This window comes from Salinicola sp. CR57 (genome assembly GCF_003206585.1).
In the GTDB taxonomy this organism is placed as follows: Bacteria; Pseudomonadota; Gammaproteobacteria; order Pseudomonadales; family Halomonadaceae; genus Salinicola; species Salinicola lusitanus.
In genome coordinates, this window is sequence record NZ_PZJL01000017.1 from 1 (window position 1) to 56,237 (window position 56,237).

Consider the following 56,237-nt stretch of genomic DNA (forward strand, 5'->3'; position numbering starts at 1 on the left):
GGGTGCGGCGTCCTCGTTTATGGCCACAGGAATGACCCTATGGCGAGCGTCGGCGCTCAACGCGCGGGCCGGCTACTCGCCACGTTCGAGCCGGTCGATGAGCTCGTCGAGTTCGGTTTCATCCATGTGCGGTTCGCCCGGAATGCGGTGAGAACCATCCGCCCAGGCACCCAGATCGATCAGCTTGCAGCGCTTGGAGCAGAATGGCCGGTAGGCGTTGTCGGTCGTCCAGGCAACCGGTTGCTGGCACTGGGGGCAGGGGACGGTCAGCCCCTTGCCGGCGACGTTGTCGTTGCTTGGATCGTTGGATCGAGTCATGGGGGAGATATCGTGTCGGTGGCTAACGTGTCGAAGGCCTGGGCGCCGGAGCACCATCATTCCGCTGGAGCGTGCAACTGACGGTACTTGGCATCCAGCCGAGCGACCTGATCGAGCAAATGTCGTCGAGTACTGCCATTGTCGATGACGTCGTCGGCCGCTGCAAGGCGGCGCTCCCGGGAGCTTTGGGCGGACAGGATGGACTCCACCTGACGCCGGTCGACGCCATCCCGTGCCAAGGTGCGCTCGATCTGAATCTCCCTGGGAACGTCCACGACCAGAATCCGGTCGACCAGTTCATGCTGGCTCGATTCGATCAGTAGCGGCGACACCAGCAGGCAGTAGGGCGCGCCGGCAGCGCGCAGCCGCGCCAGGTGGGTCAGCAGCCGTTGACGGATGCGCGGGTGAGTCTCCCCCTCCAGCCAGCGGCGTTCGGCTGCATCGTCGAAGATCCGGCTGCGCAGCGCGCGGCGATCGAGGGTGCCATTCGGCTGGAGGATGGTGTCGCCGTAGCGTTCGACGATGGCCGCCAGCGCGGGCTCGCCAGGCATCACGACCTCACGGGCAACGTGATCGGCGTCTATCCAGCCGATGCCGAGGGCGCCGAAGGCGTCGGCGACGGCACTCTTGCCGGAGCCGATTCCGCCGGTGAGCCCCACCACCATGGTTTCGTGAATGGTCTCCTGCGCGTTGACCGTCATGGTCACCCCCAGCTTCCCAGCAACAGGTTGCGGTAGGCCGCCAGCAGCGGTTCGCCCACCAGCAGCACGATCCACCCGGCGAGCGCGATATAGGGACCGAAGGGCATTGCCTGGTTCCGCTCTTGTCGCTGAGTGGCGATCAATGTCACGCCGGCGACCGCGCCGACTCCGGCCGAGAGCAGCAGCAGCAGCGGCAGGCTTTGCCAGCCGAGCCAGGCACCGAGGGCGGCCATCAGCTTGAAGTCGCCATAACCCATGCCCTCCTTGCCGGTGATCAGCTTGAATAGCCAATAGACCGACCACAGCGAGAGATAGCCGGCGATGGCGCCCAGTACGGCGCTCTCCAGCATCCATGGCGCGAACAGCCATTGATAGAGCAGGCCAGCCCAGAGCAGCGGCAGGGTCAGGACATCCGGCAGCAGCTGGGTTCGCCAGTCGATGACAGCCCCAGCCAACAGCGTCAGGCAGGCGCCGACCAGCCACAGGCTCTGCCAACTGACCCCGTGTATCCCGATGGCCGTCACCGCCAGCATCGCCGAGGCCAGCTCGATCAGTGGATACTGCACGCTGATCGATGTGCCGCATGCCGCGCAACGGCCCCGGCGCTTGAGCCAGCCGATCAGCGGCAGATTGTCGTGCCAGGCAATGAAGTGCCCACAGCCGGGACAGTGCGATCTTGGCGTCGCCAGATTGTAGCGCGGGCTGGCCTCCGCGGGTTGCTCCAGTGCCGCCAGCGCTTCCGCGCGCCAGCGCCGCATCAGCATGACCGGCAGGCGCACGATGACCACGTTCAGGAAGCTGCCCAGCACCGCGCCGAACACGAACGCCAATGGCCAGGTAAACAGCGGGGGAAGATCGGACAACGGAGACTCCACAAATGTCGGCTAAAGGGTCAGCGCTCAGGGTAACGTAACCATTCGCTGACCGCTTTGGTCATGAGGATTCGTTTGATGGATTACGTGGTCGTCAATGAGGATCGCGAGCGCGCTTTCAACAACGGCTGGTCGAGCGCAGCCCGTTCGTACCTAAATGGCTGAGCCCATCTGGAAAATGGGCAAATACATCGACACGACCAGCCCTCCCACCATCGTCCCCAATACCACCAGGATGAAGGGCTCCAGCAGCGAGGTCAGCGCGTCGACCTGGTTGTCGACCTCTTCCTCGTAGAACTCCGCCACCTTGTCGAGCATGGTGTCCAACTCGCCGGCTTCCTCGCCGATGCTCACCATCTGGACCGCCATAATGGGGAAAATTCGGGTGCGACGCATGGCGAAGTTGAGCTGCTGCCCTGTGCCCACGTCTTCGCGGATACTGGCGATGGCGCGCTGGTGAACGCGGTTCCCGGTGGCCCCGGCGGCGGTCTCCAGCGCTTCCACCAGCGGAATGCCGGCATTGAACGTGGTGGCCAGGGTCCGCGAGAAGCGGGCGATCGATCCCTTGTCGACGATGTTGCCGAGCACCGGCAGCTTGAGCACCAGTTGATGGGCGCGATAGGCGAAGGCGGGGGAACGCTTCATGGCCTGGCGCAGGCCGAGAAAGATCGCTGTTGCGGTGAGAATGGCCTGCCACCAGTAAGCCTGGGTCAGTTGGGACAGGTGTACGGTGAATTGGGTGAATGCCGGGAGCTCGGCGCCGAAGCCCTGGAACAGGCTCTCGAACTGCGGCACGACCTTCACCAGCAGCAGCGCGGTGACGCCGATGCCGACCAGGACCACCGCGGTCGGGTAGTAGAGCGCCTTCTTGACCCGGCCCTTGAGCGTCTCGATCTTCTCGCGATAACTGGCCACGCGCTCGAGCATCTTGTCCAGGGAACCCGACTGCTCGCCGGCGGCGACCATGTTGACGAACATGCGATCGAAGCGGGAGGGATGCTTGGCCAGGGCCTCCGAGAAACTTGAACCGGCGCTGATATCGTTGGCCAGCGTCTCCACCAGGTTGCGCATCGCGGGATTCTTGAGCGTCTCGGCGACAACCTTGCAGCCCTGGAGCAGCGGCACGCCGGCCCGGATCATGGTCGCCAATTGACGAGAAAAAAGCGTGATGTCGCGCGCCTTGATTCGCCCCAATCCGAACATTCCCGTCTTGCGGGTGATGCGCTTGACGATGATCCTCTGGCGCGTCAGCTCCTTGCGGACCTCGTCGATATCGGAGGCAATGAGTTCACCGGCTACGGTCTCCCCGCGCAGGTTCTTGCCGCGCCACTTCCAGCGGTGCATCACCACCCGCCGCGGCGCCTTGGGGGCTTTCACTGCCTTGGCTGACTTGAGGGTCGTCGCCATGATCGCTTCCTGTCTGGTAAGTCGGGCGTCAGTCGGTGCCTTTAGTCCGTCGTTACGCGGTTGATCTCCTCGAGGCTGGTCAGGCCCTGGAGAACCTTGTCGAGTCCGCTCTGGCGCAGTCCCGCATGACCGGCATCCCGTGCCGCGCGGGCCAGTTCGAGGGCATGGCTGTCCGCCATGATCATCTGGCTCATCGCCTCGCTGACCGGCACGACCTCGTAGAGACCGATCCGACCCTTGTAGCCCAGCGTGCAGTGGTCGCACCCCACCGCGCGGTAGAGGGTGGCGCCTGCCAGCCGCTCGACTGGGACGCCTTCCCGGTGCAGCACTTCGGCGGGGATCTCCGCCGGCGTCTTGCAGCGCGGGCATAGCCGTCGCGCCAGGCGCTGGGCAATGATCAGCGATACCGAACTGGCGATATTGAAGCTGGCGACGCCCATGTTGCGCAGGCGGGTCAGCGTCTCGGCGGCCGAGTTGGTGTGCAGGGTCGAGAGCACCAAGTGGCCGGTCTGGGCCGCCTTGACCGCGATCTCGGCGGTCTCCAAGTCGCGAATCTCGCCGACCATCACCACGTCCGGGTCCTGGCGCAGGAAGGCGCGAAGGGCGCTGGCGAAGTCGAGACCGATACGCGGCTGCACGTTGACCTGGTTGACGCCGGGAACCTTGAGCTCCACCGGGTCTTCCGCGGTCGAGATATTGCGCTCCTCGGTATTGAGCAGATTGATACCGGTGTAGAGCGTCACCGTCTTACCGCTACCGGTGGGGCCGGTGACCAGGATCATGCCCTGGGGCTCAGCCAGCGCGGCCTCGAACAGCCGACGCTGATCGGGAGCGAAGCCCAGCGCGTCGATGCCGAAGCTGGCGGTCTCGGCATCCAGCAGACGCAGCACGATCTTCTCGCCGAAAACGGTGGGCAGCGTATTGACGCGGAAGTCCATGGCACGCTTGGCATCTAGCCGGATCTTCATCGCGCCGTCCTGGGGCAGGCGGCGTTCGGAGATATCCAGGCGTGCCATCACCTTGAGCCTCGCAGCCAGGCGGGTGCGCAGGTTGAGCGGCGGGCGCGCGATCTCGACCAGCATGCCATCGACTCGAAAGCGGATCCGATAGCTGGACTCGTAGGGTTCGAAGTGAATGTCGGATGCGCCGCGATGGATGGCGTCGCGCAGGATCTTGTTGACGAAACGGACCACCGGCTCATCGTCGTCGCCGCCCTTGTCGAAGGCGGCGGCCTCGTTTTCCAGATCCGCTTCGCTGGTATCCAGTGTCAAAGCCTCGCTGGCTTCCCCAAGCGCCTCCAGCATTCCGGAGGTCTCATGGTTCTGATAGCGCTTGGCCAACGCCCGTTCCAACTGATCGAACGGCACCAGCACGCCCTCGATCGCCAGCCCGGTGGTGAACTGCAGCTCATCCAGGCTGGCCAAGGTGGAGGGAAACGCGATCGCCACGGTCAGCCGCCGGTGGTCGCGGGCCAGCGGCAGCACCTGGAAGCGACGAATGACCTTGTCGGCCACCGGTTCGATGGCCGGGAGCTGATCCCAGTCGATCTGCTTCAGGTCCAGGAACGGCAAGCCGTACTCGCGAGCCGCCAGCACGCTGGCCTGGCGGGCGTCGATCCGGCCTTCCCTCACCAGGAACTCCAGCAGCGTCAATTGCCTCTCGTCGGCCTCGCGGAACGCCTGCTCGCAAGCCTCGGCGCTGATCAACCCCTGCTCGATGAAGCGCTGGGCGAGCCCGCTTTGCGCGCGGGAGGGTATGGCGTCCGGCATGAAAAGGCACCCCTTGGATGACGATGTGAGCAGCGGAATCGACCGCTCAAGGAGGGAGGTTGAGCGAGCGACGACGACCGGCGACGCAGGGCCATGACGAGGAAAATCATGGCCGGGATGACCGTGCTATCGGCTTGAAGCCATTTTTCTTTAAGTATCCTTCGCGATCTGCCGATAAGCCGATTGAAGTGTCACTAAGAGTAACTTTGCGTGTCGTCGTGTGTGTGGCGGCTGACAGCCGCGAGCGACCATGACGGGTCGGGGGCTGGAGACCGACGAGTGCGCGGTACGCAAGGCAAGGGGACGTCCGGTGGGCGACGCTGATGGCGCCAATCCTACCGGCTCAACATTGGCAAGAGCAGGGAACCATGATGCAGCAGAACCCGAAAACACCAATTCGCCGGCAGGGCGGCTTCACCCTGATCGAACTCATGATCGTCGTCGCGATCATCGGCATCCTCGCCGCCATCGCGATCCCGCAGTATCAGAACTATATTGCTCGTTCTCAATTCGCTGAATCACACACTTTATTGGGTGGTGCACGTGTAGCGCTGCAGGAGAAAGTTGATCAAGGTGCTACCACAGCGATTCCTGATAATCTCGGTATCAACACTCAGGGCCAGTATGGTGCAATTATTTCAACTGATACGAATGCAATAAGTACTGGCCCGGTAGCAACTTTGACTTATCAGTTTGGTGAAGGAACCGGTGTTGAGGCTAGTCCTTCATTGACAGCAGCTGGGGCAAATCAGGTAACTTATACTTACGAAGACGGGACCAATGGTTGGGGTTGGTCATGCTCCACTACGGTACCTCAGGCATTTGCTTCAAATTGCAGTGAAGCTACCCCTGCCGGTGGCGGCGCCGACACACCTTAAACTAATTAAAGGCCGGCATCCGCCGGCCTTTCTTTTCTTACTTCTTCCAGCTTAAAACTTATCGCTTCAGTAAAGCGCCTTCTCCTCCCCCACGACCTCCCGCAATACCTCCAGAAACAGCCGGTCCGCCTCCGAGTGCTCGCTCGGGTCTTCCGGAATGTGCACGCTGGTGGTGTCCGAAATCTCGTTGGCGATGGTCGCCCAGGCTTTGGGATCATTGCTGCCATCAGAGTGACGCTTGGCGATGGTCAGCGAGTTCTCGAGGATGCCGGGCTCCTGCAGCAGCTTCTTGATGAAGGCGCGCAACTCCTGGATGACGCGGTTTTTCTGCATTTCCGAGGCGGAACTCATGGACGACTCTCCTGTGGTGGGCGGCGCGGGCGGTGTCGGGGTCGGCGTATCGCCAAGCCTCCGTGCCCAGGCGTTCTGATGGCGCCACCATAGCATATCTCGCCGCATCGCCAGAGGCTGCGGGGCTTGCTGCAGGGAGGGGCAGTAGTCACGCTGGTCGGGCGCTCTTCACCGGCGGCGTTTCTTCACGCCGCGATGCGGGCGGAACAGAGCCGTGCCGACAATGAGAAAAGCGGGCAAGGCCGTGTCTTGCGCCGCGTGATGGCCTATCATCGCTGCGATTTATTCGCCGCGACGGGGGAGTCCCCTGCGGGCGGAGGGATCGGACTCGAGTGGACGGAACCGGGAGGAAGTCTTGCGAGACGCCAAGCCGATTTTCAAGATTCTGGCGCTGCTGTTGATCGTTTTGGCGCTGTTCATGGTGCCGCCGGTGATCCTGCTGGGGCTGGAGAACGATCCCGATCTATGGGCATTTCTCAAGTCGATGGCGGTCGTCGCGGTGGTCTCGGGTTCGCTGCTGGCATGGACGTGGCGGACGGCGGTCGAGTTGAAGACGCGTCACATGTTCATCCTGACCACCTCGAGCTGGGCGGTGATCAGCGCCTTCGCCAGTCTGCCACTGGTGCTGGGGGCACCGCAGCTGTCGTTCACCGACGCGGTTTTCGAGTCGGTCTCCGCCATTACCACCACCGGCTCCACCGTGCTCTCCGGCATCGATAACCTCTCCGACGGTCTCAAGCTGTGGCGCGGATTGATGCAGTGGCTGGGCGGGATCGGGATCATCGTGATGGCGATCGCGATTCTGCCGTTCCTGAAGGTCGGCGGTATGCGCCTGTTCCAGACCGAGTCGTCCGACTGGTCGGACAAGGTGCTGCCCCGGGCCGGCGGCATCGCCAAGGCATCCACGGTCATCTATCTCGGCCTCACGCTGGCGGCGATCCTGAGCTATCGGCTGGCGGGCATGGGCACGCTGGATGCCATCGTCCATGCCATGAGTTCGGTCTCCACCGGTGGCTTCGCCAACTACGACGCCTCGTTCGGCATCTATCACGATCGACCGCTGATTCTGTGGCTGGGCTGTCTGTTCATGCTGGGCGGGGCATTGCCGTTCGTGCTCTATATCCGGCTGCTGCGCGACAGTCGCGGTGCGCTGTGGCAGGACCAGCAGGTGCGGGGGCTCGTCGGGCTGCTGTTCGTGGTGATCGCAACGCTGACACTCTACCGGGTCCTGGCCTTCTCGGATGCGCCTTTTCAGGCGCTGACGGATGTCGCCTTCAACGTGATCTCGGTGGTGACGACCACCGGCTACGCCAGCGCCGACTACACCCAGTGGGGACCGCTGGCCGTCACTACGTTCTTCTTCATCACCTTCGTCGGCGGTTGCAGCGGCTCGACCAGCGGCGGCATGAAGATCTTCCGGTTCCAGATTGGGGGATTGCTGCTCGCCAACCAGTTGCGCTATCTGGTGCATCCCAGTGGCGTGTTCGCCCAGCGCTATAACGGCCGGCCGCTCAACGACGAGGTGGTGCGGGCGGTCATTGCCTTCTCGTTCTTCTTCTTTCTCACCGTGGCGGTGCTGGCGCTGGCACTGGCCGCGTTGGGGCTCGACATGGTGACCGCGATTACCGGCGCGGCCACCGCCCTGGCTAACGTCGGGCCGGGACTGGGGAACACCATTGGCCCCGCCGGCAACTTTGCCTCGCTGCCGGACGCCGCCAAATGGTTGCTGTCCCTTGGCATGCTGATGGGGCGCCTCGAGATCCTCACCGTGCTGGTGCTGATGACGCCCTTCTTCTGGCGCAAGTAGCGGTGGGTCGGGGTGTCACCGGCTGCCTTGGTCGGTCGAGGCGAGACGACCGCGTTCATGGCAGTGGCTGGCAGCAGCGATACCGGTCGGGCAAAGGCAGCCGAGCGGCGCCCGTCAGGAGGCAGTGCGGTCGCGAGAGAGCGTCGCCCATGAGCCCGCTTGGGGTCCAGACGCCGCCCTCGGCAGAGGGGAGCCATTAGAGAAGGGGGGTCCCGGCCGAGGCCGGGACGAGGTGATCCTGGCGCCGGCGTCTCAGGCGTCGTGGCGCTGGGCCTTGCCGGCTCGATTCAGGATCGGATTGGCGTACTGCAACAGCCACCAGCGCCGCAGCGGCTCGGGGACGGCTGCGAGCTGGTTGCGGAACTGCTCGCGATCGCCGGGCGTCACGCCGGTCAAATCCACCAGTTCCGGGGCTGCCCCGGTCTCCGCCAGGGCGAGCTGGTGGCTGGGGAAGGTCGGATAGTTCTCCAGCACCTGACGGTCGATCTCGTCGGCTACCTCGTCGGCGGTGCCAAAGTCGGCCGCTAGCGGCGTCCCGAACACCAGCTTGACCCGGCCCTTGTTGCCGGTAATGCCGGAGACGATGGAGAAGATGTCCTCGAACTCCACCTTCCGGTAGGTGCCGTCGGTCTCCTTGGCCTGCAACTCGCGAGCCTTGTTGATCGCGCAGGGGTCGTACTCGTAGCTGATCGACACGGGGACGATCTTGAGTTCGCGTACCGCGTTGCCGATATCGCTATCGCCTTCATCCAGGCGGCGTGCCATGCAGAGCATCTTGACGATGGCGCTATCGGTTCGATCGACGCCGTCCTTGGCCCGCCCTTCGCGCTGGGCCAGCCACACCGAGTGATTGTCGTCGGTGATCGAGTGGCGAATGTAGCCCGAGAGCGACTGGTAGGCCGCCAGCATCGCCCGTTTGCCCTTGATCGAGCGCGGCACGATGAAGCTCTTGTTGAGCCGCATCAGGTCGGTGACGAAGGGTTTCTGCAGCAGGTTGTCGCCGATGGCGATGCGCACGGTGTCGTGGCCCGCGAGGTAGAGCGCGTAGTTGACGAAGGCCGGATCGAGGGCGATGTCCCGGTGGTTGCCGATGAACAGGTAGGCCTGATCCGGATCCAGCCGCTCCAGGCCCTCGACATCGAAGCCCTGGGTCGTGCGACTGATCATGTGGGCCATGTAGTCGGCGATGCGCAACTGGAAGTCACGCACGGTGGTCACGCCACGCATCTCGCGCTGCAGCCGGAAGCTGGCGAGCATGCGCGCCAGCGGCGGGGCGAAGCGTGCCAGCCGCGGCAAGCGGTAGCGGGTGATCGCGTCCAGTAGCTCGCTGTCGTGGGCGAGGCGGGCCAGCACGGCCTCGACCTCTTCGTCGTGATAGGGACGAATGTCGGCGAACCGGTCGAGATCGATCGCCGCCTCGGCACTGTGTGGATTCACGATCATGCCGCTACTGCCGGGGTCGGTGTTCTTGAGGGTATCGGGATGAAGCGTCATGGCGTCGGTGCTGCCGGATCGGCTTCGCCGCCCAGCCATTCGATCAGTTGGTCGACGAAAGTCGCCAGCGTCTGCGACATCAGCGCGAAGTCGGTTTCCAGGGAGACGATCGGGTCTTCACCGTCGTCACTCTGGCTGGCTTCGTCCAGCAGGGCATCGTCGAACTTGAGAGACTTGAGCGCCAGATCGTCGTGCAACATGGCACGAAGCTGACCCTCGCTGCCGAGGCTGAGCTGGCTGGCCTGTCGTCCGTTCTCCAGCAACGACTGGATCTCCTCGCTGTCGAGGTCGACCTGGCGCGCGCGCAGGACGCCTTCGTCTTCGGCCGCGCGCAGCTCCACCTGGTCGCCGAGCATCAGGCTGGCGGGGCGGCTGGCGGGATCGCTCAACCACTGGGTCATGCCGCGAGACGGCGGCGTCTTCGTTGCCAATGGCGTCACCTTCAACGAGCCGAGCGTCTGGCGCAGCAGGTCCAGCACCTCCTCGGCGCGCTTGCGGCTGGAAGCGTTGATGCCGATCAGGCGCTTGCGGGTGTCCCACCACAATTCGATGCGCTGGGTACGGGTGAATGCCTGGGGCAGCAGCTCCTCCATCACCTGTTCCTTGAGCAACTGTCGCTCACGACGCGATAGCGGCTGGCCTTCGGCCTGCTCGCGCGCCTCGCTGCGTTCGGTGACCTCATCATTGACCACAGCCGCTGGCAGCAGGCGCTCCTGGCGCAGCATCGACAGCAGTCGATGTCCCTGAACCTCGTGGGCGCGCTGATCGCTGCGACGGCCCGCTGGTGCACTCCAGCCAACCCGGCGCGCCTCGCGCGGCGAGACGGGGCGAAACGCGAATTCTGCCAGTGCGGTTTCCAGATCCTCCAGGGAGAGAACCTCGACGTCATGGCAGCGATACAGATGACAGTGCTTGAACCACATGCGCCCGCTCCGTTTGAAAGGAGGCATATTATGTCGAAACGACCCTGGTGTTACCACCGAGGTTGATCGTTGATGTTTGCGCGACTGTTTCAAACGGGCGTATGTTTTGGGCTGCGAGCGACAGACGATCGGCAACTGAACGGACGTAGGTGCCGCCTTGCCGCCGCGGCGTCTACAACCGTCATCACGGAGGTTTGCATGGATTCACGTATCACGGTAACTGAGGTTCGCGTCCGGGGCTTTCATCTCGACGGCTACGGTCACGTCAATCATGCCCGCTATCTCGAGTTTCTCGAAGAGGGGCGCTGGGCCTACGTCGATGCCCATCCCGAATTCGCCGACGGGTTGGCCCGGGGCGTGGCGCTGGTCGCGGTCAATCTCAATATCGACTACCGCCGCGCCGCCGTCATGAACGACGACCTCAAGGTCGAGACCTGCCTGACTCGCATCGGTGGGCGCAGCGGCGTCGTCGGGCATCGGATAACGCACCTCGGCAGCGGTGAGCTGGTGGCGGCCGCCACGCTGACATTCGTGCTGCTCGACCAGCAGAGCGGCCAGGTGGTCCCGATGGAGGGAGCGTGGGCAGAGCGATTGGGACCGTTGGTGGTCGATGTACCCGAAGGGAAGTAGAAAAGCCGGTCAAAGCACGTCAACGCCTGCCTTTAAAGCCCCTGAAATGGTATGATCTCGTGATTGTGCGGCCAAGTGACTTGGCCGCCTTGCCGGGGCTTTATTAACGCTGCCACGGCCGGACGCCGGTCGTGGCAGCGGTGCAAAGGATTTGACGACCCATGGGTGATATCGCCAGAGAAATTCTGCCAGTCAACATCGAGGATGAGCTCAAGCAGTCCTACCTGGACTATGCGATGAGCGTCATTATCGGGCGCGCGCTTCCCGACGTCCGCGATGGCTTGAAGCCGGTCCACCGTCGCGTGCTCTACGCGATGCACGAACTCGGCAATGACTGGAACAAGCCATACAAGAAGTCGGCGCGTGTGGTCGGCGACGTGATCGGTAAATATCACCCCCACGGCGACAGTGCGGTCTACGACACCATCGTGCGAATGGCGCAGCACTTCTCGATGCGCCATGTGCTGGTCGACGGCCAGGGCAACTTCGGCTCCATCGATGGCGACAACGCCGCGGCGATGCGTTACACCGAAGTGCGCATGTCGCGCCTCTCCCACGAGCTGCTGGCGGATCTCGAGAAGGACACCGTCGATTGGGTCGACAACTACGACGGCACCGAACGGATTCCCGAAGTGCTGCCGACCAAGGTGCCGAACCTGCTGATCAACGGTGCATCGGGTATCGCGGTCGGCATGGCGACGAACATCCCGCCGCACAACATGGTGGAAGTGATCAACGGCTGCCTGGCCCTGATCGACGACTACACCCTGACGGTCGACGACCTGATGGAGTACATCCCCGGCCCCGATTTCCCCACCGCCGGCATCATCAACGGCCGTGCCGGCATTCTCGAGGCGTATCGCACCGGCCGCGGCCGCATCTACGTGCGGGCCAAGCATACCGTCGAGTTCGACAAGAAGAGCGGTCGCGACCATATCGTCATCACCGAGCTGCCTTACCAGGTCAACAAGGCGCGGCTGATCGAGAAGATCGCCGAGCTGGTCAAGGAGAAGCGGGTCGAGGGCATCGCCGAGCTGCGTGACGAGTCCGACAAGGAAGGGTTGCGCGTGGTCATCGAGATCAAGCGTGGCGAATCGGGCGATGTCGTCGTCAACAACCTGTTCGCGCACACCCAGCTCGAGAACGTTTTCGGGATCAACATCGTTGCGCTGGACGACGGTCAGCCCAAGACGCTCAACCTCAAGCAACTGCTCGAGGCCTTCGTCCGTCACCGGCGCGAGGTCGTTACTCGTCGCACGCTGTACGAACTCCGCAAGGCCCGCGAACGTGGCCATCTGCTCGAAGGCCTGACGGTCGCGATCTCCAACATCGATGAAGTGATCGAGCTGATCAAGGCGTCGCCCAATGCCGCCGAAGCCAAGGACAAGCTGCTCGCTCGCGACTGGCAGCCGGGCCAGGTTACCGGCATGCTCGAGCGTGCCGGGGCGACCTCGTGCAAGCCGGAGGATCTCGAGGAGGGCTACGGGCTGTCCGACGACAGCGCCATGTACCGGCTGTCTCCGGCCCAGGCCCAGGCGATCCTCGAGTTGCGTCTGCATCGTCTGACCGGGCTCGAGACCGAGAAGCTGCTCGACGAATACCTGAGCATTCTCGAGAAGATCGCTGAGCTCAACCATATTCTGGCCTCGCCGGATCGCCTGCTCGAGGTCATCCGCGAAGAGCTGGAAGCGATCCGCGACCAGTACGGCAACGAGCGCAAGACGGAGATTCACACCAGTCGTCTCGACCTCTCCATGGAGGATCTGATCGCCGAGGAGGACATGGTGGTCACGCTCTCCCGTGGCGGCTATGCCAAGACCCAGCCGATTACCGACTACCAGGCGCAGAAGCGGGGCGGGCGCGGCAAGTCGGCGACCAGCATGAAAGATGAAGACGTCATCGAGCATCTGGTGGTCGCCTCGACCCACGACACCATGCTGCTGTTCTCCAACCGCGGCAAGGTCTACTGGCTCAAGACCTACGAAATGCCCAACGCCAGCCGCGGCTCGCGAGGCAAGCCGCTGGTCAACCTGCTGCCGTTGGATGCCGGCGAGTCGATCAACGCCATTCTGCCGGTGCGGGACTACAACCCTGACAGCTACATCTTCTTCGCCACCGCCAGTGGCACGGTCAAGCGAACCTCGCTGGATCAGTTCTCGCGGCCGCGCAGCGTGGGGCTGATCGCCATCGATATCGACGAGGGCGATCGCCTCGTCGGCGCCGCGATCACCTCCGGGTCGGATCACGTCATGCTGCTGTCGTCCAACGGCAAGGCGATCCGCTTCGAGGAGAGCAATGTCCGCGCCATGGGGCGTACCGCGCGCGGCGTTCGCGGCATGCGTCTGCTCGATGGCGCCGAGGTGATCAGTCTGATCATCCCTCAGAGCCAGACCATCGATGCCAACGCGGATGCCGAAGCCGACAATCAGGCCGATGCCGAGAACGACGGCAGCAATGGCAACGACGAGCAGATCTACATTCTGACCGCATCGGAGAACGGCTACGGCAAGCGCACCCGGCTCGAGGAGTTCCCGATTCGTGGGCGCGGCGGCCAGGGCGTGATCGCGATGCAGACCACGGCGCGCAACGGCTCGCTGGTGGCGGCGATGCAGGTGCGCTCGAGCGACGAGATGATGCTGATCACCGATCGCGGCACGCTGGTCCGTACCCGGGTCGCCGAAGTCTCGATCAGTTCGCGCAACACCCAGGGCGTGACGCTGATCCGCACGGGTGACGACGAGCGCCTGGTCAAGACGGTGCGTGTCGACGAACCCCAAGAGGACGAACTGGCCGAGGATGAGCTGGCTGAAGCGGGCGGCGACGACAACGGCAACGTCGATTCCGACGCCGAGTCGAATGTTGACGGCAAGGCCGATGACGCTCCCGGCGACCAAGCGGGCGACGCCAGGTCGGAAGACGAGTGAGCAAGGACCGCGCCGGCCTACCGGGCCGGCGCGGTCGACAGCAACGTTCTCCGCGGTGGTCGTTCGTCGATGATGGCCGTTCAGGGCAGTCACCGTGGTTGGCAATGATTCAGATCCAGGAACCCAGGCAATGAGACGTCTGCATAATTTCTGTGCGGGTCCGGCGGCGATGCCGACCGCCGTTTTGGAGCGCGCTCGCGAGGAGATGCTCGACTACCGAGGGCAGGGTCTCTCGGTGATGGAGATGAGCCACCGCAGCCCGACGTTCGAGGCGATCGCGGCCCAGGCCGAGCGGGATCTGCGCGACCTGCTGGCGATTCCCGACAACTACCGCGTGCTGTTCATGCAGGGTGGCGCCACCCTGCAGTTTGCCTGCGTGCCGCTCAACCTGCTGGGGCCGGGCGGCACCCCGAACTACCTGGATACCGGGATCTGGTCCGCCAAGGCGATCAAGGAGGCGAATCATCTCGCCAGCGCACACATTGCGGGCTCGACGCAGGGTAATGGCTACGTCCATGTGCCGCGCCCGGACGAGATCGCGCTGTCGGCCGATGCCGCCTACCTGCATTACTGCCACAACGAGACCATCGGTGGCCTGGCCTACGATTACGTGCCTGAGGTGGACGTGCCGCTGGTCTGCGACATGTCATCGTCGATCCTCTCCGCGCCGCTTGACGTGAGCCGGTATGGCGTCATCTACGCCGGGGCCCAGAAGAACATCGGACCCGCCGGGATCACCGTCGTCATCGTCCGCGATGATCTGCTGGAGCGCGCCCTGCCGCAGACGCCTTCGCTGCTGGGCTGGAAGGTGTATGCCGACAACGACTCCATGATCAACACGCCACCGACCTATGCCTGGTATCTGGCTGGCCTGGTGTTTCAGTGGCTCAAGCAGGACGTTGGCGGTCTAGCCGAGATGGAGGCGATCAACCGGCGCAAGTGCGAGTCGCTCTACGCGGCGATCGACGCCAGCGATTTCTACGCCAATCCCATCGATCCGACCAACCGCTCGATCATGAACGTGCCATTCACCCTGGCCGACGAATCGCTGAATTCGACGTTCCTCGAGGAGGCGGAGTCGGAAGGGCTGCTGAATCTCAAGGGGCATCGCAGCGTCGGCGGCATGCGGGCCAGCCTCTACAATGCCGTCAGCGAGGCCGACGTTCAGGCGCTGATCACTTTCATGCGGGATTTCGAGCGCCGCCGTGGTTGATCAGCGGAGCTTCACCCAACGACATCACCCTACAGTCATCAGGATACGGTCATGAGTGACTCCTCGAATTCGCCGCTGGACCTGGCTGCGCTCCGGCAGCGCATCGACACCATCGACAGCGAATTGATGCGCCTGATCAGCGAGCGTGCCGAGTGCGCCGCCCAGGTGGCTCACGTCAAGACCGCGGACGACCCCGATGCCGTCTTCTATCGCCCGGAGCGCGAGGCGCAGGTGCTACGCCGGGTGATGGAGGAGAATCCCGGGCCGCTTCACCGCGAGGAGATGGCCAGACTTTTTCGCGAGATCATGTCCGCCTGTCTGGCGCTGGAAAAGCCGATCAAGGTCGCCTACCTGGGGCCGGAAGGCACCTTCACCCAGCAGGCGGCGCTCAAGCATTTCGGCCACAGCGCCATCAGCTTGCCGATGGCGGCCATCGACGAAGTGTTCCGTGAAGTCGAGGCGGGCGCGGTCAACTACGGCGTGGTGCCGGTGGAGAATTCCACCGAGGGTGTCGTCAACAACACCCTGGATTCGTTCATGGACTCCGGCCTGCACATCAGCGGGGAGGTGGTGCTGCGGATCCACCACCATCTGCTGATGTCGAGCATCACGCGGCAGGACAAGATATCCCGGATCTACTCCCATCCCCAGTCCTTTGCCCAGTGTCGCAAGTGGCTGGATGCCCACTACCCCCACGCCGAGCGCGTTGCGGTATCCTCCAACGCCGAGGCGGCGCGACTGGTCAAGACCGAGTGGCACAGCGCGGCGATCGCCGGCGATATGGCGGCACAGCTCTACGGGCTCGACCATGTCGCGGAGAAGATCGAGGACCGTCCCGACAACTCCACGCGATTCCTGATCATCGGCAACGAGTCGGTGCCGCCTTCGGGCACCGACAAGACCTCGGTGGTGGTCGCCATGCGCAACGAGCCCGGCGCGTTGCACGCACTGCTCGAGCCGTTTCATCGCCATCATGTCGACATGACCCGCCTCGAGACGCGCCCGTCGCGCACTGGCGCATGGAACTACGTGTTCTTCATCGACTTCAAGGGGCATGTCGACCAGCCCGAGATCGCGAGTGTGCTCGAAGAGGTGCGCAGCGGCGCACAGGACATGAAGGTGCTGGGTTCCTACCCGGTGGGCGTGCTTTAAGATGGGGGAGAGCGAGACACCGTCAGCGGACCCCACGGTACTGATCATAGGACTGGGGATGATCGGCGGCTCGCTGGCTGCGGCGCTCAAGTCCAGCGGCTATGGCGGGCGGATCCTGGCCTGCGACCCCAACGTCGAGGAGATCGACACCGGCCTCGAGATGGGAGTGATCGACGACGGGGGGCGTGATCTCGCTGCGCTGGTCGCCCAGAGCGGCCTCGTCGTGGTGGCAGTGCCGGTGCTGGCCATGCGCCATGTCTTCGAGCAGCTGGCGCCGGTCCTCGGCGAGCGCGTGCTGACCGATGTCGGGAGTACCAAGCGCCGCGTCTGCGAGGCGGCGCGGGAAGTTTTCGGCCGGCTGCCGGCCAATTTCGTCCCGGGTCATCCCATCGCCGGCTCCGAGAAGAGCGGGGTGGCCGCGGCCAATCCGGCGCTTTACCGTCATCACAAGGTCATCCTGACGCCGGAGGCCGACACCACGCCGACGGCCGTCGCCATGGTGCGGGGGTTGTGGCAGCGCTGTGGCGCGGAAGTGCTCGAGATGCCGGTTGACCGGCACGATCAGGTGCTGGCGCGAACCAGCCATCTGCCGCACCTGCTGGCGTTCTCGCTGGTCGACACGTTGGCCCGCCAGGACGAGCGGCTGGAAATCTTCCGCTACGCCGCCGGCGGGTTTCGAGATTTCACCCGCATCGCCGGTAGCGATCCGGTGATGTGGCGCGATATCTTCACCGCCAACCGCGATGCGCTGCTGGATGCACTGGATGATTTCGAGACCGGCCTGGGGCGATTGCGCGCGGCCGTCGAGCAGGGCGACAGCGACGCCATGCTGGGCACGTTCGATCGCGCCAGTCATGCCAGGCACTATTTTGAAACGCTGTTGAATCAGACGAGTTATCAGACCATGGAAGCACGACAGGTTCAGTATCGGGTGTCGCCCGGCGGTTCGGTCAACGGCCGGATTCGCGTTCCCGGCGACAAGTCCATTTCCCACCGCTCGATCATGCTCGGTGCCCTGGCCAACGGTGTTACCGAGGTCAAGGGCTTTCTCGAAGGCGAGGACAGCTTGGCGACGCTGCAGGCGTTTCGCGACATGGGCGTGGCCATCGAAGGGCCGCACCAGGGCCGGGTGACGATCCATGGCGTGGGCCTGCACGGGCTGAAAAAGCCGGCCGGTCCGATCTACGTGGGGAACTCCGGCACTGCCATGCGGCTATTCGCCGGCCTACTGGCGGGACAGGCCTTCGATACCGAACTGACCGGTGACGCCTCGCTGACCAAGCGTCCCATGGCCCGGGTGGCCGATCCGCTGCGGCTGATGGGAGCAAGGATCGACACCGCCGAGGGGGGGCGCCCGCCGCTCAGGATCCACGGTGGTCAGCCGCTGAAGGGCATCCACTACGACATGCCGATGGCCAGCGCCCAGGTCAAGTCCTGCCTGCTGCTGGCGGGCCTCTACGCCGAGGGCGAGACCCGCGTCCGCGAGCCGGCCCCCACCCGGGACCATACCGAGCGCATGCTCAACGGCTTCGGCTACAAGGTCGATCGCGATGGCGACCTGGCGACGCTGCAGGGCGGCGGCGAACTGACCAGCGCACCCATCGACGTGCCGTCCGATATCTCTTCTGCCACCTTCTTTCTGGTGGCGGCAGCGATCACGCCGGGCTCCGATCTGGTGCTCGAGCATGTCGGGGTCAATCCGACCCGGATCGGGGTGATCAACATTCTCAAGGCAATGGGCGCCGATCTGCGCCTGGAAAATCCGCGTGAGGTGGGCGGCGAGCCGGTGGCCGACCTGCATATCCGTTATGCGCCGCTCAAGGGGATCGACATTCCCGTCGACCAGGTACCGTTGGCGATCGACGAATTTCCGGCGCTGTTCGTCGCCGCGGCCAACGCCGAGGGCACCACCCGGCTGCGCGGCGCCGAGGAGCTCCGGGTCAAGGAGTCCGACCGGATCCAGGCGATGGCCGATGGCCTCGATATCCTGGGGGTCGAGACCACCGTCTACGACGACGGTATCGACGTGGTCGGCAAGTCCGGCGATGGTCCCAGTTACCAGGGCGGACAGGTGGACAGTCTCGGCGACCACCGTATCGCCATGGCCTTCACCATCGCCGCCTTGCGGGCCGACGATCCGATAGTGATCGACGACTGCGCCAACGTGGCGACCTCGTTCCCCGGTTTCGTCGCGCTGGCCAACAAGGTGGGGCTTGAACTGACGGAGGTATCGGCATGACGACACTGGCGCCGGTCTTGACCATCGATGGCCCGGGCGGGGCCGGGAAAGGCACGATCAGTCGAATGATCGCCGAGCACATGGGCTGGCACCTGCTCGACTCCGGCGCCCTCTATCGCCTGACCGCACTGGCGGCGATGCGCAACGGCGTGGCCGTCGACGATGCCGAGGCGCTCTCCGTGCAGGCGCAGGCGCTCGACGTGGTGTTCGCCGTCGAGGATGGGGCAATGCAGATCCTGCTGGAAGGCGACGACGTGACCACGGCGATTCGCAGTGAAAGCGTCGGCAACGCGGCTTCCCAGGTGGCGGCGCTGCCGCCGGTCCGCGCCGCGCTGCTCCAGCGCCAGCGTGACTTCTGCAAGACGCCGGGACTGGTCGCCGACGGACGTGACATGGGGACCGTGGTCTTCCCAGACGCACCGCTCAAGATCTATCTCACCGCCTCCGCCGAGGAGCGGGCGCGGCGACGCCTGCTGCAATTGCAGCAGGCGGGTGAAGATGCTAGACTCTCGACCCTTTTGGAAGAAATCCAAGCGCGCGACGCGCGCGATATGCAGCGCTCGGTCGCCCCGCTCAAGCCCGCTGAAGATGCGGTAGAGCTGGACACCACGCAGCTGGATATACCGGAAGTCGTGGAGCGTATCGAAACGCTGCTCGCCGAACGAAAGCTGGCCTGAAGCCTACCGGTTCCAGGCCTGCTCTCCGGCAGAAGCCGACGACGCACTTCCGCTCCCGGGGCCCCTGGCAAGATGTCATGACGTGCAACGACCCGACTGAAAAGTCGCTGCAGGTCGAACCAGCGCCAACATCCCCAGGGATATGTCGATAAGGCCCGTGCTCGCTGGTGGTACGGAGGAAGACGGTTTGACCGTCATCAACGTTGATCACGTAGGAATCACATGAGCGAAAGCTTTGCTGAGTTGTTTGAACAGTCTCTCCAGGACATCAACATGGAACCCGGTGCCATCGTCATGGCGACCGTGGTTGACATCGAAGGCGACTGGATCACCGTCAACGCCGGTCTGAAGTCCGAGGGGCAGATCCCCGCGGCGCAGTTCCGCGACGACAATGGCGAAATGACCATTGCGGTCGGTGACGAAGTCAAGGTCGCGCTGGAAGCCGTCGAAGACGGGTTCGGTGAGACCCGCCTGTCACGCGAGAAGGCCAAGCGCGCCGAAGCGTGGAAGGAACTGGAAGCGGCCTTCGAGAAGGACGAGATCGTCAAGGGCGTGATCAACGGCAAGGTCAAGGGCGGCTTTACCGTCGACGTCTCCTCCATCCGCGCCTTCCTGCCGGGCTCGCTGGTCGATGTGCGTCCGGTACGCGACACTGCGCACCTGGAACACAAAGAGCTGGACTTCAAGGTCATCAAGCTCGACCCGAAACGCAACAATGTCGTCGTTTCTCGCCGTGCCGTTCTCGAAGCCGAGAACAGTGCCGAGCGTGAAGCGCTGCTGGCGACTCTGCAGGAAGGCCAGCAGATCAACGGTATCGTCAAGAACCTCACCGACTACGGCGCGTTCGTCGACCTCGGTGGCGTCGATGGCCTGCTGCACATCACCGACATGGCCTGGAAGCGAATCAAGCATCCGAGCGAGATCGTGGCTGTCGGCGACGAGATCAACGTCAAGGTTCTCAAGTTCGATCGCGAGCGCAATCGTGTATCGCTGGGCTTGAAGCAGCTGGGCGAAGATCCGTGGGTCAACATCGTCGACCGTTATCCGGAAGGCATGAAGGTCAACGCCCGCGTCACCAATCTGACCGACTACGGCTGCTTTGCCGAGCTGGAAGAGGGTGTCGAAGGTCTGGTTCACGTCTCCGAAATGGACTGGACCAACAAGAACATCCATCCGTCCAAGGTGGTCCAGGTCGGTGACGAAGTCGAAGTCATGGTTCTCGACATCGACGAAGAGCGTCGTCGTATTTCCCTGGGTATCAAGCAGTGCACCACCAACCCGTGGGAAGACTTCAGCGGCCGCTACAACAAGGGCGACCGCGTTGCCGGTACCATCAAGTCGATCACCGATTTCGGTATCTTCATCGGCCTGGAAGGCGGCATCGACGGGCTGGTTCACCTCTCCGACATCTCCTGGAGTGAGACCGGCGAAGAAGCCGTTCGCCAGTTCAAGAAGGGCGATGAAGCGGAAGCGGTCATCCTGTCGATCGACCCGGAGCGTGAGCGCATCTCGCTGGGCATCAAGCAGCTCGAGTCCGATCCGGTCTCCGAGTTCCTGGCTGTCAACGACAAGGGTGCCGTGGTCACTGGCCGCATCATCGAAGTCGATGCCAAGGAAGCCCATGTCGAGCTGGCGACTGATGTCGTGGCCGTGCTCAAGGCATCCGAGATCAGTGCCGATCGTGTCGAAGACGCTCGCAACGTGCTGAACGAAGGCGACAGCGTCGAAGCCAAGATCGTCAACGTGGATCGCAAGAGCCGCGTCATCAACCTGTCCATCAAAGCCAAGGACCAGGTCGATACGCGTCGCAACATGGGTAAACTGCGCGATCAGGACGTCGAGCCCAACGGCCCGACCACCATCGGTGATCTGATCAAGCAGCAGATGGGCCAGGACTGATTCAGCGAATCCGGTCTCTGCCTAACAAAACAGCGCCTTCGGGCGCTGTTTTTTTTGGTGCATTGTTTGCGCGTTCGCGGCTGGCAGCGCCCGGCGGGCAACGAGACGAGCGCGGTCGGCGCCGGGATCAGCGGCCGAACCAGGTCCGGAAGCGTGACGACGAAGTGGCTGGCTGCTGCGGGCTCGAACTGACGGAGAGATGCTGGGCTGCCTGCCCCAGCGGCGCGGCAATGGCCTGGAGATGATGTCGGCAGAGACGCTGGTCGAGGGCGCCAGGGCACTGCGCCATCAACAGCCCGCAGTGGTAGATCGCCTCTTCGAGTGGGGCATGAACGGGCTTGAATGGTGAGGCATTGAGGCGGCAGCGCTGCAGTTCACCCAGCAGCATCTGCAGGGTCTGGGCATCCAGCCAGCAGCGGCTGCTTTCCTCGTGCCGAGCCATGATCGAACTTTCGATGGCCTGGAAGGAGACCTGCAGAAAGACGCAGGTGTAGTAGAGCTGGGAGCGTTCGGCGGTCATCACAGGCATCGCTTTTTGATGAGATCGATTCCCATTCTCTATCCGGCCGATCTGGCTGTCAAAGGACTTTGCCTGAGGATCTAGTCGCCCCGGCTCGAACTCTCCAGCGCATTGAGCACGCCACGCAGAATCGAAAGCTCCTTGCGACTGGGCTCGGCACGGGTGAACAGGGCGCGGAGATGAGCCTCGGTCCTGGCGTGGGGTTGGGTCAGGAACCCGGCACTGTCCAGGGCCCGGTGCAGGTGGGCGTAGAAGTGATCCAGCTGCTCCATCGTGGGATAAGGGCCGCTGGCCTTGGGCATCTGTTGTGCTCCCCCCTGAATGCGAGATTGCCGGAACGCCTCGTAGGCGACGATCTGCACGGCCTGGGAGAGGTTGAGCACGCCATAGTCCGGGTTGGCAGGAATGTTCAACTGATGCGTACAGTGGCCGATCTCTTCGTTGGTCAAGCCATATCGCTCCCGCCCGAAGACGATGGCGACCGGCCCCTCCGGCAGTCGGCGCCAGAGTTCGGCGGCCATCTGCTCCGGTTCGTGGTAGCAGGGCAGCGGCAGGCTGCGCAGACGGGCGCTGGCGCCGATGACTTGTACGCAGTCGCCAATCGCCGCCGGCAGGGAGTCGACGACGCGGCAGCCCTCGACGAGGTCGGCAGCGCCGGCGGCGAGCCGCGTCGCCTCCTCATCGGGAAACTGGCGTGGAGCGACCAGGACCAGGTCGCTGAGGCCCATGGTCTTCATCGCGCGCGCGCTGGCACCGATATTGCCGGGGTGGAACGTCTGGACGAGAACGATGCGAATGCGATCCAGCATGCGCGAAAAACTCCTGGGAGCAAGAATTCAGGGTGTCGACGACTGCCTCCGGGCGGGCCGAAGGTCAAGCCGACGGCGGCAGAACCAAAAAAAGCCCCGCCAGAAGGCGGGGCTTTCCATGATACCTGAAAGGATCAGGCGATGGCGGGGCAGTGATTACATCATGCCGCCCATGCCACCCATGCCGCCCATGTCCGGAGCGCCGCCACCTGCCGGTGCATCTTCCGGATCTTCGGCCACCATCGCTTCGGTGGTGATCATCAGGCCGGCGACGGAAGCCGCGGACTGCAGCGCGGTGCGCGTCACCTTGGCCGGATCGAGGACGCCCATTTCGAACAGGTCGCCATACTCGCCAGTCTGCGCGTTGTAGCCGAAGTTGCCTTCGCCTTCCTTGACGCGATTGACGATGACGGAGGCCTCTTCGCCAGCATTGGTGACGATCTGGCGCAGCGGGGATTCCATGGCGCGAAGCGCGATGGCGATACCGTGAGTCTGGTCTTCGTTGTCACCAGTCAGGCCCTGGATCAGGGTCAGGACGCGGACCATGGCGGTACCGCCACCAGGCACGACACCTTCCTCGACCGCAGCGCGAGTAGAGTGCAGCGCATCTTCGACGCGCGCCTTCTTCTCCTTCATCTCGAACTCGGTCGCCGCACCGACGCGGATCACGGCAACGCCACCCGCCAGCTTGGCGACACGCTCCTGAAGCTTCTCGCGATCGTAATCGGAGGAAGTCTCTTCGATCTGTGCACGGATCTGCGCGACGCGCGATTCGATGTCGGACTCGACGCCGGCACCATCGATGATGGTGGTGTTTTCCTTGGACATGGTGATGCGCTTGGCGCTGCCCAGGTGGTCGAGGTTGGCTTGCTCGAGGCTCAGGCCAACTTCTTCGGAGATCACGGTGCCGCCGGTCAGGATCGCGATGTCCTGCAGCATGGCCTTGCGGCGATCACCGAAGCCCGGTGCCTTGGCCGCAGCAACCTTGACGATGCCGCGCATGTTGTTGACGACCAGAGTCGCCAGCGCTTCGCCTTCGATGTCTTCCGCGATGATCGCCAGCGGCTTGCCGGCCTTGGCGACGGCTTCCAGTACCGGCAGCAGTTCGCGGATGTTCGAGACTTTCTTGTCGACCAGCAGGAGGTACGGGTCTTCGAGCTCGACCGCCATCGTGTCCTGGTTGGTCACGAAGTACGGGGAGAGGTAGCCACGATCGAACTGCATCCCTTCGACGACTTCCAGTTCGTCTTCGAAGCCGCGACCTTCGTCGACGGTGATGACGCCTTCCTTGCCGACTTTCTCCATCGCTTCGGCGATGATCTCACCGATGCGCGCGTCGCCGTTGGCGGAGATGGTGCCGACCTGAGCGATCGCCTTGGCGTCGGTGCAGGGCACGGAAAGCGCCTGGATGTGCTTGACGGCCTCGATGACGGCCTTGTCGATGCCGCGCTTGAGATCCATCGGATTCATGCCGGCAGCGACGCCTTTCAGGCCTTCGTTGACGATGGACTGAGCCAGAACGGTGGCGGTGGTGGTGCCGTCACCCGCGGCGTCGGAAGTCTTGGAGGCGACTTCCTTGACCATCTGAGCGCCCATGTTCTCGAACTTGTCCTTCAGTTCGATTTCCTTGGCCACGGAGACGCCGTCCTTGGTGACGGTGGGCGAGCCGAAGGATTTTTCCAGAACGACGTTACGGCCTTTCGGTCCGAGCGTCGCCTTGACTGCATCAGCGAGAACGTTGACGCCACGTGCCATGCGCTTGCGAGCATCATCAGAGAACTTGACTTGTTTAGCTGCCATTGTTCGATCTTCCTAATGTAATGCGTGAAATCTTGATGAATCGTCGAGCTTCGGCCGATCAGCCTTCGACGACGGCCAGAATGTCGCTTTCGCTCATGATCAGGACTTCTTCACCGTCGACCTTCTGCTTTTCGACGCCGAAGCCTTCCTTGAAAATCACGGTGTCGCCAACCTTGACGTCCAGTGCGCGAACTTCGCCGCTCTCGAGGATGCGGCCATTGCCCACTGCCAGGACTTCACCGCGCGTCGGCTTCTCCTGGGCACTGCCCGGAAGCACGATGCCGCCAGCAGTTTTCTGCTCTTCTTCTTTGCGACGTACGATGACGCGATCGTGCAAGGGACGGATTTTCATTGCTCACGTTCTCCTGATGGTTGCATGTGACAAATGCACGTTCCCACATGAGCCTGGCTCAAGGGGCGAAGGCTTTCGCCTTCCGGTTAATGGGCCTGACGGCCTAAAACTGTCGCTGCTGCCTTGATTGGGTCTGGCCAGCCGGTTTCAAGGGGCGGCCTGAAAATTTTATCGCCGGAGGTGATGGGCGGCGACGCTTCACCGCTCCTTGCCGAGATACTCACCCTCGATGGGGGCGGCGTCATCGCCGGCTCGACCGTCGCTGGCGGTACTGTCCGAATCGCGCCGGTGGGCATCCCAGTCGCCGGGGATTTCGGCACCTTTCGGGCCAGCGCCTCGGCTGCCTCGGGTGGACCAGCGACGCATCAGCTGACCGCTGCCGGGGGCCAGGCATATTAGACCCACGATATCGGAAAGAAAACCGGGTGCTATCAACAGGATGCCAGCCAATACGAATGACGCCCCCGCCAGGATTTCGTCCGAGGGAATTTCACCGGCTGCCATGCGGGCACGGGCTCGCTGAAGCGTCAGCAGGCTCTCACGGCGAATGAGATGAATACCGAGGGCGCCACTGGCGACAATCCACACCAGGCTTGCCAGCAGGCCTATTTTTGCGCCCAGGGTGAAGAGCACGGCGAAATCCGCGATCGCGAATAGGGCGATGAGGATGAGCAGGGGCATGATGTCTCCGTCGTTGACGCTGCCTGACTTGGCAAGATGGAGACGAATGGGGGAATTGCAACCGTTCGCCACTCCGGGGCCGACGAGACGCCGGCCCCGGAGCAGGGCTTAAAACGTCGCACTGTCGGCGAGGTTGGCCACCGTGGCGTTGCCGATTCCGTCGATGCGAGTCAGGTCTTCCAGGCTCTTGTAGTTGCCATTGGCTTCCCGGTCGTCGACGATCGCTTGTGCCTTGACCGCACCGATCCCGGGTAGCGTCGTCAACGTCTCGACCGACGCCTCGTTGATGTTGACGGGCGTATCCTGAGCTAGCACGGGGAGGGCGGCGAAGCTGAACAGCGAGAACAGCACGGCTTGGAGCAGCGTCTTCATGAGCATCTCTCTCGGTTGTAGTGGAGTGAAAGCCGGTCTCGTGACCGGCTTTCACTATCTTGTATCGACGCTGCTTCACGATTTTTTATCGGAAAAAAGCGATCATTTCTGTCAGCCAATTTCTACTCGATTTCGCTAAAGTAGCTGGCATGGATGTGGCGGGAAGGTCCTATCCATTGCCGGGTCGGGTATACTCCCGCCCGAATTCGACTGCAGGAGACGACCCATGTCCGCCCCGGAATCGCCGCTCATCATTGCGCTCGACTACCCCGACCTGGACGCGGCGCTACGACTGGCCGACGCGCTCGATCCTGCCCGTTGCCGGGTCAAGGTCGGCAAGGAGCTGTTCACCCGTGCAGGGCCTGCGGCCGTCGAGGCGCTGCACCAGCGGGGTTTCGAGGTCTTCCTGGACCTGAAGTTTCACGATATCCCCAACACCGCCGCCGGAGCGGTGGAAGCTGCCGCCGATCTGGGCGTGTGGATGGTCAACGTGCACGCTTCCGGCGGTCGCCGAATGATGGAGGCGAGCGCCGAGCGATTGGCGAAACGCGGGCTCGAGACGAAGCTCATCGCGGTCACCGTGCTGACCAGCATGACGGATGAGGAACTTCAGGAAACCGGCGTCGCCGGCAGCGCCCTGTCTCAGGTCGAGCGCCTGGCCAGGCTGGCCCAGGAAAGTGGACTGGATGGGGTCGTCTGCTCGGCGCGCGAGAGCACCCGGCTGCGTGAGCTGTGTGGGGCGGGGTTTCTCAAGGTGACGCCGGGGATTCGTCCCCCGAGCGCGGAGCAGGGGGATCAGCGGCGGGTGATGACCCCCGATGCCGCGATGGCGGCCGGCAGCACGCACCTGGTCATCGGTCGAGCGGTGACCCAGGCGGCCGACCCGATGGTGGCGCTGGCCGATATCGAGCTCTCCCTGGCAGGCAGGTCGTGATCATTCGCCTTCTAGGCCCGTTACCGGCTTGCTGGTACCCCAACTGCGACAGCGGGGACACTGCCAGTGCAGCTGTTCGGCACCGAAGCCGCAGCGCTGGCAGCGATGCCTTGGTCGGGTGCTCAGTAATTGCCGGGTGTGCTGCTTGAGCAGCTCCAGCCGATCCCGCTCGGCGGGATCGCTATCGTCCAGATAGAGGTCCATCAGGTAGTCGACGCCGCGCAGGCTGGGGTGGTCGCGTAACTGATCGCTGACGAACGCGCAGGCGATCTCCGTGCCTTGGCGGTGTCTTAGCGTGTCTGCGGCCATCATGACGACCGAGGTTTGCGGATCGTGTTGCAACTGCTTCTCCAGAAATTGCCACCAGCCGTCCTCGTCATCGAGCAGACGGTAGGCATTGCGCAGCGGTTCCAGCACGATGGTGGTGAAACTCGGGTCCTGTTCGGGAATTCGCTGCCAGCATCGGGCCGCGTCGCGGTAGTGGCCGATATCCCACTCGAGCTGGCCCAGCATCCAGTTGGCGCGAACGCAGCGTTCATCGGTATGCAGTGCCTGTTTCAATGCCTTTCTGGCCAGTGACGGACTGCTTTCGATGCGATGCTTGCTGGCCAGCTCGCAGTGCCAGTGCGCCGCCGCCCGGCGGATGTCGGGGTCCTGACGCACCAGTTGTGGCTGGGCGGTGTCGAGGGCCTGGGCCCACTCCTTTTCCCGTTCGAACAGGTCGACGAGCAGACGTTTGGCGGCGAGCTTCTGCGCGTCGTCGACCTGGCTCTTCTGCAGTGACAGGAGTAGCCGCTCGGCTCGGTCGAGCAGCCCGAGGGTGAGGAAGTCGCGCGAGAGTTCCAACTGGACCTGGCCGCTCTGAGCGCTGGACAGTGCCGGGCGGGCGAGCAGATTCTGGTGAATGCGGACCGCGCGATCGGCTTCGCCGCGCGATCGGTAGAGATTGCCCAGGGCGATATGCGTCTCGACCGTGTCGCTGTTGACTTCCAGCGCCTGGGTGAAGGTCTCGATGGCACGATCCGGCTGCTCGTTGAGCAGATAGTTGAGGCCGACGAAATAGTCTTTCGGCAGGGCGCCGCTCGGCATCTCAGGGCGTGGCCGGCGACGGCCACGCCCCGATTCCCAGCGCCCCAGCAACCAGCCGATGGCGATGGCTGCCACCAGCAACGCCAGCAGCAGAGGATCGCTCATTCAGGTGCTTTCCTTGAACTCCTGCGTCCGTAGACGATCGAGTTCTTTGCGCTGTTGCTGATTGTGACGCTGGGCACGGGTCAACAGGGTTCTCAGACGAAGGTACATTCCCGTCATTGCCAACATGCCGAGAATCACGCCACAAGCCAGGGCAACCAGGAGCCACAGCGACAACGAGGCGGGGGGGAGCTGCACCCAGATCAAGTCCAATGGCAGCGGCTGTTGGTTGTTGACGGCAAACAGGATGCCGAGCAGCAGCACGACGATCAGGATGATGGCGAGAATGACGCCTTTGAGCCAGCGCATAGTAATTCCTGGTAACGCACCGCGACGGTCCGGTCGTGATCAGTCGTCGCGATGGCAGCCGTCGAATCGGGCGACGGATGCAATGACTGGGGAGATCAATAGCCCAGCGCGCGGCTGGCATTGACCTGTTCGCGTAGTTCCTTGCCCGGCTTGAAGTGCGGGACGTATTTTCCGTCGAGGTCGACGGGGTCGCCGGTCTTGGGGTTGCGTCCGGTCCTGGGCTCGCGAAAGTGCAGCGAGAAGCTGCCGAATCCGCGAATTTCCACGCGCCCACCGTCCGCCAGGGCGTTGGTGATATCATCGAGAATGACGCGCACCGCCGCTTCGACTTCCTTCGCCGATAACTCGGGGCGACGGGTGGCGATCTGTTCGATCAATTCAGACTTTGTCATCGACATTCTCCGTGAGGCCTCTGCCTGGCGGCCAAGAACCGCGTAATGGGCGTCCGACGTCTGTTATTGTCGTTTCAGCATACTTCGCAACTTTCGAGAAAACAACGCATTAGCCGGGCGAGCCGGATGACTGAATAGTGACCGGCAGTTCACTCGGGTATAATGCTGTGTATTGCAGTCACTCAGCACATCGGATCGAGGGTAGTCCATGTCAGACAACGAAGATGTCACGCGACGACGGCTTTACTGGCATTCACGACGTGGCATGTGGGAACTGGATCTGCTGCTGATGCCGTTTCTCGAGGAGCGCTACGACCAACTGACGCCTTCGGATCAGGTGTTGTATCGGGAGTTACTGGCCAACGAGGATCAGGATCTCTTCACCTGGCTGATGCGGCGCGAATGGCCAGAGAATGCCGAGCTGCGGCGTCTCGTCAAGATGATCGTTGAACATGCGGAAACCACTGACAACAGTCGTCGTCAGGCGCTCTAGGCTGTCGCTGACTTGCCAGGGGCTGCTGGCACTGGCGTTGTCCGGCTACGCCGGGTGGTGGGTCGACTGGCGGCTGGCCGTGTTGATGTCGCTGACCGCCCTGGCATTGGTCGCCCGGCAATTTCTTTCGACCCCGAGACGGCGCTATCTGCGATGCATGATGGCCGGGGAGACGCCGGTCTGGGAGTGCTCGGTCGATGCCCGGATATGGGAGCCGGCCCCATGCCGGCTAGTGCGCCTCGGGCCGATGCTGTCAGCGGTCGACCTTTCCGGTCGGCGCCTGTGGTTGTGGCCCGATAGTGGTGATGCGCACTCGCTACGTTGTCTGCGCGAGACGCTAGCCGGTCAAGCCGACTGACCAGATTCTGCACGTCAGACGAGAAACGGCCCCACCAGCTCTGGCAGGGCCGTCATGGTCACACTTGGCGTTCAGCGGCGGCCGACGAAGAACCCGATGGCAAATCCGGCCAGCGCGGCGACGCCGATGCTGCTCCAGGCATTGCGGTGAATATAATCGTCGGTCTCGCGCCAGGCTTCTTCCGCATGTTCTGCCAGCTCGTGGCTGACATCGTCTGCCCGATGCCTCGCGCGTTCCAGGCCTTGGCGGCCTCGGCGCTTGGCGTCCCGGTAATAGTTCCGGCTCTCTTCCCGATAGTTACGGCTCATGGATCATCCTTAATCGTTGGTCGATAATGGTGGTTCGGGGCAGGACTTGGGTCCTGTCGGTTCGAGCTGTCAACGCCGGCTCAATATCAGCGTCAGCAAGGCGCCACCCAGCGCGGCGATGCCGACGCTCTGCCAGGGTTTGCGTTGGACGAAGTCGTCGCAGCTCTGGCAGGTGTCGTTGATCTGCTCGTCCAGACGCTGGCGCGAGCGATCCGCCCAGCTGTGCTGGGGAAAATAGGTGGCAGCGTGGGGGGACGGCTCGTCGATGCTCTCCTCGAGAGGAACATCCCGCGATGCCAGTGCGGGTTCCTCCCGGATTGGATCGTCCCCCAGGCGAGGCGCACGCTCGGCGGCCGCTGCCATATCTTCATCGATACGGCTGGCCTCGCCTTCCTTGTCGTCACGATGGAACAGGCTCATGTTCATCCTCCGGTTCGGTGAAACGGCCTCCCTACGATTCACGCGACAGCATCATGTCGGGCATGGGCGTCGCTACAGAAGTGTAGTTGCATTTCCATGACTCGCTAGGACCTTTCCTGCCTCGGCGCGTCGAGATTCAGCTCTCGCTCCAGTCGCTGACTGACATCGCCGGGTGAGCCGGTCCGCCGCGCGAGCATGTCATAGGCGACCGGGACGACGAACAGCGTCAACAGCGTGGCAACGGCGACCCCGCAGAAAATCACGGTGCCGATGACGATGCGCGATTCGGCCCCCGGGCCGAAGGCCAGAATCAACGGTATCGCGCCGGCCATGGTGGTGACGGTGGTCATCAGTATCGGTCGCAGCCGTGTCACGGCCGCCTCGACCAGCGCATCCGAGAACGGCGCTCCCTCGTCGCGCAGTTGGTTGGCGAATTCGACGATCAGAATGCCGTTCTTGGCCGCCAGCCCCACCAGTACGACCAGCCCAACCTGGCTGTAGATGTTGAGAGATTGGCCGCTGGCCCAGAGCCCAAGCAGGGCACCGCTGATCGCCAGCGGCACGGTGAACATGATGACCAGTGGGTGGATGAAGCTCTCGAACTGGGCCGCCAGGACCAGGAACACTACGACGATGCCCAGCAGGAGCAGAAAGGAGGTGGCGCCACTGGCCTCCTGGTAATCGCGCGAGGGGCCCTTGTAGTCGATGACCGCCTCGCTGGGCAACTCCTCGGCGGCGATCCGCTGGAGGTAGGCGAGCGCGTCACCCATGGCGGTACCGCTCTGGAGGTTGGCCTCCAGCGTGATGGCGCGCATCCGGTTGAATCGATTGAGTTCGCTGGCACCCGCGAATTCGGAGATGGAGACCAGACTCGCCAGTGGAATCAGCTCGCCGCTGACCGTCGAACGGACCTGCACGTTGTCCAGTGTACTCGGCGCTCGCTGGCGCTCGCGCTCCCCCTCGAGGATGACGTCGTACTCCTCCCCGTTATCGACGTAGGTGGTGACGTTGCGGCCGCCGAACAACGTCTCGAGGGTGTTGCCGATGGTGCTGACGGTCACGCCCAGGGCGGCTGCGCGGTTGTAGTCGATCCGGATACGGAGCTGTGGCTGGGTCTCCTTGTAGTCGCTGTCCACTGCCTCGAGCCCGGCGTTACCGTCCTCGCGGATACGCTCGAGTAGACGGTCGCGCCAGTCGACCAGCTGCTCGTAGGTACTGCCGCCGATCACGAACTGAATCGGCTTCTCGACTCTGCCGCCGAAACCCTGGCGCATGACCGGCGTGGCGGTGACGCCGGGAAGGTCGTCAAGGCGCTGCCTGACATCGGCCATGATGTCCCACGCCGAACGCCGTTCGCCCCAGTCGTTGAGGGTGACGATGGCCATGCCGTCGTTGAAATTCTCGACATTGCCGAAGCCACGTGGGCCTCGAATCGACACCTGGTTGATATCGCCGGCGTCGACCAGGGACATCAAGCGGGTCTCTATCTCGTCATAGTAATCCTGCATGTAATGGAAGGTCGCGCCGGGGGGGCCCTCGATCAGCACGAAAAAGGCGCCACGGTCCTCCCGGGGGGTGTACTCGTTGGGCAACTGCTGGAACAGCCAGGCGGTGAGGGCCAGGATGAGGGCAAACAGGCCGACCATGAGCCAGCGGAAGCGCAGCGCCCGGCGCAGCCAGCGTCGGTAGATCGTCTGCGAACGATCCAGCAGCCATTGCACGCCGCGACTGATGCGGCTTTCGTGCATGTTCGGGTTGAGTAGTTTCGAACACAGCATCGGCGCCAGCGACAGTGCGACCAGGCAGGAGAGCCCGACGGCGGCGGCGAGGGTCAGCGCGAACTCCGAGAACAGGCGTCCGATATCCCCCTGCAGTAGGCTCAACGGAATGAATACCGTGATCAGCACCAGGGTGGTGGCGATCACCGCAAAGCCGATCTGGCGCGTACCGCGATAGGCCGCCACCAGGGGCGTTTCGCGATGGACCGCCATGCGCCGGTGGACGTTCTCGATGACCACGATCGCGTCGTCGACGACCAGACCGATCGCGAGGACCAGCGCCAGCAAGGTCAGCAGGTTCAGGGTGAAGCCGAACAGGGCCAGGAAGATGAAAGTGCCGATCAGCGATATTGGCACCGTCACCGCCGGCACCAGGGTCGTGCGCACGTTGCCCAGAAAGAGAAAGATCACCACCACCACCAATCCCATGGCGATGAACAAGGTGGCTGCGACCTCGTGCAGGGCACCTGACACGAACACCGAGGAATCGAAGTTGAGCGACAGCTGCATGCCGTTCGGCAGCGTCGGCTGCAGCCGAGCCATTTCCGCCTTGGCGCCGTTGGCGACCTCCAGCACGCTGGCGGTCGACTGCTTGATCATGCCCAGGCCGACCATGGGAACTTCGTTGCCGCGATAGAGCGAACGTTCCTCGACCGAGCCGACCTCCACCCGGGCGACATCGGCCAGCCGTACCAGGTAACCGTCGTCTCCTCGCGCGATCACCAGGTTCTGGAAGTCGGCGGCGGTGGTGAAACTGCGCGGAATGCGCAGCGTGAACTGGCGGTCGCGGGATTCGAGAAAGCCGGCCGGCAGCTCGACGTTCTCGTTCTGGAGCGCACTGGCGACATCATCGACCGTCAGCTGTCGCGCGGCCAGGGCATTGCGATCGAGCCAGACCCGCATCGCATACTCCTTGCCGCCGCTCAGGCGTACCCGAGCCACACCGTTCTGGGTCGAGAAGCGGTCGACGAGATAGCGATTGGCGTAATCGGTGAGCTCCGGGATGGTATAGCCCTCGCCGGAGAGCGACAGCCAGATGATGACGTCGTCGCTGCTGTCGCTCTTCTCGATCTCCGGCGGCTCGGCCTGGTCGGGCAGGTTGTCGGCCACCGACGAGATGCGATCGCGGATATCGTTGGCGGCACCGTCGATGTCACGATCCAGCGAGAATTCGACATCGATCTCCGATTCGCCGTCGGCGCTGCTGGACTCGATCGAGACGATACCCTCGATACCGGCGATGCGGTCCTCCAGCAGTTGGGTGATCCGGGTCTCGACCACGCTGGCGGAGGCACCGGGGTAGTTGGTCTCGATGCTGACGATGGGCGGGTCGATCGCCGGATACTCCTGCAGCGGCAGGCGCTCCATGGCCAGCAGGCCGAAGGCGATCAGCAGTAGCGAGACGACCGTCGCGAAAACCGGGCGGCGAATCGATAGATCGGAAATTCGCATCAGTCGCTCGCCCGGGATTCGGTGGCGCGGCGCTGACGCTCCAGCACATCCCTGATGTCACCCTCGCCGACATCTTCCGCGACCAGCTCGACCGGATCCCCCTCGCGTACCTTGAGCGTGCCGTGGGTCACGATCCGCTGCCCGCCATCGAGCCCCGCGATGATCTCGACCTCCCCCTGTCGGCGTTCGCCGGTGGTGACTTCCCGGCGCGTCACATGGGCCGGCTGACCCGGTTCGATCAGCCAGACCGTCTGGCGTTCGCCATCCGGAACCAGCGCGCTTTCCGGGATCGTCAACGCCTCGCGCGCGGGCTGGTTCAACTGCACTTCCATCAGCATGCCCGGCAGCAGCCGGCCGTTGGGATTGGGCAGGTTGGCGCGGACCACCAGGCTGCGCGAAATGGGGTCGATGCGCGTGCCGAGGGTCGCGACCTCGGCGCGGAAGACCTGGGCCGGGTAGCTCGGTGTCGTGGCGCTGAGTGTCAGGCCGGGGTGGAGCACCGACAGCAGCGTCGCCGGGACGGTGAAATCGAGCTTCATGGTGTCCAGCTTGTCGAGCGTGACCAGCTCGGTGCCGGGGGTGACCAGGGCGCCCACGCTGATCTCGCGCAACCCCACCGTGCCCGCGAAGGGGGCCTGCAGGCGGTGATCGGCGAGTCGCGCGCGGATGGCATCGATCTCGGCCTCGCTCTGCTTGACCAGTGCGGCATTGTCCTCGAGCGTGGCGCGTACCCCGAGGTTGCGATCCTGGAGCTGCTGGGCCCGGTTGAGCGCACTCCGGCGCTGCCCGAGTAGCGCCTGGGCGGCGCGCAGCTCGGCTTGAGCCTGGGCGTCGTCGAGCTGCACCAGCCACTGGTTGGCTGCGACCTCGTCACCATCCTCGAAGTTGAGTGCGCTGACGGTGCCGGTGAGCGTGGAGGAGAGGGTGACGCTCTCGTCGGCTCTCAAGGTTCCCAGCGCCTCCACGGGGTCCTGCCAGGTCGAAGCCATGACGGTGGCGCCGATCACGGCGACTGGCGGCGTCTCCTGGGCGCTCGCGGGGGGCGGCCCCGGCAACCATGTCGCTATCACGCAGAGGGCCAGTGCCAGCAGTGGCGGTAAGCGGGTTTCGCGTCCGAGCGTGAAGCGCTCACGAGCTGCCGAATTCGTTGTCATGGTTAGCGGATATCTTGTCAGCGTTGCGTTGGGCGGGCGAGTACGCGCCACTCGTTAGTACCTGAACCTCCGGCGAATGAAAAGGGCATCTCGAAAAACGCCTCTGTTAGAATGCCTGCCCATTCAGTGAGGCAAGTGCGGTGCGGAGATGAAAACCTACGACGTGGTCGTTATCGGCGCTGGCGCGGCGGGACTGATGTGCGCGCTGACCGCGGGTTACCGCGGCCTTCGCGTGCGAGTCGTCGATCATGCCAGCAAGGCGGGAAAGAAGATTCTGATGTCCGGCGGTGGGCGCTGCAATTTCACCAATCTCGCCACCACGCCGGCACATTTCTTCTCACGCAACCCGCACTTCTCGATTTCGGCGCTGAAACGCTATACGCCGCACCATTTCGTCGAACTGGTCGAGCGTCACGGCGTCGAGTACGTGGAGAAGGCGCCCGGCCAGCTGTTCTGTGCGCAGTCGGCGAAGGAGATCGTCTCGCTGCTGCTGACCGAGTGCGAATGGGCGGGCGTGGAAGTCTCGCTCTCCACCACGGTAGGCAGGGTCGAGCGCCTGGGTGAGGGGATGCAACTAGAGATAGATGGCCGCAGGACGGCAGCGGGGGCCGTGGTCGTCGCCACCGGAGGTCTCTCCGTCCCGACGCTCGGCGCCAGCGGTTTCGGCTACGATCTGGCGCGTCAGTTCGGGCTGGCCGTAACCGAGACGCGGGCGGCACTGGTGCCATTCACGGTGACGTCGCAATGGAAGGCGTCGCTGGCCTCGCTCTCCGGCCTCTCCTGTCCGGTGGTGGCCAGTTGCGGCGACGGCGCCTACCGTGAACCGTTGCTGTTCACCCATCGCGGTCTATCCGGGCCGGCGATGCTCCAGGCCTCGAGCCACTGGCAGCCGGGCATGCCGGTGGCGATCGACTGGTTGCCCTCGATCCCGGTCGCGGAGACCCTGGTCGACCTTCGTCGATGCGCGCCACGGCGGCGGCTGGGTAGCTGGCTGGGTGAACTGCTGCCCAAGCGTCTCTCCCAGGCGCTGATCGAGTGGCAGGGGTGGCAGGACCGGCCATTGGCCGAGCTCTCCAACGCCGATATCGACGCCGTGGCGAGCGGTCTTGGGGCATGGCAGTTCAAGCCAGCAGGTACGGAGGGATGGCGCACCGCGGAGGTCACCATGGGCGGCGTCGACACGGACGCGGTGTCGTCCAAGACCTTCGCCGTCGACGCGGTCCCCCAGCTCTATTTCATCGGTGAAGTGCTGGACGTCACCGGCCAACTGGGTGGTTTCAATTTCCAGTGGGCCTGGTCGTCCGGCGTGGCCTGTGGCCAGGCGGTTTGAGCCCGAACGAAAGATGGCCACTGATTGCAGTGGCCATCCGATTCGGCTGGCGGGAACAGCGCGACTTGCGACTAACGGTTTCTCCCGCGGGTCGCCCGGTAAAGCGCCCGGCCGCGGTTGTACATCATGAACCCGGTCAGTGCTCGCTTGAACAGTCGACCGGTCGACCGTGGCTTGCGCGCACTGCGCATCGCCAGCAGTCCGCCCGCCGCCACCAATGGAACGCGCCAGCTCATCAGCTTGTCCCAGGCATTGTCGATCGGCGCCGTGGCATCGCGCCACTCCCGCATGGCGGCGGTCATGTCCAGGCGTTGCTGGAGGATCTCGTCCTCCAGCTCGTCCAGCTGCCGTTGTCGCGAACGTTCAGTCATGAGAGCTCCCCAATGCCTCACGGTCGCGATCGAGGTGATGCAGGGTCGCGGCCATCAGCTTGCGCTGCTTGGCGACTCGCTTGGCGGAGAAGATCAAGATGCCTGACAGGACGAAGAGCACCGCCGAGCAGATACCGATCGCCTGCAGTCGGTGATCTTCCCAGTAGACCACTACAACCAGCAGCAGCAGCATCCCGATCGCGAACGACAGTACGATCAGCCCCGCGCCGGCCAGTAGCAGAAGCGTCAGCATCCGGTCGCGCTCCGCCTCCCACTCGACCACTGCCAGGCGCAGTCGTGTCTGGCCGGTGGCGATGAGGTTGGCAATCAGTCGCCTGGCGGCGGAGATCACGTTTTCAGCCGGCCCTGCCATCAGCGACGTCCCAGCAGCAGTCCCAGAACCACGCCCGCCGCAGCGCCGATGCCGATGCTGGTCCAGGGGTTTTCATGCACGTAGCGGTCAGTGGCGTCAACCTGCCCCTTGGCGCTGGAGTAGAGAGCCTCTCCGCGCGCTTCCAGACGTTCGCGAGTGTCATGCAGACGTTGCTGAGCGCGTTCACGCAGTTCGGAGATATTGCTGCGGGAGTCGTCCGCCGTGGCGTGAATCAGCTCCTCGACCGTGTGAGACAGATTGCGCAGATCTTCCTTGAGTTGTTCGGTAGAGGCTTCGCGTTCACGCTCGGGGCCGTTGCCGCCGATAGGTTGCATGGTCATGGTTGTCATCCTTTGACAGTCGAGTGGCATGGGTGAAACAGACAGGCTTCAGCATAGATTGGCAATCTGCCGGCATCAACGCGTACCGGGAATCCCGGCCAAAAAGGTGTTGATGCTGAAGCCAAGGCCGAAGCGTTGCACGTCGTGGTTGTAGTCGATCAGGCTCTCCCCGTATCCCTTGTAGTACTGCAGATAACCGCGCACCTTGCCGAACAGCGGGAAGGAGTAGTCGAGCTGCCCCCCGTAGTGCGCCTTGCCCGGGTTGCCACGAACCATCAACGAGACTTCCTGATCCCCGAACGCACGCACCAGGGTCAGGTCCCCGTAGCCGATGTAGTTTTCCAGGTCCGGGTTGTCGTCGTCTTCGGCGTTTTCCGGGATACGCCAGTGCGGGGCGACGCTGAAGGCCCAGTCGCCGCGCTGGAATATCGATTCGGCGTAGATCCGGTTCCAGCTACGGGACAGCGGATCCGAGCGGCCATTGGACTGGTGCGCGAAGCCGACACGATTGATGGTGTTGGTCCATCCCAGCACCGTCCAGCGGTTATCGAAACTGATGAAGCCTTCAGGTTCGTAGTTGGTTTCGCGGAAGGGTGCGGAGGCCTCGGAGTTGTAGGCCTGCCACCAGCTTCGCTGGGTATAGGCGAAATAGAGGTCGCCGTTGTCGCCGAAGATGTCGTCGAGCAGTTTGACCTTGAAGCTCAGCTGGAACTTGATCTCGGACTTGTCGACGTTGCCCTCCGAGGTGATCTCCCGGAAGTCGGATTCGTCCGGGTTGCTGTTGTAGGTCCAGGGCAGGATGTAGTTGCGACGATAGGTCGTGACCGCCAACGGGTTCTCGGCAGTCTCCGCCTCGAGATTCCGGCGCACTTCCGCCTGTTCGTTCGCTTGCTGGACCGGGTCGCTGCTGGTACTTGAATCCTGAGCCACTGCCAAGGACGAAGTCACCATCCCGAGGAGAAGAATGCCGGTATGGCGCAGCGAACGAGTGGGCGTCATAAGACTGTCCTGTCAAGATGATCCAATGGGGTGGAAGCATGATCCGGCTGATGAAAATCAGGCTTCTTTTCGGTAGTGACGATTTCTAGCATGTCGCCGACTTAATTCAAACTCGGGAAGCGCGCCAAGCAACGCCTCGAAACCCGCACGCGCTGACGGTAAACTCCGCTATCGATAGGGGATCGCACCGTTGTGAAGCGGTGGTGGCCGTATGTACGGAGTTGACGAGGAGTCGGCATGTCGGATGACCCGGTCGCGGGTAAGTATTCTGGGCAACCAGGCTTTTCTGCACGAGCACCGTTCAGGCCGGCGGCGTTGCTGTCGGCAAAGGCCGCCCCGGCGCGCGCCAGCCTGTTGAAAGGGGTCGAGCGTAGCACGTTCCTTGCACTCGTATTGTGCATACTCATGACAAGCGTCGTCGCCTTCGCCCAACAGCAGGACAGTCTACCCACCGAAGACGAGCTCCAGGCGCAGCAGCAGAAGCTCGAGAAGATCGAGGCACCCAGCGAAGCGCAGCAGACGGACTTGGCTGATCTGCGTATGGCTCAGCAGACGCTGGCGTCGTTGAAGGCTCTGCGCAAGGACCTGGAGTCGCTCGAGACCTCGGCTCGACAAGCCCCTCAGCGGACCCGCGAACTCGAGCGCCAGCTTGCCGGGCTGAGTGACCGGAAGGCGCCAGACGCCGACGACCTCGACCAGCTCTCCGTGGAGGTCCTGGGCCAGAAGACCACCGAGTCGCTGAATCAGCTCGAGGCGCTGCAGAGCCAGCTGGCATCGGTCAACGCCCGGCTGATCAGCGCGGAGACGCTGCCCGAGCGCGCGCAGTCGGCCATCGCCAGCGCGATGAACGATGCCGAGCAGGCGCGGACCCAGCTTCAGACCTCCAGTGACGAGGATTCCCAAGTCCTCGATCCCGCCGAGGCTCGCTATCGGTTGCAACTGGCCTTGGCCGACCTGCAAGCCGAATATCATCGACAGGAGCTGGCCAACAACACGGTGCTTCGCGAGCTCGACGTGCAGCGGCGGGACCTGCTTCGACGCCAGGTGGCAATCGAGGAAGCGCGGCTGGATTCGCTGCAGGCAGCGCTCGATCGCCAGCGCCGTGCCGAGTCGGAGAAGGCGGTCGCGGACATTAGCGAGGAGGACGCCAAGGCGATCGCGGCACACCCGGTGCTTCGCGAGATTCAAAAGACCAACCGCGAGCTCAGCGACCGGCTTCTCGAAGTGACCGACCGGACCAACGAATTGATTCGGCAAGCCATCGATACTCGTTCCCAGCTCGATCGCGTGCGTCAGGTCAAGCGCACGCTCAACGAGCAGATCGAGGCGATTCGTGGCAGCCCGCTGCTGTCACGCATTCTCAACGAGCAGCGTCGAGCCCTGCCTGACATCGATGCACTGGGCGGTCTGCAGGAGGAGATCGCCGCGACTCGCCTGAGTCAGTTCGATCTGGTCGATCAGCGGGATGCGCTGCGTCACCCCCGGGAGCTGGCCGAGAAAAGCCTGGCTGACACCGATATCGAGGTCACCCCATCGTTGGTCGACTCGCTGGTGAAGCTGTTCCAGTCACGCGGCGAAGTGCTCGAGCAGTTGGATCGGGAGTACGGCAACCTGCTGACCGTGGCCATCGATCTCCAGCTCAACCAGGAGCAGCTGGCGGGGCTCTCGACATCGATCCGCGGTGTGATCGAAGAGCAGTTGTTCTGGGTTGCCAGCGCGCGCGCGCTGACCCTCGGTTGGTGGCGTGACGCCCCCGGTATTCTGGCGAAACAGGTGCGCGGCGGTGAGTGGCGGCCGGCGCTGGCGAGTTTTTGGCAGGTTCCGGACTTCCGGGCCCTGGCCGTGGTTCCCTTGCTGCTGCTGGCGGGGGTGCTGCTGATGCTGAGACGTCGCATCAAGGTTCGCCTGCTCAACCTGCACGAGCAGATCGGCCGGCTCAAGCGTGATACTCAGATGCACACGCCCCGGGCAATCCTCTACAACGCGCTGCTGGCCGCCCATGGTCCTCTGATCCTGGCGGCCGTGGGTGGCGTGTTGAGGCTGGGTAGCGATGATTTCGCCGGGCGTTTGGGAGAATCCCTGTTGCAGCTTGCCCTGGCCTGGGGCGTGCTGGGCTGGGCGCGCAGGCTATTGGTGTCCGACGGCGTGGCGACACGTCACTTCCACTGGTCGGCGGGTTACGTGGCACGCCTACGGCGATTGCTGTTCTGGCTCGGCATCTCGCTGATTCCGGTCATCCTGATCAGCGGGACCTCCCCCGGCAGCCAGGCCGAACTCTCCAGCCGCCCGCTGTTCCTGCTGTCGCTGCTGGCCGGCTTGCTGGCGATGAGCTGGATTCTGGTGCGGTTGATCCTGGCCCACGTACCCTATTTCGGCCTCAAGCTGTTCCGGCTGCTGCTGGGGTTGGCGCTGGCGATGGTGCCGCTGGTGCTGGGTGGCCTGATCGTCATGGGCTACGAGTATGCCGCCCTGCGTCTGATCGGCCGCTTCATCAATTCGCTCTATATCTTTGGCCTGTGGATCCTGGTCGAGGCAACGGTGGTGCGGGGGCTGGCGGTGGCGCAGCGCCGGCTGGCCTACCGCCGTGCGGTCGCCCGACGGCGAGCGCAGATACAGGAGGGCGCCGAGGGCGGGCTCGAGGTGGTCGAGGAGCCGCCGCTGGACATGGAGCAGGTCAACCAGCAGTCGCTGCGGCTCTCGAAACTGATTCTGTTCATCGGCTTCACCTTTGCCTTCTACCTGATCTGGTCGGACCTGCTCGAGGTCTTCTCCTATCTCGACCAGGTCAGCGTATGGGAGATCGAGCGGGGGCAGGGCGAGGCGGTGACGCTGGATCCGATCACCGTGGCGGATGTGATCATCGCACTGGTCGTGGTGGCGTTGACCATGATGCTGGCACGCAACCTGCCTGGGCTGCTGGAGGTCATGGTGCTCTCCCGGCTGACGCTGAAGCAGGGAAGCGCCTACGCGATCTCGTCGCTGCTCTCCTACACCATCGTCGGGACCGGCGTGGTGATCTCGCTCGGCACGCTCGGGGTCTCCTGGGACAAGCTTCAGTGGCTGGTGGCAGCGCTCGGTGTGGGGCTCGGTTTCGGTCTTCAGGAGATCTTCGCCAACTTCATCTCGGGGCTGATCATCCTGTTCGAGCGTCCGATGCGGATCGGCGACACCATCACGCTAGGCCAGCTCCACGGCTCCGTCAGCCGAATTCGTATCCGTGCCACCACGGTGACCGATTTCGACCGCAAGGAGATCATCATCCCCAACAAGACCTTCGTCACCGACCAGTTGATCAACTGGTCGCTGTCGGACAACGTCACCCGGGTGGTGCTGACCTATGGCGTGGCGCACGGATCGGACCTCGACGAGGTGCATCGCCTGTTGCGCCAGGCCGCGGACGAGAATCGCCGTGTGCTGCGAGATCCCGAGCCGCAGGTGTTCTGCATCAGCTATGGGCCGACCTCGTTCAACTTCGAGCTGCGAATCTTCGTCAACGATCTGCTGGATCGACTCTACGCCAGCGACGAGATCAATCGCCGGCTGGACCTGCTGTTCAAGCAGCACGGCATTCGTGTGGCGTTCAACCAGATGGACGTGTGGCTGCACGGCGAGAACGGGCAGTCTGCGCGGGTCCAGAGTGCGGATGGGGAGGGGGCGCCGCTGGGGGCCAGCGCTTCTCCGGCCGGCTCGGCTGTCGACACGCCCCGTTCCCGCCAGTCCCGCAGTGGCGATGACGGTCACCTGGGTGACGGCGACGTTGGTGGCGCGGGCCCGGATGGCGGCAGCGAAGGCGGTGACGGCGGGCGCTGACAGGAGGTCAGCGGCGCAGGGCGTGGAGCAGGAACTCGTGGTTGCCGTCGCCGCCCAGGATCGGGCTCTCCTGCCAATGATCGACCATCAGGCCGTGTGACTGGCAGGCCTGCTGGAGGGTATCGGCCACCGTCGTGTAGAGGGTGGCGTCGCGCACGATCCCTCTGGGGTCGACCTTGCCGGGGCCTACCTCGAACTGCGGCTTGACCAGGGAGTAGAGCTCCCCGCCGGCGTGCAGCACCTGGGCGATCTCCGGCAGGATCAGGGTCTGCGAGATGAACGAGACGTCCATCACCACGACATCGATGCCGTCCGGGGCTATCCTCTCCAGCTCGGCGAAGGGGAGCCGGCGCGCATTGACGCCCTCCAGACAGGTGACCCTGGCGTCGTTGCGTAGCGAAGCGTCCAGTTGGTCGTGCCCCACCTCGATCCCGATGATCCGCTCGGCGCCGTAGCGCAGCGCGCAGTCGCTGAATCCGCCGGTGGATTGGCCAATATCGAGCACGGTGAGGCCGTCGAGGCGGCGCGCCAGCGTTTCCAGCAGAGCCTCCAGTTTCAGGCCGGCTCGCGACACATAGCGCTCCTCCGGCGCTTCGGCAATCCGCAGGTCCACGGTATCCGGCAGCTTCTCTCCCGGTTTCAGCGCCACCCGCCATGCGCCGCCGTCGTTGACGCTGACGTAACCCTGGCGAATTAGGCGCTGGGCCCGGGTACGGGAACGGACGTGGGCGGTCACCAGTTGATCGAGTCGGGTCATGAGCGGCTCACTCCGTTGCAGCGTCGGGCAGGGGGGAAGGGTCGGCAAGGGGGCCGTCGGCATGTGTCGGCCGGTTGTCGAAGGCCTGCTGCCACTGTTCCAGCAGCGTCTGGCGCTTGAGCGTGTCCAGCGTCGCCAGCAGGCCCGGACCGATCTGAACCGGTCGGATCGCCTCTCCCAATCGGTCGCGCAGGTCGGCCGCGGTGCCGGCGCCATCGACGGACGGGTGCACGGCCCCCAGCGTGGTCTGGGTGGCGAGCAGGCGTTGCGCCGATGCGCTCAGCAGATAATCGATGAAACGCCGTGCGGTGTCGGGGTGAGGCGCATCCCGCGACATCATGACCAGACGCTGCAGCACCAGGGCGTAGTCCTTGGGCACCACCATCACCAGCTCGGGATGTTCGGCCACATAGTCCTGCACGTAGGAGCCGATCAGGTTGTAGCCGATCCAGTAGCGTCCCTGGTTGAGTCCCTCGAGCATGGCGGCGGTGGTGGTCTCCAGGACACTGTGGCTGTTGCCCAGTGCCTCGACCAGGTCCCAGTAGCGGGCGGAGATCCTGGCGTCCTCGATGGCGTAGGTGTAGCCCGCGCCGCTTCGCCGCGGATCGTAGGTGACCACGCGGTGGTCGAGCATCCGGGGATGCTGCCGTAGCAGGCTCAGCAGATCGGCGTGACTTTGCGGTGGCGTCATGTGTCGTGCCAGATCCCGCCGATAGACCATGACGATCGGCTCGAACGTGAAGCCGAACAGCTCCTGGCGCCAGCGCGCCCAGCTCGGCCAGTCGGCGGCGGCGGGAGAGTCGACCGTGCTCGACAGCCCTTCGTTGGCGAGTTGGTACTGCCAGGGCATCGCGGGGGACATGATCACGTCGGCGCGCGGGGCGTCACGCTCCTGGAGGACGCGGGCGTGCAGCGCCAGTGTCTCCAGGTTGTGGTAGTCGATCGCGATGTCGGGGTGGCGGCGATGGAAATCGGAGAGCAGCGGCCGAACCTGTGGTGCATCGAGCACGCCGTAGATGGTCAGGGCGCGGGACGGTTCGGTATCCGCGGCGAAGTGCAAGGTCCTCGCCTGCGCCTGCGCCTGCGCCTGAGCCGTCAGCGCGAGCGTCAGTGCCAGCCACACGACACCGAGGCGTCGGACGCAGCGGGGGAGTCTCAGTGGTCGGTGGGAAAGATCAGAACGACGCATAAGCCAGGGCGCTCGGGGTGGTCGGGGTTGGCGGTTTGCAGGAGCAGGCGAGTATCGTGGGCGCGCGCGATGCTGTCGACGATCGCCAGGCCCAGGCCGGTACCATCGCCCGTTTCCTGGCCACGGTGGAAGGGGCGCAGCACCAGCAGACGCTGGGATTCGGGGATGCCGGGGCCGTCGTCGGTGACGATCAGGCGCGTCGGGGCGTCGGTAACCTGCACCGTGATCTGGCGGGCGCCATAGAGCGCGGCGTTCTCGATCAGGTTGTTCAGCGCCTCTTCCAGTTGCCAGTCGGTCGCCGACACCATGACGGGATGGTCGGGCACTTCGACCCCGAGATCGATGCCGTGACGGTAATGGCGCGCGAATGACTCCCTGACGCAGCGCTGCGCCAGTGCGGCGAGATCGACCGAACGCCTGGCCGGCGCCGCCTCGGGGTTGTTGAGACGGGTCATCGACAGTAGCTGGCCGGCCAGTCGCGCCGTCTTGGTGGCGGTGCCGTGCATGGTGACGAGCGCGTCGCGCCACGCCGCCGGCTCCGACTGGCGAATGGCCAGCTCCGCGCGTGCTGATAGCCCCGCCAGTGGCGTGCGCAACTGGTGAGAGGCATCGCCGATGAAGCGTTCCTGATTGGCCCGGACGCGGCGCATTCGCGCCAGTAGTTCGTTCAATGCCTGGCGCAGTTCCGCCAGTTCCCGGGGCAGCGCCAGTTCGAGCGGGGCGAGCGTGCGAGGATCGCGCTGGCGGATGGCGCGTCTCAGCCGGGTCAACGGTTCGAGCGCGAAGCGGGCCGACAGCAGCACGACCCCCATGGCCAGTACGGCAATGATCACGATATTGACAAGGCTCGCCAGAAACAGCTGGTTGGCCAGGGCCTGTCGCCCCTCGAGACTCTGGGCCACTCTGACCTCGAACCGGTCGCTGCGATCCCATCCCTCCAGCCGGGAGCGCAACACGCCCAGGCGCAGCGGCATGCCGCGGGAGAGCACATCGCCATAGCTCATCTGGCCGACGCCGGCGGACGGTAGCGAGGGGAGCGAACGATTGCCGGTGACGAAATGGCCCTGGGCATCGTAGAGCGCATAGAACACCCGCTCCTCGGCGTCGGTGGCGAGCATCTCCAGTGCCGAAGGCGGCAGGTCCATCCACAAGCGGCTCTGCTGCCAGCGAACCTGCTCGGCGATGGAGAGCGAGGCGGCGTCGAGCAGCCGGTCGAAGGCGCGGTCGGCGGCCTCGCGAGACGCGAACCAGGCCTGCAGCAGCATGATCGCCACCAGCATGGCCAAGGGACAGAACAGCCAGATCATCAGCCGTCGATAGAGGCTGAGATGCGACAGTCGCCAGCGTCGCAACAGGGTCACTCGGCCTCCAGCAGATAGCCGATGCCCCGGACCGTGCGCAGGGTGACGTCGGAGTCGGCGAGACGTCGGCGCAGACGGTGGACATAGACTTCGATGGCGTTATCCCCGACCGGCTCCCCGGCGAAAGCCTCCTCGAGCAGGCGCGCCTTGTCCACCGGCTCCCCCGCATAGCGGATCAGGCAAGCCAGCAGGCGGTGTTCCCGCGGCGGCAGCGGCAGGGCGGCGTCCCCCAGGGTGAAGTGCTGGCGATGGCGGTCGAGTCGCAGCGAGCCCAGCGAGATCGATTCGCTCTGGTCGTGCTGGCGGCGTCGCAACAGGGCGCGGACCCGCGCTTCCAGCTCGTCCAGCGCGAACGGCTTGGCCAGATAGTCGTCCGCACCCAGGTCGAGCCCCCTGACGCGATCCTCGATGGCGGCTCTAGCGGTCAGGATCAGCACCGGGGTCTGTCGATCGCGCGAGCGCAGTGCCGCCAGCACGTCGAGACCGCTGCGCGTCGGCAGGTTGAGATCCAGGAGAATGAGATCGTAGTCGTGATCGATCGATAACCGGGCAAGGGCTTCGCCGCCATCGCCTATCCGTTCGATACGTTGATTGTCGACCGCCAGCGTTGCGGTGAGCGTGCTGGCGAGCAGAGGGTCATCCTCTATCAGCATCAACTTCGGTGCCATGGAGAACTCCAGCCGGTGAAGAGGGGGAGGCGCGTGATCCGGGTCGGGCGATTGTAAACGAATCGATTCGCAGGGCATTGAACTTTAGTTGGCTTTTACCGCCCGGCCGTTGACCGTTACAAGGGTTCACCCTAATTTCCGCTGACGGGAACAACGTTCTACCTTACGAAACTGTAAGGTAGGCGTCAGCCACGAATAACTCCGCTCCATCAGCGAGGAGAAGCAAACATGTTTGCAGCCAAGACAATCAAGTGGGTGGCCGCCGCGACGCTAGCCTTGACCGCCAGCAGCGCCATGGCGTTCGAGCCTTCCGGCAAGGTCGAGTGTATCGCGCCCTCCGACCCGGGCGGCGGCTGGGACTTCACCTGCCGTAGCGTGGGTAACGTGCTCGAGGAGCTCGACCTGGTCCCGGCCAGCGTCCAGACCATCAACATGGCTGGCGCCGGTGGCGGTGTCGCTTTCGCCCACACCGTGAGCAAGCGCAAGGGCGACGACCAGCTGCTGGTGGCCGCTTCAACCGCTACCACCACGCGTCTGGCCCAGAATCAATTTCCGGGCATGAATGCCGACATGGTCAACTGGATCGGTGCGGTGGGCGCGGACTATGGCGTCATCGCGGTCTCCAAGGATTCGCCTTACCACAACCTCAATGAGCTGATGGACGCGATGAAGCAGGACCCGCGGGCGGTCAAGTTCGCCGGCGGCAGCGCCAATGGCGGCTGGGACCACCTCAAGGTGCTGATCGCGGCCAAGGCGGCCGGGGTCGAGAACCTGCCGCGGATTCCCTATCTCTCCTACAACAACGGCGGCGAAGCGATGACCCAGGTCATTGGCGGTCACGTCGACGCCTTCACCGGTGACGTCACCGAGACCCAGGGCTTCCTGAAGTCCGGCGACCTGCGCGTGCTGGCGGTGCTCTCCGACGAGCGCCTGCCGGGCGACCTGGCCGACATTCCCACCGCCAAGGAGCAGGGCATCGACGCGGTCGGGCCCAACTGGCGCGGCTTCTACATGCCGGCCGACATCGATGACGACGCCAAGCAGTACTGGGTCGATGCCATCGACAAGCTCTATGCCAGCGACCAGTGGAAGAAGGTCATGAAGAGTAACGGCCTGATGCCGTTCCACCCGGACTCCAGCGAGTTCGAAGCCTTCGTCAAGCAGCAGATCCAGGATATCCAGGCGCTTTCCAAGGAAATCGGGCTGATTCAATGAGCAAGTTCAACGACCGCGTCTTCGGCCTCGTCATGCTGGTGATCGCCGTCGCCTACTACTACGGCGCCACCCAGTTTCCGGTCCCCTTCGGGGGATCGGAAGCTGTGGGTCCCGAGACCTTTCCCAAGCTGCTGGCCGTCATCCTCGCGATCTGTAGCCTGTACATGATCGTCAAGCCCGACCCGGACAACCACTGGCCGGTGGCCAGGACCTTCCTGGAGCTGGGCATCGCGGTTGTCGTGCTGATCGCCTACGCGCTGCTGCTCGAGCCGCTCGGGTTCATCCTCTCGACCATGCTCGCTGTCGGCACGCTGTGCTGGCGCATGGGCGCGCGCCCGGTGAAGGCCTATCTCACCGGACTGATCAGTGGCGTGGTGGTGTTCGTGCTGTTCACCTACGGGCTCGAACTGCCGCTGCCACTCGGCCTGCTGGAGATCCACTGATGGAGACGTTGCACTATCTCTCGCTCGGCTTCGGCGTGGCGCTGCAGCCCGAGAACCTGATGTTCGCCCTGATGGGCTGTTTCATCGGCACCCTGATCGGCGCGCTGCCGGGTCTCGGCCCGGCCAACGGCGTCGCAATCCTGATTCCGCTCGCCTTCACCCTCGGGCTCAAGCCCGAGACCGCCCTGATCATGCTGACGGCGGTGTACGCCGGGGCGATGTACGGCGGACGAATTTCGTCGATCCTGTTGAACATCCCCGGTGACGAACCGGCGATGATGACCTGTCTCGACGGTTATCCAATGGCGCGCAAGGGCAAGGCCGCCGAAGCGCTGGCGATCTCTGCGATCGCCTCGTTCATGGGCAGCCTGATCGCCACCATCGGCCTGATCCTGCTGGCGCCGCTGCTGGCCCGGTTCGCGTTGACGTTCGGCCCGGCCGAGTACTTCGCCCTGTTCGTACTGGCCTTCGCGACGCTTGGCGGTATCACCGGCAAGAACCCGATGAAGACACTGATGGCGGCAGCCATCGGCTTGATCATCGCCACCGTGGGGATCGATCTCTCCACCGGCACCCAGCGCTACACCTTCAACGTGCTGGAGCTCTACGAAGGGGTCGATTTCATCATCGCCATCGTCGGTCTGTTCGCGGTCTCCGAGCTGCTGTTCTTCATCGAGGAGAAGGCCGGCAAGGGGCGCGAGATGATCAAGGTCAATCCGCTCAAGCTGAAGTGGCGGGAGATCCTGTCGATCATGCCGACCACGCTGCGCGGCGGCGTGCTGGGCTTCATCGCGGGCGTGCTGCCGGGGGCCGGGGCCTCGCTGGGCAGCTTCATCACCTACACCCTGGAGAAGAAGATCGTCGGCAAGAAGGGCTACTTCGGTGAAGGCGACCCGCGCGGTGTCGCCGCCCCGGAGGCCGGCAACAACGGCGCCTCCAGCGGCGCGCTGGTGCCGATGCTGACCCTCGGCGTGCCGGGCAGCGGCACCACGGCGGTGCTGCTGGCGATGCTGGTATCGCTCAACATCACCCCCGGGCCGCTGATGTTCACCCAGAACGCCGACCTGGTGTGGGGCGTCATCGCCGCACTGCTGGTGGGCAACTTCATGCTGTTGCTGCTCAACATTCCGCTGGTCGGGGTGTTCGTGAAGATCCTGTCGGTGCCGCCGATGTACCTGCTGCCGATCGTGACCATGGTCGCGTTCGTGGGCATCTACTCGATCAGCCACTCGACCTTCGATCTCTACTTCATGATCGCCTTCGGCGTCGCCGGCTATATCCTGCGCAAGCTGGAGATACCGCTGGTGCCGGTGATTCTGGGCTTGCTGCTGGGACCGGAGATGGAGAAGAACCTGCGCCACGCGATGCAGATTTCCGATGGCGACTGGTCGATCCTGTGGAGCAGCGGTCTGTCTATCGGGCTGTGGCTGGTGGCGATCATCGGTCTGCTGCTGCCGGTGATCGTGGGGCCGATCCTGCGTCGTCGGATGCAGGCGGCCAAGGAGAAAGTCGGCTGACCATGTCATAGCCGCGATTCGAGCCCCGTCCGGTGATCCGGCGGGGCTTTTTCGTGGCCGGTCGCCTGCTGCCGGGGGAGAGCCGTCATCCCGCGGCTGACAGCAGCAGGGCGTGCTCTTTCAGCGCCGGTCGATGTCTGCCGGTTGTCGCCAGGCGATGACGCTGTTATAGTGCCGCTCGCTCGGCAACGTCTTGATGGAACAGGCTTTGTCGACCTTCGATCTCATCCATGTCTCAGGATGCGTCGAGTTACGGTGGCCCTTACCGGTCCTCCCGCAACGCTAAACCGCAAACCCCGCCAGGCCCGGAAGGGAGCAACGGTAGTGGTGGCCGCGTGTGCCGGGATGTGGCTGGTCGGGGCCGCCTCCATTTTGGGCCCGACATCGATGGGCGCCGTCGATCTCACGGCGGTCCGAAAGTCGTTCTCTCCTGCCTCGTCACGCTTCTGCCGACCCTGCTAGAATGGTCCGATCACTGTCTCGGATATCGATGCTGGCATCGACGTTTTCGGTCGCGCCCGCACCGTCTCTCAACGATCACGTCCAGCCGCGAACCTACCTGCGAGGAGTATCGCGCCGCATGAGTTATCAGGTTCTGGCCCGCAAGTGGCGCCCGCGTACCTTTCACGAACTGATCGGCCAGGAGCATGTCAGCCGTGCGCTGGTCAACGCGCTCGACCAGGGCCGGCTGCACCACGCCTATCTGTTTACCGGTACGCGCGGCGTCGGCAAGACGACGCTGGCCCGGATCCTCGCCAAGTGCCTCAACTGCGAGCAGGGGGTGAGTTCGCAGCCTTGCGGCCAGTGCGAGACCTGTCGCGATATCGATAACGGTCGCTTCGTCGACCTGATCGAGGTCGATGCCGCATCGCGGACCAAGGTGGAGGACACCCGCGAGCTGCTGGACAACGTTCAGTACGCGCCGACCCAGGGGCGCTACAAGGTGTACCTCATCGACGAGGTGCACATGCTGTCGACGCACAGCTTCAACGCGCTGCTCAAGACGCTGGAAGAGCCGCCGCCGCACGTCAAGTTCCTGCTGGCGACGACGGACCCCCAGAAACTGCCGGTGACGGTGCTGTCGCGCTGCCTGCAGTTCACGCTCAAGAATATGCCGCCGGAGCGGGTCGTCGAGCATCTGACCCGGGTGCTGGAGGCCGAACAGGTCGCTTTCGACCCGCAGGCGCTGTGGCTGCTCGGCAAGGCTGCCGACGGCTCGATGCGGGACGCCATGAGCCTCACCGATCAGGCCATCGCGTTTGGGCAGGGTGAAGTGCGCCGTGAGGATGTGGCCGCCATGCTCGGCACGCTGGATCACGCGCATCTGATTGCCCTGGCCCAGGCCCTGGCGGATGTCGACGCCGAGCGACTGTTGGCGGAAGTAGCGGCACTGGCCGAGCAAGGGCCGGACTTTGCCGGCGTGCTCGACGAGCTGTCCGGGCTGATGCACCGCCTGGCCATCGCCCAGATGGTGCCCTCGGCCCTGGACAATGGCCATGGCGATCGCGAGGAACTGCTGGCACTGGCCGGCCGGTTCACCGCCGAAGACGTCCAGCTCTACTACCAGATTGCCCTGCAGGGGCGCGGCGACATCGACAACGCGCCGGACACGCGTTCGGCGGTCGAGATGACGCTGTTGCGCATGCTGGCCTTCCGTCCCCAGGGGGTGCCGACACCGCCGCAGACCGACCTGCCGCTGCGCGGAAATCCGCAGGACGAAAATGATGGCGGTCGTGACGCCCAGCGTGAGACGCGCGCAGGCGGTACCGCTGCAGAAGACGCGCGGGCCGATGATCCTGCGCCGGCCGAACCGATGGCATCGGCGGCCAGCGCTACGGCTCCGGAATCGGTGGCTCCGGAATCGGCGGCGTCGGGACCGACGAGCGTGAATCCTAAGGAGCCGGCGCCGCACGAGCCGCCACCTGCGGTCGATCAACGACCGGTCGGGCCGGGTGCGGCACCGGTTGCATCGTCCCCGGCCGCCGTCGAGCCGCAGGCGGATGACCGTCCGCCCTGGTCGGTCGATGTCGAGGCACCTGGTGCAACACAGCAACCGGCGCCAGCGACGGAGGAATCGACGTCGTGGGAGGCGGAGTCATTCTCAGCTGCGGATTTCTCTACGCCAGGCGTCGAAGCCGGCGATGTCGGTGCCAGCGACGGCAGCGATGTTAGCGGCGATGCCGAATCCGGCCGCGAGATCGATTTCGACAGCGATGCAGATCTGCAGGATGACGCCTACGCCTGGGCGGAGCAGTCGAACGTCTCTCGCGACGAGTCATTGGCGGCGCTTCCCGATAGTCACGACCCGGCGCCGGCCTTGCCGGTCGACCCGAATGCGTCATCCGCGCACCCGGCCGACATGCCCTCCGAGCGCGATGCCGCCGAGATGCCGCGGGCAGCCGCCAGCGCCGGGGAATCTTCATCTCCGGCGGTCATCGACGAGTCGCCTGAACCTGCTGGGGTAGTCGCCGCGACGACACCGTTGACGCATGATCTCTGGCTCGAGCGTTTCGATCGGCTCGACATCGGTGGTCTCACCCGCAATCTCGCGGCGCACTGCGTCATCGACAGCGACGACGGGCACGTGCTTCACGTCACGCTGGACCCCGGACAGTCTGCGATGCTGTCGGAGCTGCATGTCGATCGCATTACCAAGGCGCTGGCGGGTATCGGTTATGCTCGCCGTCTCGAGGTCAATGTCGCCGAACTGGATGGTTCGCGCGAAACGGCCAAGGCCAGACGCGACCGAGAGGCTCGCGAGCGTCATGCCCGCGCCGTTGAAGCGCTGCGGGTCGACCCACATATTCAGGAACTGGAAGCGCGCTTCGGCGCCCGTCTGATCGAAGAGAGTGTCACCGCCGACCGCGTGTGACACTTGCCAACGACCCCAGTCTCGAAAATCCCATCTCGAAGGAGTTCGTCATGTTCAAGGGTGGCATGGGTGGCCTGATGAAGCAGGCCCAGGAAATGCAGGAAAAGATGCAGCAGGTGCAGGAAGAGATCGCCCAGATGGAAGTCTCGGGCGAAGCTGGCGCCGGCATGATCAAGGTCACCATGAATGGCCGTCATGACGTCAGCCGGGTCGAGATCGATCCATCCCTGATGCAGGAAGACAAGGAGCTGCTGGAAGACCTGCTGGCGGCCGCTGTCAACGACGCGTCTCGCAAGGTGGAGAGCCAGTCAAAGGCGAGGATGGAAGAGGTCTCTTCCGGACTCAACCTGCCTCCTGGGATGAAGATGCCGTTCTGATGAGTTTCTCACCGCTGGTCGAGCAACTGCTGGATAGCCTTCGCGTGCTGCCTGGCGTGGGGCCCAAGACGGCGCAGCGGATGGCGTTGCATCTGCTGGAGCGGGAGCGCGATGGCGGGCGTCGGCTGGCTCAGTCGTTGACCGAGGCGATCGAGCGGGTTGGCTACTGTGAGCGGTGTCGAACCCTGACCGAGGAGACCCTTTGCGGTGTCTGCCAGGATCCGCGTCGCGACTCGGCGCTGCTGTGCGTGGTCGAGTCGCCGGCGGACATGCTGGCGATCGAGCAGGCCGGTGGCTACCGGGGCCAGTACTTCGTCCTGCATGGTCACCTCTCGCCACTCGACGGCATCGGGCCCGACGATATCGGTCTCGACCAGTTGGAAGCACGACTCGCCCAAGAGACCGTCAGCGAGATCATCCTGGCGACCAATCCCACCGTGGAAGGCGAGGCGACCGCCCACTACATCGCGGAGCACCTGGTTGGGCGAGAAGCGAGGCTCTCGCGGCTGGCGTATGGTGTGCCCATGGGTGGCGAGCTGGAGTATGTCGATGGCGGCACGCTCAGCCGGGCATTTCAAGGGCGCCAGCCGTTCTCTTCCGAGTGAAGCCTGGGCGCGGCGGGGGCTACTGCCGCGCCCAGGCTCTCTCCTTTCGTATCGCAGGGCCACGTCCGTGGCCGCAAGGAATCTGAATGAGCGTTGACTATTCGCTATGTTGGGTCGACACCCCGGAAGGGTTGCAGGCCGCTTACGAGGTGCTGGCCGAGGCGGATGTCGTGGCGCTGGATACCGAGTTCTTCCGAGAGACCACCTTCTTCCCCGTGCCGGCGTTGATTCAACTGACGGCTGGAGAAACGGTGTATCTGATCGATCCGCAGGCAGTGGCGGCCAGCGAGACGTTCCAGAGGTTGCTGGGCGGCGGGCCCTTGAAGCTGATCCACGCCTGTGGCGAGGATCTGGACGTGCTGGCGCTGTGGGCCGGCGTGACGGTGGCGCCGTTGGTCGATACGCAGATCGCCGAGTCTTTCTTGGGCAGCGACCCGGCGATCGGTTACCGGCGGCTGGTCGCCCGACGCTGTGACGTCGATCTGCCGAAGGAGGAGACTCGCTCGAACTGGCTGGAACGTCCACTGACGCCAGCTCAGCTCGAATATGCGGCGCTGGACGTGGTATTCCTCCCCGCCATCTGGGAAGGCCAGTCGCGTGAGCTGGTCGAGCTGGGGCGGGCAGAATGGCTAGAGGAAGAGTGCGCGGCGTTGAGCCGTGGGCACGAGGGTAACGCCGACCAATGGTATACCCGTCACCGTCAGTTGTGGCGGCTGAAGCCGCGCCAGATCGAGGCCTACCGCGAACTCACTGCCTGGCGGGAAGTGGAGATACGTCGTCGCGACGTCCCGCGCGGCTGGCTGGTCAAGGATGCCGTGCTGTTCGCGGTCGCCGAGGCCATGCCGCAGAATCGCTACGAGTTGGCGGCCATCGAAGGCGTCACCCCCAGCCTGGTCAAGCGCGAAGGCGACACCTTGCTGGCGCTGGTCAAGGCCGCGCAGCATCAGGATGAATCGGCGCTCTGCGAACCGCTGCCGGTGCCGACCTCGCCCCCGTTCAAGCGTCGCGTCAAGGCGCTGAAGCAGGTCGTCCAGGCCCACGCCGAGGCGCTTGGCGTCGCGCCGGAGCGACTCGCCAACCGAGCGGAGATGGAGGCGATCGTCACCGCCCATCTCAAGCGGGCGACGCTGCCATTGCCGACCGGATGGCGCGGGCGCGTGCTGGCGGCCGACTGGGAACGGGCGCTGGCTGAACAGGAGGCGGCGTGATGGACGCCTCCCGGCTGATTTGCGAGGTGGTCAAGAGCCCGCGTCGAGACGAGATGTATCTCTATCTCGACAAGGCCCAGGGCATGGCGCCGGTGCCGCAGGCGCTGCGTGAGCGGTTCGGGCCGCCCATCGCGGTGATGACGCTGTTGCTGAGGGCCGAGCGGCCGTTGGCGCGCGTCGACGTGGTCAAGGTCATGGCGGCGATCCGCGACCAGGGCTTCTATCTGCAGATGCCGCCGGCCAAAGATCCGGAGATGCTGGATCTGTTCACGCCGCGGGGGGAGTGATGAGGCGTACCACATCCCCTCGGCGCACGTTCCCAAGGCGAGAGTGCGGTGAGAATCACCGGGGCGGAGGTCGATATGCGTGATCGATTCTGGGAACGCTTTTCCCTCGAGGAGCTGACCCAGCAAGAGTGGGAGGCGCTCTGCGACGGGTGCGGCAAGTGCTGTCTGGTCAAGATGGAAGATGCCGACACGGGCGATGTCGCGACGCTGAACGTGGCCTGCCGCCTGCTGGACATCGGCAGTTGCCGTTGCAGCGACTACGAGAACCGTTTCGAGAAAGTGCCCGAGTGCACCCAGTTGAGCCTGCAGAACCTCGACGAGTTCCACTGGCTGCCTCACAGCTGCGCCTATCGGCGTCTCTCTGAAGGGCGCAAACTGGCCAGTTGGCATCCGCTGCGCAGCGGCGACGATCGTCGCATGCACGAGCGCCAGATGAGCGTGCGCCATTTTGCCGTCAGTGAAACCGATGTCGACGAGGCCGACTACGAAGCCCACATCATCGATATCATCCCGCTCGACGAACAGCGCTGAACTTGAGCGGGGTGCATCCTCATCGGCCGATGCGCCTTATCCGGCGCTACTTCTCGGCGAGTCCCAGCGACCATAGGATGAAGGCATCCTGGCGTGCATTGTCCCGCCAGGCCTTGAATCGGCCCGATGCCCCTCCATGCCCGGCTGCCATGTCGGTGCGCAACAGTACCGGCCCCCGGGCGCTACCCAATTCGGTCACGCGCGCGTAGAGCTTGGCCGGCTCCCAGTAAGGCACCCGTGAATCGTGCCAGCTCCCCTGCAGCAGCATGCTGGGGTAGGGCTGGGCGGTCAGGTTATCGAGCGGTGAATAATCACGAATGCGCCGGCGTACAGCGGGCTCGTCCGGATTGCCCCACTCGGTGTATTCCGCCGTGGTGAGGGGGAGGTCGGGATTCTCCATCGTCCGCAGCACGTCGACGAAGGGAACGTCGAGCACGGCGGCGCAGAAGGCTTCTGGCTCCATGTTGAGGCTGGCTCCCACCAGCAGGCCGCCGGCGCTGGCGCCATAGGCCGCTACCCGGTTCGGGTCCGACAGGCCTCCGGCGACCAGCGCATGACGCGCTGCCAGGAAGTCCCTGAAGCTGTTTTCCTTGTGCTCGAGCTTGCCCGCCAAGTACCAGGGCTCGCCGCGATCGCCACCGCCGCGTACATGGGCGACCGCGAACGCGACGCCCCGGGAGAGCAGTTCCAGGCGCGCGATCGAGAACCAGGGATCGAGGACCTCGCCGTAGGCGCCATAGCCGTAGAGCAGCGTCGGCATCGGCGCCTTGCCCAGGTCATCGGCTCTGGCGACCACCGAGACAGGGATGCGCTCTCCGTCGTGGCCCTCTGCCCATAGCCTTTGGCAGATCAGGTCCTGGGGCCGAAGATCACCATAAAGCGGCTGCGTCTTGAGAACGCGCTGCTCGCCGCTGTCCAGGTCATGTTCGATCCATCGCACCGGCAGGGTGAACGACTCCTCGCGCAGGTGAAGCTTGCGGGTATGGAAGTCGGGTGTATCACCGAGTGCAAGGCTGCAGGGGGCCTCGGGCAGCGGGAGTCGCGAGCCCGGCAGCGCCTCCGGCCGCGGGGTGCCGTCCTCCGATGGCCCAGTATCCGGGAGTTCGATCACGCGCAGGTATACCTGGGCTTCGTGATGGTCACGCTCGGTGATCACCAGGCCCCAGGCGAAGGCGTCGATGCCCTCCAGGGTGACGTCGTCGCGATGCGGTACCAGGGGGGTCCAGCTCGACGGTCGAGACGTCGGGGCGGTGTCCAGGCGGAAGTGAGAGGCATCGCGATTGTGGAGCACGTAGAAGGTGTCGGCACGGTGATCCAGACCGTATTCGACCCCCGCCTCCCGCGGGCGCACGCACTGGGGTTGGGTGCCGGGTGCATCAGCCGGTATCAGGTGGCATTCGGCAGTG

Annotated in this window: 52 protein-coding genes, 1 other RNA gene and 1 pseudogene (1 of these 54 running past the window's edge); 24 read left to right on the forward strand and 30 right to left on the reverse strand. The window is 64.2% G+C overall.

Annotation, left to right across the window (positions count from 1 at the left end):
- Window positions 1-72: 72 nt before the first annotated feature.
- From yacG to pilB, 5 genes are all read right to left on the reverse strand, one after another.
- On the reverse strand, window positions 73-318 hold the full coding sequence (gene yacG / locus DOM56_RS19190) for a DNA gyrase inhibitor YacG (protein WP_110602871.1): 246 nt from the start codon (window positions 316-318) through the stop codon (window positions 73-75).
- Window positions 319-374: 56 nt separating this feature from the next.
- Window positions 375-983: a dephospho-CoA kinase gene (coaE, locus tag DOM56_RS19195; RefSeq protein WP_110710606.1), complete on the reverse strand. Its 609-nt coding sequence runs from the start codon at window positions 981-983 to the stop codon at window positions 375-377.
- Window positions 984-1,021: 38 nt separating this feature from the next.
- Window positions 1,022-1,882 (reverse strand): A24 family peptidase, encoded by an 861-nt coding sequence (locus tag DOM56_RS19200; RefSeq protein WP_232822368.1) that lies wholly within the window; start codon window positions 1,880-1,882, stop codon window positions 1,022-1,024.
- A 162-nt stretch (window positions 1,883-2,044) separates the two neighbouring features.
- Window positions 2,045-3,298 (reverse strand): type II secretion system F family protein, encoded by a 1,254-nt coding sequence (locus DOM56_RS19205; protein WP_110710560.1) that lies wholly within the window; start codon window positions 3,296-3,298, stop codon window positions 2,045-2,047.
- A 41-nt stretch (window positions 3,299-3,339) separates the two neighbouring features.
- On the reverse strand, window positions 3,340-5,067 hold the full coding sequence (gene pilB / locus DOM56_RS19210) for a type IV-A pilus assembly ATPase PilB (protein ID WP_110710561.1): 1,728 nt from the start codon (window positions 5,065-5,067) through the stop codon (window positions 3,340-3,342).
- A gap of 368 nt (window positions 5,068-5,435) precedes the next feature.
- On the opposite strand from pilB, the gene DOM56_RS19215 reads away from it, so the two are divergent.
- A complete protein-coding gene (locus tag DOM56_RS19215) occupies window positions 5,436-5,945 on the forward strand; it encodes a prepilin-type N-terminal cleavage/methylation domain-containing protein (RefSeq protein ID WP_198655846.1) in 510 nt (169 codons plus the stop codon).
- 66 nt (window positions 5,946-6,011) lie between these two features.
- On the opposite strand, the gene DOM56_RS19220 is transcribed toward DOM56_RS19215, so the two are convergent.
- On the reverse strand, window positions 6,012-6,296 hold the full coding sequence (locus DOM56_RS19220) for a hypothetical protein (protein ID WP_110710562.1): 285 nt from the start codon (window positions 6,294-6,296) through the stop codon (window positions 6,012-6,014).
- Between the two features lie 355 nt (window positions 6,297-6,651).
- Here DOM56_RS19220 and DOM56_RS19225 point away from each other — a divergent pair, with 355 nt between their 5' ends.
- Window positions 6,652-8,103 (forward strand): TrkH family potassium uptake protein, encoded by a 1,452-nt coding sequence (locus DOM56_RS19225; RefSeq protein ID WP_232822369.1) that lies wholly within the window; start codon window positions 6,652-6,654, stop codon window positions 8,101-8,103.
- 252 nt (window positions 8,104-8,355) lie between these two features.
- Here the strand turns inward: DOM56_RS19225 and DOM56_RS19230 are convergent, their stop codons facing one another.
- Together DOM56_RS19230 and DOM56_RS19235 are read right to left on the reverse strand one after the other, a co-directional pair.
- Window positions 8,356-9,546 carry a 1-acyl-sn-glycerol-3-phosphate acyltransferase gene (locus DOM56_RS19230; protein ID WP_110710610.1) on the reverse strand — a complete coding sequence of 397 codons (1,191 nt, stop codon included), beginning with the start codon at window positions 9,544-9,546 and terminating at the stop codon, window positions 8,356-8,358.
- Between the two features lie 47 nt (window positions 9,547-9,593).
- On the reverse strand, window positions 9,594-10,520 hold the full coding sequence (locus DOM56_RS19235) for a recombination-associated protein RdgC (protein ID WP_110710563.1): 927 nt from the start codon (window positions 10,518-10,520) through the stop codon (window positions 9,594-9,596).
- A 198-nt stretch (window positions 10,521-10,718) separates the two neighbouring features.
- On the opposite strand from DOM56_RS19235, the gene DOM56_RS19240 reads away from it, so the two are divergent.
- The 7 genes from DOM56_RS19240 to rpsA all read left to right on the forward strand — a co-directional run bounded on the left by DOM56_RS19240 (window position 10,719) and on the right by rpsA (window position 21,254).
- On the forward strand, window positions 10,719-11,150 hold the full coding sequence (locus DOM56_RS19240) for a thioesterase family protein (protein WP_110602860.1): 432 nt from the start codon (window positions 10,719-10,721) through the stop codon (window positions 11,148-11,150).
- Between the two features lie 161 nt (window positions 11,151-11,311).
- Entirely contained in the window at window positions 11,312-14,074 is a 2,763-nt protein-coding gene (gene gyrA / locus DOM56_RS19245) for a DNA gyrase subunit A (RefSeq protein WP_110710564.1), read from the forward strand.
- 130 nt (window positions 14,075-14,204) lie between these two features.
- Window positions 14,205-15,287, forward strand: a complete 1,083-nt coding sequence (serC, locus tag DOM56_RS19250) for a 3-phosphoserine/phosphohydroxythreonine transaminase (RefSeq protein ID WP_110710565.1) — start codon at window positions 14,205-14,207, stop codon at window positions 15,285-15,287.
- Between the two features lie 51 nt (window positions 15,288-15,338).
- Window positions 15,339-16,439, forward strand: coding sequence for a prephenate dehydratase (gene pheA / locus DOM56_RS19255; RefSeq protein WP_110710566.1), 1,101 nt, complete (start codon window positions 15,339-15,341; stop codon window positions 16,437-16,439).
- Between the two features lies 1 nt (window position 16,440).
- The gene (locus tag DOM56_RS19260; RefSeq protein WP_110710567.1) at window positions 16,441-18,678 is read left to right on the forward strand and encodes a bifunctional prephenate dehydrogenase/3-phosphoshikimate 1-carboxyvinyltransferase; all 2,238 of its coding nucleotides are present in this window, start codon (window positions 16,441-16,443) and stop codon (window positions 18,676-18,678) included.
- Entirely contained in the window at window positions 18,675-19,355 is a 681-nt protein-coding gene (gene cmk, locus DOM56_RS19265) for a (d)CMP kinase (RefSeq protein ID WP_110602850.1), read from the forward strand. The genes DOM56_RS19260 and cmk overlap by 4 nt, the downstream gene beginning before the upstream one ends.
- A 222-nt stretch (window positions 19,356-19,577) precedes the next feature.
- Window positions 19,578-21,254, forward strand: a complete 1,677-nt coding sequence (rpsA, locus tag DOM56_RS19270) for a 30S ribosomal protein S1 (protein ID WP_110602848.1) — start codon at window positions 19,578-19,580, stop codon at window positions 21,252-21,254.
- Window positions 21,255-21,381: 127 nt separating this feature from the next.
- On the opposite strand, the gene DOM56_RS19275 is transcribed toward rpsA, so the two are convergent.
- The 6 genes from DOM56_RS19275 to DOM56_RS19300 form a co-directional block, all read right to left on the reverse strand.
- The gene (locus tag DOM56_RS19275; protein ID WP_110710568.1) at window positions 21,382-21,774 is read right to left on the reverse strand and encodes a hypothetical protein; all 393 of its coding nucleotides are present in this window, start codon (window positions 21,772-21,774) and stop codon (window positions 21,382-21,384) included.
- 80 nt (window positions 21,775-21,854) lie between these two features.
- Window positions 21,855-22,583: an RNA methyltransferase gene (locus DOM56_RS19280; protein WP_110710569.1), complete on the reverse strand. Its 729-nt coding sequence runs from the start codon at window positions 22,581-22,583 to the stop codon at window positions 21,855-21,857.
- A 156-nt stretch (window positions 22,584-22,739) separates the two neighbouring features.
- Complete coding sequence (groL, locus tag DOM56_RS19285) at window positions 22,740-24,383, reverse strand: chaperonin GroEL (RefSeq protein ID WP_110710570.1); 1,644 nt, start codon at window positions 24,381-24,383, stop codon at window positions 22,740-22,742.
- A 58-nt stretch (window positions 24,384-24,441) separates the two neighbouring features.
- Window positions 24,442-24,735, reverse strand: coding sequence for a co-chaperone GroES (locus DOM56_RS19290; RefSeq protein ID WP_071232843.1), 294 nt, complete (start codon window positions 24,733-24,735; stop codon window positions 24,442-24,444).
- Window positions 24,736-24,933: 198 nt separating this feature from the next.
- The gene (locus tag DOM56_RS19295) at window positions 24,934-25,416 is read right to left on the reverse strand and encodes an FxsA family protein (RefSeq protein WP_110710571.1); all 483 of its coding nucleotides are present in this window, start codon (window positions 25,414-25,416) and stop codon (window positions 24,934-24,936) included.
- 108 nt (window positions 25,417-25,524) lie between these two features.
- The gene (locus tag DOM56_RS19300; protein ID WP_110710611.1) at window positions 25,525-25,788 is read right to left on the reverse strand and encodes a ComEA family DNA-binding protein; all 264 of its coding nucleotides are present in this window, start codon (window positions 25,786-25,788) and stop codon (window positions 25,525-25,527) included.
- 226 nt (window positions 25,789-26,014) lie between these two features.
- Here DOM56_RS19300 and pyrF point away from each other — a divergent pair, with 226 nt between their 5' ends.
- Window positions 26,015-26,722, forward strand: coding sequence for an orotidine-5'-phosphate decarboxylase (gene pyrF / locus DOM56_RS19305; RefSeq protein ID WP_110710572.1), 708 nt, complete (start codon window positions 26,015-26,017; stop codon window positions 26,720-26,722).
- On the opposite strand, the gene lapB is transcribed toward pyrF, so the two are convergent.
- From lapB to DOM56_RS19320, 3 genes and pseudogenes are all read right to left on the reverse strand, one after another.
- Window positions 26,723-27,916, reverse strand: a complete 1,194-nt coding sequence (gene lapB, locus DOM56_RS19310) for a lipopolysaccharide assembly protein LapB (protein WP_110710573.1) — start codon at window positions 27,914-27,916, stop codon at window positions 26,723-26,725.
- Complete coding sequence (locus DOM56_RS19315) at window positions 27,917-28,222, reverse strand: LapA family protein (protein ID WP_110602835.1); 306 nt, start codon at window positions 28,220-28,222, stop codon at window positions 27,917-27,919.
- 95 nt (window positions 28,223-28,317) lie between these two features.
- Window positions 28,318-28,626 (reverse strand): annotated as a pseudogene (locus DOM56_RS19320) (integration host factor subunit beta); the annotation flags it as partial.
- A 196-nt stretch (window positions 28,627-28,822) separates the two neighbouring features.
- On the opposite strand from DOM56_RS19320, the gene DOM56_RS19325 reads away from it, so the two are divergent.
- Window positions 28,823-29,107, forward strand: coding sequence for a succinate dehydrogenase assembly factor 2 (locus DOM56_RS19325; protein ID WP_110602831.1), 285 nt, complete (start codon window positions 28,823-28,825; stop codon window positions 29,105-29,107).
- Window positions 29,067-29,465: a hypothetical protein gene (locus DOM56_RS19805; protein ID WP_157958292.1), complete on the forward strand. Its 399-nt coding sequence runs from the start codon at window positions 29,067-29,069 to the stop codon at window positions 29,463-29,465. The genes DOM56_RS19325 and DOM56_RS19805 overlap by 41 nt, the downstream gene beginning before the upstream one ends.
- Window positions 29,466-29,536: 71 nt before the next feature.
- Here DOM56_RS19805 and DOM56_RS19330 read toward each other — a convergent pair whose 3' ends face one another.
- From DOM56_RS19330 to DOM56_RS19345, 4 genes are all read right to left on the reverse strand, one after another.
- Complete coding sequence (locus DOM56_RS19330; protein WP_110602827.1) at window positions 29,537-29,773, reverse strand: DUF883 family protein; 237 nt, start codon at window positions 29,771-29,773, stop codon at window positions 29,537-29,539.
- A 69-nt stretch (window positions 29,774-29,842) separates the two neighbouring features.
- Entirely contained in the window at window positions 29,843-30,193 is a 351-nt protein-coding gene (locus DOM56_RS19335) for a DUF883 C-terminal domain-containing protein (RefSeq protein WP_157958293.1), read from the reverse strand.
- A gap of 104 nt (window positions 30,194-30,297) precedes the next feature.
- Window positions 30,298-33,423, reverse strand: coding sequence for an efflux RND transporter permease subunit (locus tag DOM56_RS19340; protein WP_110710575.1), 3,126 nt, complete (start codon window positions 33,421-33,423; stop codon window positions 30,298-30,300).
- Window positions 33,423-34,577: an efflux RND transporter periplasmic adaptor subunit gene (locus DOM56_RS19345; RefSeq protein WP_110710576.1), complete on the reverse strand. Its 1,155-nt coding sequence runs from the start codon at window positions 34,575-34,577 to the stop codon at window positions 33,423-33,425. The genes DOM56_RS19340 and DOM56_RS19345 overlap by 1 nt, the downstream gene beginning before the upstream one ends.
- Window positions 34,578-34,725: 148 nt before the next feature.
- On the opposite strand from DOM56_RS19345, the gene DOM56_RS19350 reads away from it, so the two are divergent.
- Window positions 34,726-35,907: an NAD(P)/FAD-dependent oxidoreductase gene (locus DOM56_RS19350; RefSeq protein WP_110710577.1), complete on the forward strand. Its 1,182-nt coding sequence runs from the start codon at window positions 34,726-34,728 to the stop codon at window positions 35,905-35,907.
- Between the two features lie 71 nt (window positions 35,908-35,978).
- On the opposite strand, the gene DOM56_RS19355 is transcribed toward DOM56_RS19350, so the two are convergent.
- The 4 genes from DOM56_RS19355 to DOM56_RS19370 form a co-directional block, all read right to left on the reverse strand.
- Window positions 35,979-36,278, reverse strand: a complete 300-nt coding sequence (locus tag DOM56_RS19355; protein ID WP_110710578.1) for a YqjK-like family protein — start codon at window positions 36,276-36,278, stop codon at window positions 35,979-35,981.
- Window positions 36,271-36,651 (reverse strand): phage holin family protein, encoded by a 381-nt coding sequence (locus tag DOM56_RS19360; RefSeq protein WP_110710579.1) that lies wholly within the window; start codon window positions 36,649-36,651, stop codon window positions 36,271-36,273. The genes DOM56_RS19355 and DOM56_RS19360 overlap by 8 nt, the downstream gene beginning before the upstream one ends.
- Window positions 36,651-36,992, reverse strand: a complete 342-nt coding sequence (locus DOM56_RS19365; protein ID WP_110710580.1) for a DUF883 family protein — start codon at window positions 36,990-36,992, stop codon at window positions 36,651-36,653. Before DOM56_RS19365 ends, DOM56_RS19360 begins: the two co-directional genes overlap by 1 nt.
- Before the next feature lie 75 nt (window positions 36,993-37,067).
- Window positions 37,068-37,991 carry a phospholipase A gene (locus tag DOM56_RS19370; protein WP_110710581.1) on the reverse strand — a complete coding sequence of 308 codons (924 nt, stop codon included), beginning with the start codon at window positions 37,989-37,991 and terminating at the stop codon, window positions 37,068-37,070.
- Between the two features lie 354 nt (window positions 37,992-38,345).
- On the opposite strand from DOM56_RS19370, the gene mscK reads away from it, so the two are divergent.
- Window positions 38,346-41,801 carry a mechanosensitive channel MscK gene (gene mscK, locus DOM56_RS19375; protein ID WP_280951307.1) on the forward strand — a complete coding sequence of 1,152 codons (3,456 nt, stop codon included), beginning with the start codon at window positions 38,346-38,348 and terminating at the stop codon, window positions 41,799-41,801.
- A 7-nt stretch (window positions 41,802-41,808) separates the two neighbouring features.
- On the opposite strand, the gene DOM56_RS19380 is transcribed toward mscK, so the two are convergent.
- From DOM56_RS19380 to DOM56_RS19395, 4 genes are read right to left on the reverse strand one after another with little or no spacing between them, the layout of a single operon-like run.
- Window positions 41,809-42,558: a TlyA family RNA methyltransferase gene (locus DOM56_RS19380; RefSeq protein ID WP_110710583.1), complete on the reverse strand. Its 750-nt coding sequence runs from the start codon at window positions 42,556-42,558 to the stop codon at window positions 41,809-41,811.
- Window positions 42,559-42,565: 7 nt separating this feature from the next.
- Window positions 42,566-43,747 (reverse strand): ABC transporter substrate-binding protein, encoded by a 1,182-nt coding sequence (locus DOM56_RS19385; RefSeq protein ID WP_110710584.1) that lies wholly within the window; start codon window positions 43,745-43,747, stop codon window positions 42,566-42,568.
- Window positions 43,714-45,108: a sensor histidine kinase gene (locus DOM56_RS19390; protein WP_232822371.1), complete on the reverse strand. Its 1,395-nt coding sequence runs from the start codon at window positions 45,106-45,108 to the stop codon at window positions 43,714-43,716. Before DOM56_RS19390 ends, DOM56_RS19385 begins: the two co-directional genes overlap by 34 nt.
- Window positions 45,105-45,776, reverse strand: coding sequence for a response regulator transcription factor (locus DOM56_RS19395; RefSeq protein ID WP_110710585.1), 672 nt, complete (start codon window positions 45,774-45,776; stop codon window positions 45,105-45,107). The genes DOM56_RS19390 and DOM56_RS19395 overlap by 4 nt, the downstream gene beginning before the upstream one ends.
- Before the next feature lie 228 nt (window positions 45,777-46,004).
- Here DOM56_RS19395 and DOM56_RS19400 point away from each other — a divergent pair, with 228 nt between their 5' ends.
- From DOM56_RS19400 to DOM56_RS19445, 10 genes are all read left to right on the forward strand, one after another.
- On the forward strand, window positions 46,005-46,991 hold the full coding sequence (locus DOM56_RS19400) for a tripartite tricarboxylate transporter substrate-binding protein (RefSeq protein WP_110710586.1): 987 nt from the start codon (window positions 46,005-46,007) through the stop codon (window positions 46,989-46,991).
- Complete coding sequence (locus tag DOM56_RS19405) at window positions 46,988-47,434, forward strand: tripartite tricarboxylate transporter TctB family protein (protein WP_110597473.1); 447 nt, start codon at window positions 46,988-46,990, stop codon at window positions 47,432-47,434. Before DOM56_RS19400 ends, DOM56_RS19405 begins: the two co-directional genes overlap by 4 nt.
- The gene (locus DOM56_RS19410; RefSeq protein WP_110710587.1) at window positions 47,434-48,951 is read left to right on the forward strand and encodes a tripartite tricarboxylate transporter permease; all 1,518 of its coding nucleotides are present in this window, start codon (window positions 47,434-47,436) and stop codon (window positions 48,949-48,951) included. Before DOM56_RS19405 ends, DOM56_RS19410 begins: the two co-directional genes overlap by 1 nt.
- A 263-nt stretch (window positions 48,952-49,214) precedes the next feature.
- Window positions 49,215-49,311: signal recognition particle sRNA small type (gene ffs / locus DOM56_RS19415), an RNA gene on the forward strand.
- A 220-nt stretch (window positions 49,312-49,531) separates the two neighbouring features.
- Entirely contained in the window at window positions 49,532-51,823 is a 2,292-nt protein-coding gene (gene dnaX, locus DOM56_RS19420; RefSeq protein ID WP_110710588.1) for a DNA polymerase III subunit gamma/tau, read from the forward strand.
- Between the two features lie 50 nt (window positions 51,824-51,873).
- Window positions 51,874-52,200, forward strand: a complete 327-nt coding sequence (locus DOM56_RS19425; protein WP_110602399.1) for a YbaB/EbfC family nucleoid-associated protein — start codon at window positions 51,874-51,876, stop codon at window positions 52,198-52,200.
- The gene (gene recR / locus DOM56_RS19430; protein WP_110710589.1) at window positions 52,200-52,805 is read left to right on the forward strand and encodes a recombination mediator RecR; all 606 of its coding nucleotides are present in this window, start codon (window positions 52,200-52,202) and stop codon (window positions 52,803-52,805) included. The genes DOM56_RS19425 and recR overlap by 1 nt, the downstream gene beginning before the upstream one ends.
- An 86-nt stretch (window positions 52,806-52,891) precedes the next feature.
- Entirely contained in the window at window positions 52,892-54,013 is a 1,122-nt protein-coding gene (gene rnd / locus DOM56_RS19435) for a ribonuclease D (RefSeq protein WP_110710590.1), read from the forward strand.
- Window positions 54,013-54,300 carry a YcgL domain-containing protein gene (locus tag DOM56_RS19440; RefSeq protein WP_110710591.1) on the forward strand — a complete coding sequence of 96 codons (288 nt, stop codon included), beginning with the start codon at window positions 54,013-54,015 and terminating at the stop codon, window positions 54,298-54,300. The genes rnd and DOM56_RS19440 overlap by 1 nt, the downstream gene beginning before the upstream one ends.
- 75 nt (window positions 54,301-54,375) lie before the next feature.
- Window positions 54,376-54,831 carry a YcgN family cysteine cluster protein gene (locus DOM56_RS19445; protein WP_110710592.1) on the forward strand — a complete coding sequence of 152 codons (456 nt, stop codon included), beginning with the start codon at window positions 54,376-54,378 and terminating at the stop codon, window positions 54,829-54,831.
- Between the two features lie 46 nt (window positions 54,832-54,877).
- On the opposite strand, the gene DOM56_RS19450 is transcribed toward DOM56_RS19445, so the two are convergent.
- On the reverse strand, window positions 54,878-56,237 hold the 3' portion of the coding sequence (locus DOM56_RS19450; protein ID WP_110710593.1) for a prolyl oligopeptidase family serine peptidase. The gene runs 710 nt beyond the window's last position; 1,360 of the gene's 2,070 nt are visible here — the last part of the coding sequence; its start codon lies beyond the right edge, outside the window — the gene reads right to left on this strand; it ends in the stop codon at window positions 54,878-54,880.

Bases quoted from the DNA above. Each gene is read 5' to 3' on its own strand.
- DOM56_RS19445 (WP_110710592.1), top strand. From the start codon at position 54,376: ATGCGTGATCGATTCTGGGAACGCTTTTCCCTCGAGGAGCTGACCCAG.
- rpsA (WP_110602848.1), top strand. From the start codon at position 19,578: ATGAGCGAAAGCTTTGCTGAGTTGTTTGAACAGTCTCTCCAGGACATC.
- DOM56_RS19260 (WP_110710567.1), top strand. From the start codon at position 16,441: ATGGGGGAGAGCGAGACACCGTCAGCGGACCCCACGGTACTGATCATA.
- DOM56_RS19275 (WP_110710568.1), bottom strand. From the start codon at position 21,774: ATGACCGCCGAACGCTCCCAGCTCTACTACACCTGCGTCTTTCTGCAG.
- DOM56_RS19330 (WP_110602827.1), bottom strand. From the start codon at position 29,773: ATGAGCCGTAACTATCGGGAAGAGAGCCGGAACTATTACCGGGACGCC.
- DOM56_RS19280 (WP_110710569.1), bottom strand. From the start codon at position 22,583: ATGCTGGATCGCATTCGCATCGTTCTCGTCCAGACGTTCCACCCCGGC.
- dnaX (WP_110710588.1), top strand. From the start codon at position 49,532: ATGAGTTATCAGGTTCTGGCCCGCAAGTGGCGCCCGCGTACCTTTCAC.
- groL (WP_110710570.1), bottom strand. From the start codon at position 24,383: ATGGCAGCTAAACAAGTCAAGTTCTCTGATGATGCTCGCAAGCGCATG.
- lapB (WP_110710573.1), bottom strand. From the start codon at position 27,916: ATGAGCGATCCTCTGCTGCTGGCGTTGCTGGTGGCAGCCATCGCCATC.
- DOM56_RS19300 (WP_110710611.1), bottom strand. From the start codon at position 25,788: ATGAAGACGCTGCTCCAAGCCGTGCTGTTCTCGCTGTTCAGCTTCGCC.
- DOM56_RS19385 (WP_110710584.1), bottom strand. From the start codon at position 43,747: ATGCGTCGTTCTGATCTTTCCCACCGACCACTGAGACTCCCCCGCTGC.
- cmk (WP_110602850.1), top strand. From the start codon at position 18,675: ATGACGACACTGGCGCCGGTCTTGACCATCGATGGCCCGGGCGGGGCC.
- pyrF (WP_110710572.1), top strand. From the start codon at position 26,015: ATGTCCGCCCCGGAATCGCCGCTCATCATTGCGCTCGACTACCCCGAC.
- DOM56_RS19360 (WP_110710579.1), bottom strand. From the start codon at position 36,651: ATGGCAGGGCCGGCTGAAAACGTGATCTCCGCCGCCAGGCGACTGATT.
- DOM56_RS19440 (WP_110710591.1), top strand. From the start codon at position 54,013: ATGGACGCCTCCCGGCTGATTTGCGAGGTGGTCAAGAGCCCGCGTCGA.
- DOM56_RS19295 (WP_110710571.1), bottom strand. From the start codon at position 25,416: ATGCCCCTGCTCATCCTCATCGCCCTATTCGCGATCGCGGATTTCGCC.
- DOM56_RS19215 (WP_198655846.1), top strand. From the start codon at position 5,436: ATGATGCAGCAGAACCCGAAAACACCAATTCGCCGGCAGGGCGGCTTC.
- DOM56_RS19425 (WP_110602399.1), top strand. From the start codon at position 51,874: ATGTTCAAGGGTGGCATGGGTGGCCTGATGAAGCAGGCCCAGGAAATG.
- DOM56_RS19230 (WP_110710610.1), bottom strand. From the start codon at position 9,546: ATGATCGTGAATCCACACAGTGCCGAGGCGGCGATCGATCTCGACCGG.
- DOM56_RS19335 (WP_157958293.1), bottom strand. From the start codon at position 30,193: ATGAGCCTGTTCCATCGTGACGACAAGGAAGGCGAGGCCAGCCGTATC.
- DOM56_RS19405 (WP_110597473.1), top strand. From the start codon at position 46,988: ATGAGCAAGTTCAACGACCGCGTCTTCGGCCTCGTCATGCTGGTGATC.
- recR (WP_110710589.1), top strand. From the start codon at position 52,200: ATGAGTTTCTCACCGCTGGTCGAGCAACTGCTGGATAGCCTTCGCGTG.
- DOM56_RS19345 (WP_110710576.1), bottom strand. From the start codon at position 34,577: ATGACAACGAATTCGGCAGCTCGTGAGCGCTTCACGCTCGGACGCGAA.
- gyrA (WP_110710564.1), top strand. From the start codon at position 11,312: ATGGGTGATATCGCCAGAGAAATTCTGCCAGTCAACATCGAGGATGAG.
- serC (WP_110710565.1), top strand. From the start codon at position 14,205: ATGAGACGTCTGCATAATTTCTGTGCGGGTCCGGCGGCGATGCCGACC.
- DOM56_RS19400 (WP_110710586.1), top strand. From the start codon at position 46,005: ATGTTTGCAGCCAAGACAATCAAGTGGGTGGCCGCCGCGACGCTAGCC.
- DOM56_RS19220 (WP_110710562.1), bottom strand. From the start codon at position 6,296: ATGAGTTCCGCCTCGGAAATGCAGAAAAACCGCGTCATCCAGGAGTTG.
- yacG (WP_110602871.1), bottom strand. From the start codon at position 318: ATGACTCGATCCAACGATCCAAGCAACGACAACGTCGCCGGCAAGGGG.
- DOM56_RS19365 (WP_110710580.1), bottom strand. From the start codon at position 36,992: ATGACCATGCAACCTATCGGCGGCAACGGCCCCGAGCGTGAACGCGAA.
- DOM56_RS19410 (WP_110710587.1), top strand. From the start codon at position 47,434: ATGGAGACGTTGCACTATCTCTCGCTCGGCTTCGGCGTGGCGCTGCAG.
- DOM56_RS19350 (WP_110710577.1), top strand. From the start codon at position 34,726: ATGAAAACCTACGACGTGGTCGTTATCGGCGCTGGCGCGGCGGGACTG.
- DOM56_RS19340 (WP_110710575.1), bottom strand. From the start codon at position 33,423: ATGCGAATTTCCGATCTATCGATTCGCCGCCCGGTTTTCGCGACGGTC.
- DOM56_RS19290 (WP_071232843.1), bottom strand. From the start codon at position 24,735: ATGAAAATCCGTCCCTTGCACGATCGCGTCATCGTACGTCGCAAAGAA.
- DOM56_RS19395 (WP_110710585.1), bottom strand. From the start codon at position 45,776: ATGGCACCGAAGTTGATGCTGATAGAGGATGACCCTCTGCTCGCCAGC.
- pilB (WP_110710561.1), bottom strand. From the start codon at position 5,067: ATGCCGGACGCCATACCCTCCCGCGCGCAAAGCGGGCTCGCCCAGCGC.
- DOM56_RS19315 (WP_110602835.1), bottom strand. From the start codon at position 28,222: ATGCGCTGGCTCAAAGGCGTCATTCTCGCCATCATCCTGATCGTCGTG.
- DOM56_RS19235 (WP_110710563.1), bottom strand. From the start codon at position 10,520: ATGTGGTTCAAGCACTGTCATCTGTATCGCTGCCATGACGTCGAGGTT.
- DOM56_RS19805 (WP_157958292.1), top strand. From the start codon at position 29,067: ATGCGGAAACCACTGACAACAGTCGTCGTCAGGCGCTCTAGGCTGTCG.
- DOM56_RS19205 (WP_110710560.1), bottom strand. From the start codon at position 3,298: ATGGCGACGACCCTCAAGTCAGCCAAGGCAGTGAAAGCCCCCAAGGCG.
- DOM56_RS19355 (WP_110710578.1), bottom strand. From the start codon at position 36,278: ATGACTGAACGTTCGCGACAACGGCAGCTGGACGAGCTGGAGGACGAG.
- coaE (WP_110710606.1), bottom strand. From the start codon at position 983: ATGGTGGTGGGGCTCACCGGCGGAATCGGCTCCGGCAAGAGTGCCGTC.
- DOM56_RS19325 (WP_110602831.1), top strand. From the start codon at position 28,823: ATGTCAGACAACGAAGATGTCACGCGACGACGGCTTTACTGGCATTCA.
- DOM56_RS19370 (WP_110710581.1), bottom strand. From the start codon at position 37,991: ATGACGCCCACTCGTTCGCTGCGCCATACCGGCATTCTTCTCCTCGGG.
- rnd (WP_110710590.1), top strand. From the start codon at position 52,892: ATGAGCGTTGACTATTCGCTATGTTGGGTCGACACCCCGGAAGGGTTG.
- pheA (WP_110710566.1), top strand. From the start codon at position 15,339: ATGAGTGACTCCTCGAATTCGCCGCTGGACCTGGCTGCGCTCCGGCAG.
- DOM56_RS19240 (WP_110602860.1), top strand. From the start codon at position 10,719: ATGGATTCACGTATCACGGTAACTGAGGTTCGCGTCCGGGGCTTTCAT.
- DOM56_RS19380 (WP_110710583.1), bottom strand. From the start codon at position 42,558: ATGACCCGACTCGATCAACTGGTGACCGCCCACGTCCGTTCCCGTACC.